Below are 57,671 nucleotides of genomic sequence, written 5' to 3'. Positions count from 1 at the left end.
CCTGATATCTGTTTTTGTATTCCTCGGCTTTATTATTTAATTCTTCTCTTATCCCAGGAATTTTATCCCTGATATCTGCTGCACTTTCCCGGCCTACTTGTCGAGCTACCTGACGTTGTTCTGGCGCGGGGTCTTCATTTCCTAAATATCTGCCTGCTACCATCTCTCCCTCGGCTTCAGCCTGACTTGCTGCGGCTTCTAATTCAGAGCTGGCTCTTTGTATTTCTGAGTCTACAATGGTTTGAGGCTGTTGGCTTTCGGAATCAGTATATGATGTTATTTCTTGTTTTCTTTGTTCAAGCGTAGCTTCTAAATCTTGAATATTTACAAGTGTATCGGCATCAACTTTCAATTTTTCTTGTTCTACCAGACTTGCTACAGTTGCTTTTAGTTGAGCTGCGTATGCACTTAACTGGGCAGTTTTTGATGAAAATATGCTTTCGATCTGACTTGTTTTTGCTAATATTTCCATATTTATAGCAGCAATAGTAGATTCAGTATTTGTCATAATCTCACCAATAAGTGATTCTGCATTAGACAATACAGCTTGTTTTTCCTGTTCGCCATAATTACGAAGTTCAGATAACATGCCCTGAGCCACAGATACCTTTTCTGCAGGAGATCCGCTTTCCAGTTCTGCCATAAATTCGGCTTCAGTTAGTTCTCGATCAGGTATCTGATTGATAATAGTTTCATTAGCTTCTGTTTCTGTACTGGTTGTGGCAGAATCTTCCTCACCAAAAGAAGAATTCTCATTGACGGCTATAGGATTAGTTTGGGCTTGTTGTTTGTTTCCATTTTTTGGAACCTCAGTTTGTGTTTCAGTGCCTAAAATTTGACTTGCTTGTTCTTCTACATTTTCCTCAACATTAGGCTCCTCTACCAGCGGTTCGGCTTCTTGCTCAAACCCTGGTTCCGTTTCTGATTCCGTTTCTTCAGGTTGAGGTTCTACTGCATCTTGCGCCGGAAACTCTTTTGGTTTCAATACAGTTGGTTCTCCTTCTGTTCTTTCTACTGCTACATTTGGTTCAGTTGATACTTCGGATAATTCCTCATCCATTGTATTTTTTGCTTCATCTCTTTTCTTTGCTCCTTCTTCATTTGCAGATGGATTTTGATTTTCAGAAATTGCAGTTTGGTCTTTGTCAACTTGTTTTGGATGCTCTTCTTCGGTTTTCTGAATCGAAGGTTTATTTGCACCTTGCTGGATTGTATGTGTTAATTCATGAGCTAATAAATGTTTTCCATCTTTAGAATCCGGATTGTATTTTCCTTCATTAAAATAAATATCATTTTCGTGAGCAAATGCCTGAGCACCCAGCTGTTTATTCATTTGCACAGAGTTCGAATCGTTGTGTATACGAACAGCCCCGAAATCAGTTCCAAAACCAGATTCCATCTCTGTTTTGGTATCTTCAGAAAGAGTTGAACCATTCCCTTTAGAGCTCTTAAGTTTTTGCTCTATATTAGAACTGGTTTTTGATGTATTTGATTGCACTTTTTGTTGAACGATTCCTTCATTGTCAGGTCGCAGCTGAACTATCGGAGTAATAGATTCTGATAATGGTTTTTCCTGAATTTCATTTTCAGATTCTTCCTTTTTTTGAATTGAATTGTTTTGCTTTTTTTGTATTGCAGCCGGAGAAAAAAAAGTGTCATTATTTTTGTTTTCCTTTTTGGATAACACCCTATCAGCGGTAGAATCTGCTTCAATTTCGTATTTATCGTTTGATTTTCCTATGTTAAGTTTTGCCTGAACTCCAAAAAAAGATTCTTCACCCTTATCTCTTGACTGAGCAGAGTGTTTTGAAGTAGGATTGTTTTTATTAGAAAAAGCATTCATTGATAAATAGATTTACAATTTATTTCCTCTTTTGAGTGATTGCGCCCTGTTGAATGGTATGAGTGAGTTCATGAGCGAGCAGTTTTTTTCCTTGTACTGAATTTGGATTGTATTTTCCCTTATTGAAATAGATATCAACTCCATTTGTAAAGGCTTGTGCACCCATCTCCTGACACATTTTTGCGGCATTATCGTCAGTATGAATTCGTATTGGACTAAAATCTACTCCAAAGGAATTTTCCATTTCTAATTGTATATCACGGTCTAAAGAATTTCCGCCGCCTTTTTTTAAATTTTTTTCAACTGTTGAGGTTGGTTCTTTCTCTTCTTTTTTCTGAATAAATCTTCCGGTACTTTCGGCTTTCTTTTGAACCGGTTCTTCCTTCTCCTCAGTCTTTTTTTGAACTGGTTCTTCTTTTTCGTCTGTCTTTTTTTGAACCGGTTCTTCCTTCTCCTCAGTCTTTTTTTGAACCGGTTCTTCTTTTTCTTCTGCTTTTGTTTGAACTGATTTTTCTTCTTCCTTTTTATCAGCTTTTTTTTGCACAGGTTCTTCTTCCTTTATTTCTTTACTTTGAATAGAGGTGATGTTTTCTGAAATAGATTTCTGCTGCACTTCTTCTTTCGACTGCAAAAGCCCGCCTCCAGACATATTGTTATTAACCACTTTATCCGCCGCTTTATCCGCTTCTACTTCAAATTGATCACCTGCTGTTCCTGTTTTTAGTTTTTTCTGAATTTTAGGTTCAAAAAAACTAGAATGGGATGGGGCGTTTTTTTTTCGTTGTTCAAATGCTCTCATAACAATATAATTTTACCATTGGGTATAGATTAATTTTTGAATCCACGGAATTTTAACGATGCTGATATTCCATGGGATTTTTTCTAATAAAAGATCTTGCGTTTTTCGTTCAATAGTCAGTTTTGGATTCGATTCGCTCCAATCCAGTTTACCTTCTCTTTGAAGAAATTCGGTTCTTAAAACAGCTGTAGAAGTATTTTTTAAGGCAGACCAATGATAAACTGCTGAGTCTAACATTTCTTCTACTTGCTGCTTGTGTTTGTCCTCAATTTTGACTTCCTTTTGTATGGATTGCTGCAGTGGTATTCCACATAAAAACTTTTCAAAAAGCATCAAATGTTCGTAGTCATTTTCTCTTTTTGTAGCCGCATAATGCAAAATATGCGCTGTTAATTCTTTGTTTAAAAGAGTGTTGTTATCATCCATTAAACCGCAGCTTTTTAGCATTTCTTTTAAAAAGGGATGCAGAATAATTAAACCTGCATTTTGTACATAACATGATTTAGAATTGGCACTGTCTTCTTGATACTCATCTTCAATTATAGATTCCTCTTTTAAATGAATTTCCGATTCTGATTTGTTTTCTTCTTTTATTGTATCAGAATTGGTTTTTATAATTGGTTTTTCTTTTTCAGAAACTAAATGATCCTTTTTCATTTGTATCAGCTCTTCAGTAGTAAAATCAAGTGGTACGAACGTTTTTATGTTTTCAATAAAATCTTCAAAAATGATTTTATCAGCTGAAAATTGAGATTGTTCTTTATAATAAAATTTGATGAGGCTGAGTGGTTTTTTTTCCACCCAAAAATCAAAAATCAACTGCCAGAACGCCGCTTTAAAAGCATGTGTTTTTTGATGCAGTAATTTTATTAAAATGTTTTTTGAGACTGCTTTTTGCTGTTTTTCTAAACCAAAAACTGCCGAACTCAATAATGCAATTTCCTGATTTGAAAACTGGTTTATGATTCGGTTTTGAACTTTTTTCTGCTCCATTAATCTCTTGAACGCAATCTTGAAAACATCATTTTTTAATTGTTCAGAAGTGATTTTTTTGAAAAATTCTACTTCATTTACATTAGAAACCCACCACGGCATACTGCCATTTTCTATAAAATAAAGGAAGGTTTTCAGGTCCTTGTCTTCGGGTGAAATTGTAAGAATTTCAGGGCTTCTTTTACCTTCGTTTTCTGATGTTTTTTGCAGCTCATTTAGTGCTTTTTGAACCTCTTTTTCGATTTGGTTTTTTATATGATTATTAGAAAATGAAACATCGTTTTTGCCTATAATAGATTGCAGATTAATTTCTAGTTTTTCTATTTGAATGATCTGATTATCAATATTTTTAATTGAATTAAATTGCTTTTCTAAAATAGGGATTACCTCATTTTGAAGGAACACAGCAAGGTTGTTTTTGATAGAATTAGCCATCGCCATTGAGGGGGTGTCTATCTCTAAAAAAACTTTTTGAATGCTATGTGAAATTTTATTCATTTTTATTTGTTTGTATAAAATTTTTTCCTACATTTGTATCTGACCGTGAAGGTTATACTGGGAAAAGATAGTTGTCGTAATTGATAGCAGCTCCCCATTAAAGCTTGAGATTTGCCAGTTTTGGCATTCGTCTCAAGCTTTTTTATTTGGTGTCACCCGGTTTCTTTGGTGTTCTCTTAGTAACAGGTGTTTTTTTGATAACAGGTTTAGTTACCTTTTTGGTAATAGGAGATTTGGTTATTTTTTGTTTGTTAACCAAAACCCTTTTTTTGATACTTCCATCTTTAGAAAAACGATTTTGTTCTATCTTAATAAAATTACCATTGGTAGGTTTATAAAAATAGAATTCTGCTTTTTTAGCATATTTGGTAAATAGTTCTTCAAAATCAGAAAGTTTTACATTTCTGGTTGTATCAATGTGAATCATGTATTTGCTCACTTTTGATTCGTTATGAATTTTTGTTCTTAAATTCATAAACAATACCAGCTCATCGTTTGTGTCTGTGTAATTTTCCAGATAATACGACTGCATAGTAGTATTTACATAGTTACCACTGGTCCAGTCGCCGCCAATATAAATTTCATTATAATTATCGTCTATTCTAACAATTTCCTGAGCAATGTTTAATAGTTCTTCGGCAACAGTTGTGTCCTCATTTTGCTGATTATTATAAATTACCGGAATAGTGTAATAGTCGTCGAAAATTTTCGGAAATCTTATAAACGATTTGGTTTCTTCATGGAATCGTAGCTGGCTTCTTAAATATTCGAATTTATCCCAATCGTCATTAAAGCGTCCAAAATCATCATCGTCCTTGTTGATAGGATCGTAATAAGCATGGATTTTTTTATAAATTTCTGCTTTATGCGAATTCATGATGGCGCAGGTTATTTTATTTGAAGAATAAACTTTACCGTTTTTGGTCACTCCGTTTTGTGTAAATGTATACGTTGGAGCATTTCTTGAAAGTGTAATATCTTGAACTTCAAATTCAAAAGTGTCTTTTTCAAGACGCATGATTCTAAGTTTTTTCTCTTCTTCAATAAAATCAAATAAAAGACCGGTAGGGAATCGATTATTGAGTGTTTCCATTACCACGTGCAAACGACGGGCAAGAAGCTGATCTAACGGAATATCTATTAAAACTCTGTCTGTAATTAAATTAACGCCATTTATGGTATATTTTTTTACACTTAGTTTGTAATGAGTTGGCAAATCAACTTTGTCGCTTCTGCTTCCTCTTAAACTTCTTGATAAATTATTGATATATCGTAAGGAGCTAATCCACGGGTATAAACAGCCCATAATGGTGCAGCATCCTAATCCGCTGTCTGGATTTATTTTTCCATCAATAGCAAAATCGGTTATCAAAGTAGTGCCTGATTTTAGCAGTAATAAAGTACCTCCTTTTTTAACTCCGGCTTTATGTTCGAAAGAATAATTAGTGTTGAATAAGATTTTTAAATCGGCGGCATTTTCAACAACATCCATAATATAAAAATCAAAATCCAGCCCAAATTCTATTCTTTTTGCGATTAAAAATGCTTTTACATCATCAACGCTGTCGTTTAGATAGCCTTCAATTCGGTAAAAATCATGATCGTCTATGCAAAAACTCAACGGAGTTTTGATGTAATCGCTGTTGAGTAAATTTGTGGTATGATAACTAAAATTGGCTTGATGATTATAAAGAGTGCTTTTTTCAAAATCCCAGGCATGCAGTAAGTTATCATCAACATTATAGTAATACGGAACTGATTTTGCACCCAGTTTACCTATTGTTTTGGATGGTGTAATTTTAACGCTGTTTGCATTTACCAGATAATTATCTAAAATGCCTTTAAGTCTTCTAACTAAAGAGTCAAAATTGCTAAATGTTTTATTCTGGTCTAAAGCAGACGCTTTATAAAACTGGTGTCTGTAATTTTTATATCGATTATTTTCTTCTACAAGTCCTAATAATAAATGTTTTGGAAATGAACCTATCGGCGGATTACACTCTGATTTTAGCTGTAAAAAAAGATCTTTCAGTTCTTTGTAAGTTGCCACAATATCTTTTAATAAATCGTATCGATAATGAATATCTGCCGGAATATTGTTTGGGTCAATGGTAAAAAGCGTATTCAAGCGGGTGTTAATCGCAGCAAGCTGTGTTACATAACCAAAGGGAATAAGTACAGTAGCTAAATTGGCAAGTAATTCTGATTTAAACGAAACATCATTGACAACAGTATTAAAAAGCTGTTTGATTTTAGCAGCAGTTGAGGTATTATTGAATGTTGGGATTACTTTTTTTACGCCCAATTCTTCAAGCATACTGTATTTATCAAAAACATCGTATTTGCTGTAAAGAGGATCTCTCTGCGGCGTACTGGTTTTGCTAATAATAATATTAGCAGTTGCCTGGCTTACTACAAGTACACGTAAGTTAAAAACTTCTTCGCCGCCTTTGTTAGAACAATCAGTTTCATCGCATAAAGTAGCCTCTTTAGTATAATTTTCAAGGTATAGAAGAACAACATGATTTTTTAAATCAGGAAAACTAGTCAGCAGAGATTCACCGGTTTCTAAAGCGCCTGTTTTTTCAGGCAGTAATTCCCACATAGGTAACATTGCAGTACCGCTTTTAAAATGCGGATAATTACCTTTATCAATATCAAAAACTTTATAGCTTTTATAATCAATTTTTGGAATATCAATCGAAATCAATTTTTGTTTAAGGGCTGTTGCCAATGCTATATCAGCGGGAGTAGAAGGTTTTACGGATAATTTTATCAAATCACCATCAGTAGTAATTCCGTTTCCCTGAGTTATAGTTACGGTCGAGTAGCCGGGATTTGTCGAAACCTGAAAGCCGCAAACAATTCCTGTACCGGTAAGAAAGACTCTGCTTAATCGATTTTGGTCATCAAAATAATCAATAGTTTCGTTAAGCTGATAGTGTGTCAACACCTGATCTGCTACATAACTATGATATTGTCCTGTAATGGTGGTAAGTTTTGCTGCCATGACCTTGTATTTTTATATTGTTCCTAAATTTGTTCTTCCTAATACTATTTTCCCTGAAATATCTTCTTCTTCATCTATACAATTGTATAAGGTGCCGGTAGGATAAACAGAGTTTAATTTTGATAATGACTTGATGAATTTTGGTAAAGCATCTTGTTTGTTTTGCGTTTTATCCGTCAGGAATTTTTTGAAATCTGCCTCAAAATCGAGTAAGTCATTGTCTTTTGGGGTAATTTGATCCTTTCGATAACCAATCCAGCAGATTTTACCCAAAATGTGCGATGGGATTTCCTGTCGAATTACATCTTCGGCAAAATTTCTAAAATCAACATCGGCAAAACGATAGGTATATCCCGGTAAAACCACACTGATTTTAAACGAATACGGGTTGGGAATACAGCAACCATCTGAGCAGTCGTCTGCACATATAGGCATATAATAAGTTGCATCAATTACTTCGTTAGGGTTGGGAACCAGCAGAATATGTTCTACCAGAAAAACACCTTCGTCGCTAAATTCTTCCTTAAAGAAAATAAGTAAATCAAGCATTGCTATTTTTACTTCTTCTAATGTGAGATAGAGTTCATATTGACGTGCAATGATCCTGTCCGGATTGCTTATGTCATCTACAAATTCCGGGTTAACGATGTGAAACGAATATTTATGCGTATCTGATTCAATTACTTCAAAAGTGTTGATAACGGTATCTTTAAAAGCAATTCCGTTAGCTCTGTCTTCAAAAAGCTCTTCAAATGCCTGTTCAATTTGTTTTTCGCTGGTTTCGTAAATTTTCAGGATTGCGAAATACATTTCTTTAATCGCACTCAATTGATTTTCATAATCTTCGGTTGCGGTTAAAATGATTTCATTGGCACTGTTTCTAATTCTCCATCTAAAAAGATTAGGAGTTACGCCCGGACTCGGATCGTAAAGCTGTACAAACAAGCCAGAAATATCTTTTCTTTTAATTCCTCGTTTGCCCGTAACCGGATTTTTATCGCCTTTAATTCCTAACAAACCGGCAATTCGGTTTTCTAATCCGGTCACATTAAAAGTGTTCCATAAATTAGACACAGGCTGGTTGAAATAATTAAATGCACTGCCGCGTTTGCTGCTTATGGTATCGTAATTAATTAAAAAGTCAGATTTATTTTGGAGTACAATTTCATCAGAAGAAGCACCGTACAATGATTTCATCAGGAAAGCATATTCTGCAAATCGTTCTGCAAATCGAGCAATAAGATGATCTTTTATTTGGTTTTGTCTTTTAATAGAATCGTCGAGATCACTAAAAAGCAATTCGTCCAGTTTTTCTTCATTTGCAGCAAGATAGGTCTCGTTTACAATTTCATCAAAACCTGTCATATCAGCAATAGACTGAGTAAAATAAGTGTTTTCCAGATCACCGTTGATAGAAAGTAATTCTTTAACGGTGCTTAAATGTTTGAAATAACTCGCCAAAATTTGATCAAAAAACAGCAGATATCCTTTTAATTGTTTGGCTTTGGCTTTTCGTTCTTCACTGGCAGATTCTGAAAGTCCAATTTCGCCAATACCATAATTTTCGGGAAAATTGTTGGTGATACTGGTATAGAAATCAGATTCTGTAATTTTACCATGCGGTATTTGCAGTTCTTTGTTTTTAGCTGCATTTAGCTGTGAATAAGCAAGGTCTTCTTTTAACTCTTCCAGATATTTTTTTGCTTTTACTTTGTTGACTGTAACAGGTAAAACACCTTTGCTAAAGTTAAGCGTGCTTTTTTGACAAAGGCTAGGTTTTTTATTGGCCGGAATGCAAATATTCCAAACGCTTCCTTCTGTTTCTATGGCTTCGCAATTGTTTAAAGAGATGTCTTTGATTACGCTTACACCTTCTATATTCATAATAATCTGCATAATATCAGAAAGGCGGACTTCAGTTCTTAATGACGAATTTTCTAATTCTGCGGTATCAATAAAACCTCTTTCTAAAAGTGGGCCTTCAAAAATCTGGTCGCTTGAATAACCTTTATCAAACATTTCTGCTAATGAATAATAGGTAACGCCCGGTGACAGGTATTTTTCGAGTTCAAAAGTGATTAAGGCATGAATATATTCTTCATTTGCTTCTGGTTCAAGTTCGATCAAGGCACAAACAGCAATAGGCTGGATTTGTACTTCGCTCACTTCTAAAACATCTTCGCAAAGGTTTCTGTTTGCGTGAAATTTTTCGATTATTTTAGTTTTTAGCAGGTTTTTCTGTGCTATAGTAATTTCTTCAAAATCGACTAGTATGTTATAGTATCCTTTAATTTTAGTTTCTTTAATAAAAATATCCGGAGTGCCTGTAAAATCTTCTTTTTTAAGTGAAATTTTAGCCTCTTTGCAATTGATAAATAAATTTTTAGTCGTTTTTTGAAGCCAGCAGTTTTTGATGTTTGGATCAATGTCAATTAAAATTTTTCGGTAATCAAGAGCCGTAACAGCCTGCATGGGTAAAATTTCAGAGGCTGTAAAAAATTGTTCGTTAATTGGCGCAGTATTATTGCTTAACAAATCTTCGATAGGCAGATTGATTCTCATACCTAAATCGGTAATGGCATAACAAAGCACTTCCAGAATTGTAATTCCGGGATCGTGTGTATTATAGTCGGTCCAAAACTGGCTTCCTAACGATTCAATGTACTCGATTCCTTTTTTTCGAAGGAAGTCAAAACTCATGTCATCATTAGAACTGACGTTTTTTGGGATGCTGATATGTTGGTTTACAGTTGACATTCTTCTTGTGGTTCTATGGTTGTAACAGTACATTTTTTGACATCAGTGCTGATTATATGACTTTTTGCCGAAACTAAAATCGATTTTGGATTGGACGGAACGACAACTTTATCAGATAAAGCGCCATCTTTTAACAGCTTTACATCTTGCAGATAATCTACATAACCTAATTTTTCGATGTAATTAATGAGCACGCTAGAGTGAATAGAGACCCCAAATGTGATGGGAACATTTTTGTCGAGCGCCCAAGGCGATAAAAACTTAATAATATCGGCATTGAGTTCCTGCATGTAGAAATTTTCATCGAAACCCGGCTTGAATTTTACTTTTAAATCGACCTTAACTTCTTCATATTTTGGATTGATCACATAAGTAGTTACATGCATTGAGTTTAATTGATCAATATGATTTTTGACTTTGTTAAGCGTTGCTGTACTTACCCGCGGCTGGTAAATATCGAATACGTTTTTGTTTACCGTGTCCGGAATAACCACCAGCGTTACATTTCCCGGCGATTGATACGAACAGTCGCAAGTATGATTTAAGCATTTTACTTTGTACAATTCAGGAAACTTTTGCAGTACAATGTGTTCGTAATCCCACATGGTGACCGCTCTGTTTTTGTGTCGAAGCCGTTCGCTGATTCTTTTGTAATAATCTTTGTTAGCCTCTTCTGGTTTATAATCAAAACTGTTGTAAGGCTGCGTAACCGATTTTACATTGCTTAGTCTTTGAAGTAGTTTTGAAATGGTTCCGGCTTGTAATCCTGTGTTTAAATGTGCTAAATCATTGGCATTATCCTGGAAAGCAGCCAAAACTGCCTGCGAATGAATGCCAATTATTTTACAGACTACATCGTATTGTTTGTGCATTTTGGCTTTAAGCCAGATATAATTTTTAGGCAGTCTTGTATTATTTTGAGTAGCTTCTTTTGGTAAGCTGAATTTCAGGATTCCCGATTGTAATAAGTTGTCCGTTTCATTTAGTAAAATATCAGAATAGTTAAGAATACGCCATTCGTTATTGCCTAAAACAGACCATTCTATTTTTTGTTTTCCGGTAAAAGAGAGCGCTGTTGGATTTTCACTTCCTTCTAATACCTGAAAAAGTAATGTAATTTGCTGTAGTTCCTGTACATTTTGAAGACCAATAAACAATTCTCCGCCTTTGCAGTAAGTAGGAAGCAAATATGAATCTTCGCTTTCTACATAATCTAAAAGGGATTTTAGATAACTGTGTTCTTCTGCATATCCAAAAGGGTGAATTTGGAATAATTTTGCTTTGTTTTGAGTATAAATTCCTTCTAATGTTTCTGCTCCTGTTGCTGAAAATTTAGTTGTTTCAGAAGCAGTATAATTTAGCAGGAGACTTTCAACCAGCGGTGTATAAGGCTCATTTGGAATTACAACATTTTTACTTTTAACAGAAAGTGCCAAAGCGTAAATTTTAGGATATAAATCATGCAGGAATGACGTTGTTAATGTTAACCTTAATTGCCCGTTTTTATCCGTTATGTAATTGGTATTACTTATGTTAAAAGTTGTTTTAAACGGATTTGATGTTGTAAATAAGATGGCTGCTGCACCGTAATCCTGCCAGATATTATTGGATAAAATGGATGATCTATATTGAAAATAATTGTTAGAAGTTACGATTCCGCCAGCAGGTACAAAAGTAGTTCCATCAAAAACACTGGTTTTAAAATCATTTACGCTTATAGTATTTACAGATGAGGTTTTATAAGCTTTGTAATGTTCTACGAAATTGGCCGGAGTGTTTTTCCAAAGTATATCGACGTTTACATTTTCCCATTTTTTAGAAAAAGCCTCGTTGTATTTGATAAGGAAATTAGAACCCGCGACAGGCTGAGGTGAAAAAGCAAAAAATGGTTTTGCAGCGTTGATACTCCCGTTGTCGTTTTCTAAAACTGCACTTTTAATATTTTGAACATCAATGTTGATGATGATGTTTTCTAGTTTATTTTGAGCCAATGATTTGTATAAATCATATCCGTTGGTTTTTGTGATATCCAGATTGAATTTTGCAACAGGTAAATTTGTTGCAAATTCTTCGCCGTAAACTTTAGAATCATAACCTGTAATAGCGTCTGTATTTTCATCTAAAAGAAAAGCAATTTTCATCGTTTTTCCGCTGACAGAAGTAGTATAAGTACTGCCTGATTTTATGGTTAATGAGGATGAAATTTCGGCAACTTCCAGCCATTTTTTAGCTGTGGTTAACTGAATACTTAAACATTCTTTGATAATCGCAGTAGTTATAGCAGTAATGTTATTTTGAAAAGTAAAACTAATTTGAATGCTGCGTTTTCCTTCTGCTAAAGCCAGAATAGGGGAGGCAATGGCAAAACCAAAAGCGGCATTAGGTAATTCTGGCAAAACATTTGTTTTGTCGATATAACCAAAAGGCCACCATTGGGTGTTGTTTTTATCCGGAAATGCTTTGCCTAAACCATCGTAAGAATTAGCGATTGGGCTTGCTTTTATTTTTTTTGTATCAACATCGTTATAAATGTTTTTTAATGAAGAAACTACCGTTTTATTGGCAATTAATTCATTGTTTGAATAGTAGCTTCTAGGTTTGCCCAAAACATCTTTACCGCCGTCAAAACCGGTTTTGGTTTCAATTTTTTCCTGAATGGCATTTTTGGCCAATTCGAAAATAAGATATACTTTATCTGGAGTGGCGGGCAGTTTGTCAATATGTAAAATCTGGTTGTAATAAAAGTCCAGATGACGTTTCGTAAGGTTGTTGTATCTTTTTTTGCTGTTTTCTAAAAGCATTAAAAAAGTAAGGAACAAAGTTAAATGCGGCGTAATGGCATATTCTTTTTTATTTTCTGCAATTAAATCAGCCAGTTCTTTTTTAACACGGTCTAGTTTTAATTGATTTTCTATAGATGGTTTGTCGCCATTCCATTTAAAAAAATCAAAAAAAGGTTTCCAGTCGCCCGATGGTTTTTGGGGATTAGAGGTTTCAAAATAATTTACGTATTCAGAAAAATTATGGGCAAATAAAACCCAATCAGTCAGTTCAAAATCATTAAGACGAATGTTTTCAGGTTGTAACGCGTTGAGATAGCGTTGCTTTTGGTCGCTGCCATTAGAAGTCAAAACACTCAATATTGTATTACAATTACTCATCTTTTAACAATTTATAAATTGGTTCCTTCTTGTTGGTAAAATGGATAAACCATATTTATTCTCGAATTGGTAGCGCGTACTTTAAAATCAATTAGTACTAATAATTCGCCGCTCAAATCGTCGCCTTTTGTAATGTCAATTTTTTCAACGTCAATTCTGGGTTCGTGATACAGAATAGCCGTTTTAATCAATTCAGAAACAAACGTTTTTAAAGTTCGGTTCAATGGATTAAACAAGAGTTCATCCATATTACAGCCGTATTTGGGCTGCATAATGCGTTCGCCAATTTTAGTTGAAAGCAAAATCTCCAGGCTGCTTTTAATGTCGCTTTCATCCTTAAGCATTGTGACCTCTTTTGTACTTCCTTTAAATTCAGGAGGAAAACTCCATCCTGTGCCTAAAAAATCTTGTTCTGTTTCCATAACTAACCAATTAATACAGTTGGTAATCCGGCTACTATTGTACCGCCATGTGAGGTTGAGTCGCCCATGCGTGCGGCAGGTTTTCCTCCAATTAATACTGTTGATGAACCTGCAATAATGCTATCTGGCGGACCTGTACAAGTTGCCATGTCGCCAACACATGCGGCGGGCATTCCGCCAATTAAAACGGTTGGTGCGCCGGCAGGTAAAATTGGGCCGCCCACATGCGGAACAGTTCCGGTAACCATTGGGCAAACGTGCATATCTGCAATTCTGGCGGCTGGTGCTCCCATAATTTTAATTTATTTGTACAATACTTCCTTTTAAGATGGCAGTGGCTCCAGAGGACATTTCTACGCCAGCGCTTCCTTCTGCCTTAAATTGTGCGCTGGCATTTATGGAAACATTTGTGCCTTCGATTTTTACATCTCCGGTGGCTTTAAATTCAATATTTCCTGCACTTTCCATTTTTATGCCGTTGCTGTCGATCGTGATTACGTTTGAGTTTTCATCTTCAATTTTGATGATGCCCTGATCTTCATCGAGCGTTACTTTTTTTCCGGCCGGAGTTTCAATTGCAATTGATTTTTTCTCATCATCAAACAAAACTTTCATTTCGCTTCGGGTTACAATTCCTTTTTGATGATTGTCATCAGAAGCTGTAATTGGAGCCGGTTTTCCGCTGCTGTGAAGCATTCCTAAAACGATGGCATTATTTGGATCTTCGTTGACAAAACCAATGATTACCTCATCTTCAATTTCAGGCCTGAAAAAAACACCTCTTTTATCTCCCGCATCTGGCGAAGCTACGCGGCACCAAATGCCTTGTTCGTCATTATTGATGATGGGGATTTTGACCAGAATTCGGTCTTCACCGTTTGGATCTTCTTCGAGCTGTGTAACAATGCCAACATGTAGTCCTTTTATGACCGGAATAATTCCTGAGCCTGTTGGCGTATGAATGTCGAATGTTTCAGAAAACCATTCGGGATTTAATCCGAATTGTGCATCAATCGTCCAGTTTCCTTCAGCTAATTCGTGAAAAACACCAGTGATATAAGCATTTCCGTTGAATCGGTCGCCTACGCCTTCGAGCGTAATTATGGTATTCGGTTTTACTGCCGGAATGCCTTGAAACTTAACTCTTCCGCGAATTTTTGATAATTGCTGAAATAGTAATTTAGAATCGGCCCAATCCTGAAGTTCTACTTCGGTAATGGTTCCGCCGTGTCGCAATTCAAGATTTTCGTGATCGATAATTTTAGATAAATCAGAAACAGAAAGATTACCGTTCAGGCTCACGGCCGGATCGGCGGCTTCAATTTCTACTACTTCCTGATCGGTATAATTCCAGCTGTACGAAGACACTTTTGCAAATTGATTACGGGCATCAATTTCGGCATCAAAATCAAGTAAAGAAGAACCAAAAGTAACCGTTTCAACAGGCGATGAGCTAACGTTAGGTTTGCTGATCGTGATTTTTCCATTCTCGACAAAACAAAGTTTACCATTTGCCTGCGCTCTTGAAACGATAAAATCCCAATCTGACGTATTGTATTGGACCAATTCTTTGTGACTAAAATTGGTCGTTTCGACATCTTTATCTAATCCGTATGCATCAATAATTTCTTCGAAAGCTTCGCTGTCTTTTACATCATAAAAATACTTGCTCTTTCTGCCAATGGTCAATTTTACTGCTTCGTCTTTGCATTCAATAATTAATAAAGAAGCACTGCTTTTTATTTTGATCGAATGCTTGATGATGATTCCTTTATAAATAGTTTCTTCATCGTTGTGATAGCCGGCACTTATTTCAATTTTTTTTCCCGGAATTAGTAAATCTTCATTACTCAGTTTAAAATCTCTTTCAGAAGCTTCACCATCTACCAGAACAATTTGAGCCATAGGAATCCTGTTGACTTCATTTTGTACTACAACACTTTTTACTTGATAGGTGTTCGATAATTCTGTTCCTTCAATTAAAATTTTAAGTGTTACTAAATCAGGACTTTTACTGGTTTGTATGACTCCGCTATTGTTCATCAGGATTGTTTTTGTAATGGTGGAAAAAATAGTTTTTGTCCGGTTTTTAATTTTCTGAAATTGACAATGTTATTGACTCTGGCAACTTCCAGATAATACTTAGAGTCACCATAAATGTGATAAGACATTAAGGGCAGTGTATCGCCTTCCTTAACGGTTCTGTAATGTGTTAAATCGGGCGATTTATTATTCTCTTTTGCTGCTCTCAAATTGTCTTCAACAAAACCCTGAAATTTTGCTTTTGCCACTGCTCTTATTGGAGTTCCGTCTGGTTTAAAGAGTTTGAATTCTACATCCATTTCGGTCAAAGCACCTTTAAAGAGCAATGTACCCCAGGAAATAATGAGGTAATTGGGCTTGTGTTCGTCTCCATTGTAATCCAAAATAACTTTTTTGAATTTCTCAATGTCATCGATAATACCATCGTCTGAACTTGCAAAGCCGTTAATTACTCCCGATCGATCAAAAACAAAATCAAGCTCCAGGTTTTCAGGTAATTTTTTATTAAACCTTGGAGAAACGGTACTCGTTCCCGAGGCCTGTGTTTCATCTGTTTCAATTTTATAGTGATAGGTGTATTTCTCCGGATTCATAAGCGTAGAAAATTTACCATCAGCAATCTTGTTGTTGAATTCCGGGTCACTATAGGCGACGACTGTTAGTTTTTCTAATTCTCCTGGCATGACTTAGCGTTCTTTTTTACGTTCGATAATTTTCATTACTTGCTCTACACATTCTGCTACCGGATCTTCATCCTTGCTTTTTGCAGTACTTGGAGGAGCCGCAGATTTTGATCCTTCATTCACGTTTATTTTAATGTGAAGCTCTTTTATTTCTATTGGCATGACTAACTTTTAATTAAGGTGAAATAATTGTAGGTAAGCTCAACGTTTTCGATAACGAGTTTGCTTTCTTCGGCATTAAAATCTTCAACTGCCCATTTTACAGGGTAGGCGTGAACTACGTTCCAGGAAACCAAAGGCTGATGATCCTGATTAAGCAGTTTAACAGTCAGGTTTACAGGTTTAAAAGAAAAGTTTTCAATTGCATCCCGGCACCAGTCTATCACAGCAGAATCAATCAGAATTCCTCTTTTTAAAGTCAGGTTTGGATATTTTGTCTTTACCGGAAGTTTGTGTTTGAATCTATTTTCTCCACCTTCGGCAATTTCTTCGGTTTCGATGTCAACAGACAAACCGGAAACAGATTGAAATTGATGGTCTTTTTCTTTCGAACCAAGACCTTGAAATTCAACTAAAAAGTGAAAACCGACAGGTGGGTAATAGTTAGCCATGACTAGTCATTTTGAATAGATAAACCTTCGTGAACTAACTCCATAGATTCGATAGCAACTTCATTTCCATCGGCTTTTAAATCAGTTGATTGAATTTTAGTTGGCCATGCATTTTTTACTTTCCAGGTAATCACAGGTTCGTGATCTTCGTTAAGTAATTTGATGGTAATGTCCCTTCTTTCTATGGTGTTTAGTTTTACCGTATTCCACCAGGTATAATACTCGTTATCGCTTGCAAACGTTCCTCTTTTTAATGTGATGTTAGAGAATTTCTGCATGCCGGGCATTTTGATCTTGCTGTATTCGGGACTTGCTCCCTGACGGTATTCAATGACTTCAGTTTCTACATCTAATCCAGAAACTTCTGTAAACCCTATTTTTGTTCCTTTCCAGTCAACTGAGAAATGGAACTTTGGTAGTGGATAACTCATGATCTATATTTTTTTAATGTTGATATATTAATTAAGATTCCTGCATTTTGTGAGAGAAACGTAAAATGATAAATTCTGCTGGACGAACTACTGCCATTCCAATTTCGATGATCATTTTACCGTCTAAAATATCTACAGCCGACATGGTTTGCCCAAGCCCAATTCTAACATAAAATGCTTGTTCTGGTTTTGCCCCAGCTAATGCTCCGGCTCTCCATTGCAGAATTAAGAAATTCTCAATCATAGCTCTTACTCTTATCCAGGTATTGGCATCGTTAGGTTCAAAAACAAACTGTTCGGTTGCTTTTTTAATAGATTCCTCGGCCATATTAAAGAAGCGGCGAACTGGTATATAACGCCATTCGCTATCGTTACCAGCTAAGGTTCTTGATCCCCAAACCAAGGTTCCTTTGCCGGTAAAACTTCTGATAGCATTAATAGATTTACCTGCAGTAGTGTCAAAATTTAAGTTGTCCTGATCTCCATTTGTTATTTTCAGTGATGGTTTAATCACATAGTTTAGACCAACGTTAGCAGGTGCTTTCCATACGCCGCGATCACTATCTACTCTTGCATAGACTCCTGCTATTGCTGAACTAGGTGGTAATGTGATAGGAAGACCTGCGATTTCAGACTTAATGATGTTGTATGATGCATTTTCTAAAGGTTCAATGTCAGCTAGAAATCTGCCGTTCATTGCACCATTATTAACGTCTACTCCAGATACATTTACATTTGAAACTGCTGTGATTATGGCACCAACTTGTGTTGACATATTTAAAAATACATCGGGATTGATTACCAAGGCATTATTAGGTAATCCTAAAACCGGAGTGTAGTCTAATAGTCTTTTGACTTCGGTAATAATATTTGTAGCATTTGTTTTTACTAAGCTTAATACTTTTGCATTAGTATCGGCGTTTTTGAGTTTTGCAGTAAGATCAATTATCTTTTTTAAGACACTTTCAATTTTATTGTTACCTTCAAATCCGCCAACAAAAGCGGCTAGCGCTGTAACGATGTTATCATCTGCTGTAGATAGTTCTTCTACAGATGCAATCGCTGAATTGGCTGCATTTTTAACATTTTTCTTGATTTCAACCAAATTAGTCAATTGCGCAATCAAGGCATCTAATAAATCTGTAAAAGCAGGAATTGTTTTTGCTACAGTAAAATCAGCATTGGTATTGTTATAACCTGCAGGATCTTGGGTGTATTTTAAAATAGATGGAATAGCACCCACGATGTCGTCATTTGTCGCATCGGCATCAGCAGAATCACTTATAGTTCTTAAAGCAGCTATAACTGGAGTTAAAGCAGTACTGGCATCATTAAGCTCTCCAAGAGCAATAGGCACAGCATCTTTTTTATATGAAATATGATTAATTAATATGGATTTTTCATCATATTTATAATCCAGGATAGTTTTTAAATAGGGAAAATATACCGCTCCATATTTTAAATAATCTTTTTCCTGATTTAATTTAAATCTTATTTCATCTATTGGTGAAACAAGGTCGGTGTCGTCATTTTCATATTCTACATCTCGATAGGTGTCTATAATGGCAAATCGGTCCTGCATATCATGACATTGTGTTAATGCTTTTTTGTATAATTCATAAAAGTCATTGTCACTGGCTAATCCTGGAGCATCTGGAAATAGAATAAGAGTTGGTTCATCCTCACTTCTTAATAAATCAAGGCCGTCCTCTAAATCTGAAAAAGAGATTGTGTTTACATTGCTGTCTCCATCTTCGTAAGTGTTTACGGAAACAATATAACAAGGCCCGCCGCCATTTGCAAAATACATTTGTAATGCATAATACATTAAAAAAGTGCTGGGAGAACTAGGCTGGTTTACTACAATATCTCGTTGTAATTTACCGCCAATTTCTACATCGGTTATATTTACAGATATGGTTTTTTCGGGATAAGCTGAACCAAAATAGTTCTCATAATCAAGTAAAGAAGTGATTCTGGTAGGATCATTAATTAAATCACCTGCAGTTTTCTTTGTTGCTTTTTCGGTATAGCCAATAAAAGCAGGAATCGCTGTTTCTACCTGGGCAACAGAAGGAGGAAACTTTACGATTTCCTCAATATATACTCCAGGCGTTTTGTAAGTTGTTGCCATAATTGATTGTTTTTTAATTATTTAAATAAATATTTCAGAATAGTAGTCACTACTGATTTTTGTTATTGATTTTACAGATGGGTTTGGGTATTGAGTATCTGCCAGTTGTGAAGGCGTAAAATCGTTAAGAGGATCAATTTCAACAAAACCAGAGCGTGTTAGTGGTTTTGGGGTATTGGTTTCAATTTCGGTTCCTGCTTTTCGATTGATATATTTCCAAAGTGTCTTTCGATTGTCAAAATGGATTTTAAAATTTGGGCTTATTATTTCGCCCGCGATATCCACAATATTTCCTGAACTATTATCACCCTGAAGATTTAGAGAAATAATCCCAAAGACATCTTGTTTTTCCGGCGGCTGTAATGCCGAAATTAAAATGGCAGTGGTTTCCTCAGATACTAAATAATCATTTGAAATTAATTTGTTGTCATTTATTTTAGGAAGATATTCAAATGAAACTGGTTCAGTTAAGGGCTTGGCGTTGCTAAATAAGAAGACTTGATTAAGGGCAAAGTCCAGATTAGTGTAATTTTCAAATTGATAATCATTGATTTTGATTAAAAATTTTAAGTTCAAATCGGCAGGGACTTTTATAAATGGGTCCAATTCGTTAGCTTCCTTAACTTTAATATATACTCTAAAACCTGTTTTGGTTTTTTTGAATACCATTTTGTAGTTTTTGAGTTCGTTATAGGTTTCTAAAGTTGGAGTTATAGTTGTAAATGCATCGGTATTAAAATGCTGCAGCATTTTTTCTTTATCTTCCCCTGTCATACTTGCAAACGTTTCTTCGCCATTATTCAGGAAATAATTGTGAAGAAGCGTTACTTCAAATAACAATCCATATGTAATAGCAAAACTCATGACTGTTCTTTTGTTTTGGTTACACCTTTAACCTTGCTGATAAGCTGTCCTTCTGCTTGTGCAATATTGCGTTCAATTTGTATCATGCTCACTTTGTATAAAGCTGAAGGAAGCTGCTTGCCGCCCAATGTCCCCCAGATATAATTTAACTCTTCAAAAGTGGGAGTGTAGAGTTCAACCGTAAATCTAAAGTTGTCTACATTGCTCATGGCAATATTATTTCGGTTATAAATTGTATTGGCTTGGGTAAAAAGTCTTTTCCCTTGAAAAAACTCTATAATTTTTGAAATGTCTTTAAGTGAATTGATGTATTTGTCCCTATTGGCGCTAAAAAGTATGTACAGGTTTAAATTGACGATACTATTTTTATAAATTGTTTTAGCATTTTCAATAGTATGATTTGGGAAGTTTTTTAAAGTAGCTTCTTCGTCTAAATTGATTAGTGTAAGTGCTACAGCATTTTTTAACGCATCGGCTATATCATCATTTTGTGACTCTAAAAAAGCAATATTTTCAGGGACAACAGATTTGTCCAGCCCAATTTCCTCGAGATAGTTGTTTACTTGTTCTGCAATTATTTGTATTACTTCAAAAATCATCTTTTGATAAAATTTATTATAAATACTAAATGAAATTGTGCTGAAAAGAATAATATTCAGGGCGCAGATTGTAAATAGAATGGGGCTTGTTGCTGTGCTTTAAACTTGTAATGAAAACAAGGCTGATAAGATTTGTCTAAATTAGAAAAATGTAAGGGTACAAAAAAAGGGGAATTTTCCCCTTTTTTTATTTATTTAAGATATTGGTTATTAGTTAGTTGTGTTAGTGTTTGAGGCTTTGTTTTATTTCTTAGTAATGACAAGGGTTTGAAGGAAAAAACTTTAAAAATTTACAAAATAAAAGGATTAAAAAGGATCAATTTTTTAGGTTTGAAGAATAGAGTAAAAGGTTCATAATAATTAAAGAAAAGAAAAAATGACATCTTTTTTCAACTCAATTTCCAACAGTTCTAACAGAAATCTCTGAGAAATGACCTTCTGACCTGTATATCTCACAGAGTATGTTTTTAATTTATTAAAAACGGTAAATGAGTATAGAAGAATGCTTTCAATTTATACCCAATTACTTAATATAGAGCAAACATTAAATAAGAATTAATGTACTAATATTGGCTTGAATTTTTATAACCGACTAAAAAATACCGAGCAAAAAATATGAAAATACAATTACTATCTAAAATTTTGTTACTACTCAGCGTTAGCATTGGTTTCTCACAAAACTCAGAGAAAGTGATGCCTCCTTCACCTAATGCTGCTGCTTTAGCACAATATACAAATGTGCCAACAAATAATTATACAGGCGTTCCTAATATATCTATACCCTTATATACTGTAAAATCAGGAGAGATAGAATTACCTATTTCAATGAGCTATCATGCCTCGGGAATAAGAGTTGCTCAGGAGGCAAGTAATGTTGGTCTGGGTTGGGCATTAAATGCGGGAGGTGTTATTAGTAGGTCCGTAAATGGTGTAGATGATTTAAAACCTATATATGGATATACTATAGTTAACGATTTACCTTCTGAACGTAGTGATATGGTTATTTATGGAGATACCTGGCAGTATTATTATGAATATGGGGAAATTCAGTCCGGGTTAAGAGATGGAAAGCCAGATATGATGTATTATAATTTTTTGGGAGAATCCGGAAAAATGATTTTCGATAAAAAACAATCCGGTACTAATAAGATTAAAGGAATTCCTTTAAAACAAACTAATACTACTTTTGTTTATGATCCAGACAAAATGGAATGGGAAGTAACCGATGGCAATGGCTGGAAATATTACTTCAATGTAAAAGAAGTATCTCGTGGTTACAGCGCATCTGATAATAGTAGTGCCTCATCTTATTTGGTAAATGATGAAGGACGTGAAGATAGATTTTCGAGATTAGATCCTAATGCTAATTTTGACGAATACGTGTCGGCATGGTATATTAATAAAATAATCACTCCAAAAGGAGATGCAATAACTTTTGAATATGATGATGCGATTGGGCGTCGAAGCATAAGTCAGTTAAGCTTTTCTGAACAAGAAAGTTTTTACGGAGATCCTCTTTCTAAATCTTCAGAATATTACAATAACTGGTATGGGGTTTTTAACGAAAAAAAGTACAATATAGGTGTTAGTATGTCATCGGCAAGTGATATCAATTTAAAAAAAATAAAATTTAAAAATGGTTATATTGATTTTACTACAAGCGACAGGGACGATCAGCGCCAAAATAATCACTTTGGGAATATTGCTCCAAAATCTCAGAAGTTAAATTCTTTTGAAGTATTTAATTTAAACGGAGAATCGATTAAGAAAGTGGGGTTTGATTATTCTTATTTTAATGGAAATGTAACTGGGAAAAATAAAGAAAATTATTTGAGACTGAAATTAAATAGTCTTCAGGAATCATTTTATGATAAAGTGTCGAGCACTTATAAAAAGATGCCTCCTTATACATTTGTCTACAATACAATTACATTGCCTGCTAAAACATCTGCTTCTACAGATCACTGGGGATATTATAATGGAAGTGATAATGATCATATTCAATACTATAAAGATGAAACGCAGTCGCTATACAGATACAACTCGTCAGATTATAATTATATACAAAATCCTGTTGTAATACAAAATCCAAACACGGCTGAATACAACAAAACCTATGCAAGTTTTTTGCCTTTCCAGATAGATTGCGGCCCAACATCAAGTTCTACATGGTATCCTTTTGTAAATGGGGCTTATAGAGAACCACATGAGACTAACATGCAGGCAGGAATTTTAACCAAAATTAATTATCCTACAGGAGGGGCTGCAGAGTTTACTTACGAACCCAATAAATATGATCCAAACACTGATCAGGACATTTTCAAATATGAGCAGCTAGGAGCTGCAGTATGGCATAATGGCGATTCAGTAGATGATGAATCGAGAAGTTTTTATTTAAACGATTACACCCTTGTGAAAATAAACTGTTACATTACTAATTCTGGTCCTTCAAGTGCACTGGGTAATATTAAAGCTTTAATTGAGAATGCTTCAGGACAAGTTGTAATGCGTTTTAGTCCAAGTATAAATAATTTTAAGTCAAACGTTCAGTTGATCTTACCTCCTGGGAATTATTATCTTAAAGCTAATACGAGAGCCACAACAGAATCTATATACATTTTGATGGGTGTTAGTTTTGTTCAGGGATTTAGAACTGACGGAATAATTGGCGGCGGCTTAAGAATCTCAAAACAGCAAAGTCTGGATACTGATGGAAAGATTAAATTGAGCAGAACGTATAATTATACCTATGATCCGAACACTTGGACTTCCGGAATTTCGATGAGTGATATTCAGCATTTTTATTTAGATGGAGGGACGCGAAATTATTATGATCCGGAAGATGTTATTTATGGTAATGACTGGACCAAAGTTATAGTACGTTCTTCAGAAAATAGTATGCCTTTAAGTTCATCAGCTCAGGGAAATTTTGTAGGATATACACAGGTATCTGTCTCAGATGAAGACAAATCAGGAAATAAATTAGGAAAATCTATTTATCATTATTCAAACAATCCTGATGAAGACGGGTTCTATAATGTGCCTGGTATGCCTGTAATAACACATATGAATAACGGAGATTTAATACAAGAGGAACAGTATAATGCAAAAGGTGATATTGTAAAATTCATTGAAAATAAATTTATAAAAGATGAGATTTCATCAAAAATGTTCAAAGGAATCTCTATCAGAACTCTTTTAAAAGATCCTCGTATGTCTCAACAATCACCTGGTAGATTTATAAATTATTATAGAATTTTTTCTGAATGGTGGCATCCAGAGAGTACCATAGAAACAGTTTACGATTTGAACGGAAAAAATCCTGTTACTATTAAAACTACGTACAACTATGAAAATCCTCTGCATAAAAATTTAACTAAAACCACTACCATTAATAGTAAAGGAGAAACAATAATAGCTCAAAACAAATATCCGCAAGATTTAATATCTGGTATAGATGAAACCCCTGCAGCTACTATTTCAAGTATGACCGCGGCTAATGTTGTTAATCCGGTGATACAATCTGAAACTACTATTGGAGGAAACCTAACACAAGGGACTATCAATAATTTTAATATTATTTCTTATCTGGATGAAAATAATGTTTCTAAAAACATGTATTTACCTAAAAATATTAAAAGTATTAAAGGTGGTTCAACAAAAGGGTATGACAAAAAAGTAGATTTTATAAGTTATGGAAAATACGGTAACCTTACCGAATATAAACAAACAGACGGTACTACAACCGTTTATTTATGGGGATACAAAGAAGAATATCCTGTTGCTAAAATAGAAAATACATCTATAGCTTCTGTTGAAGCCGTTTTTACAGGAACTGAGTTATCCAATATTAATAATGGAACCTACAGTGAAGCTGCAATGATCACAGCATTAAATAAAATTAGATCAACATTAAGTGGTGTCATGGTTACCACATATACCTATAAACCGCTGGTAGGAGTAAGTACTATCACTGATCCTAAAGGATTAATTACTTATTACGAATATGATAGCAACAATAGATTAGCAGTAATTAAAGATCAAAATTTAAATATTCTGAAAACATTTTGCTACAATTATCAGGGACAGTCTTTAGATTGTGTTACTGTGAATCAAATACCTTCAGGATTGACAGGATTGTCTTTTTCAAGTGCAACTTCAACAACTTTAAATTTTACTTGGAATTCTGTTTCTGGAGCAGCGGGTTATAAAATATATAAAAATGGAGTATATGTCAGTTCTACAACTGGAACCTCAGGTTCTTTAGCTGGTCTGGCTCCCGGCACCTCTTATAATATTCAGGTTCTTGCCTATAATGCAACTGGAGAAGGAACTTTATGTCCTGTTGTGGCAATGACCACTTCTGCTGGATTAATAAGCGCTTGTATTATACAATTCTCAAGTTATAATAGTTCATCAGAATCCTGCACTCTTTATAAAAATAATGCTGCATATTTAACGACAAAATCAGGAAGCATAAGTGGTACTCTTTCAGAAGGAGACACTTTTTATGCTGCTGTTACTGCGAACCAAGATACATTTGATAAATACTTAAAAGTGACCAGTTCTGTAAGAGGAGTTCTATTTAATGGTTACGCTAACAGTGGAAATACATTAAGTTCAGGAATATTTACAAAAACTGGTTCTGAAATAATTACGGTAGATTCCAATACTGTATTTAGAGATTAGTAATAATTAAATAAATGATTATAATGAAAAAATATCTATATATATTATTACTATTTCCAATGATTATCATTGGACAATCAGGTAATTTCATAAAAAGTACTACTTATAAACAAGCAAGTTCGTCTACAATCGCAAGCCCAACGTCTAGCCAAGCTAGTCAAGAAATTACTTACTTTGACGGACTTGGGAGACCTATTCAAAAAATTGCCAATGCTCATTCACCATTAGGAAAAGATGTCATTGTACCTATTGAGTACGATGACTTTGGACGCCAAGTTAACGAATATCTGCCATATACTTCCTCTCAGAGCAATATGGCTATAAATAATAATACTGCCATTATAACGGCATTAACAAATCAATATCAAACATTTTATAATGATGGAACTCCTTATTCTGGAAGAGATTTAGAAGTTTCACCGTTGAGTCGTGTTCTAAAACAAGCTGCTCCAGGAACAGCTTGGGCATTAGGGGCAGGACATGAAATAAAAATGGATTATCAAACCAATGTAGCCAACGAGGTTAAATTATTTACAGCTAACACTAGTTGGGATGTTAATCTGGGATTATATACTATTTCATTGACTGATAATGGATATTATGGAATCAACGAATTGTATAAAACTATTACCTATGATGAGAATACTGCAGCTACACCTCTTGAAGCTAATGGATCAACGGTTGAATTTAAAAACAAACAAGGACAGGTTGTTTTAAAAAGAACCTATGGAAAAGTAGGGACTGGAACAATTAATGAAAAACATGATACTTACTATGTTTATGATATTTATGGAAACCTTACTTATGTGATTCCCCCAAAGGCAGTAGATTTAGTTGTTAGTACATCAAACTCACAGACTGATATTACATCAACCGCTATAGTAACTTCCGGGAATACTTTAAATCTCAAAGCAAGTAATTCTATTAAATTATTACCAGGATTCCATGCGCAATCGGGCAGTACTTTTTCTGCCGTTATTGATAATAGCGGTCAAAGTATTTTAGATGATTTATGCTATCAGTACAAATATGATCATCTTAACAGGCTTGTTGAGAAGAAGCTTCCAGGTAAGCAATGGGAATACATTGTATACGATAAACTAGATAGACCTGTTTTAACTCAGGATGCTAATTTGAGAGCTCAAAACAAATGGCTTTTTACTAAATACGATGCTTTTAATCGTCCCATTTATGCAGGGGATTATACTAAAACAAGTCAAAATAGCCGTATAGAGGTACAGGGAATAGTAGATGCAAGTATTGTGTTGTTTGAAAACAAACAAGGAAGCAACAGTATTAATAATACAACTATATATTACAGCAACAATGCGTTTCCTAACACAGGTATAAACATATTTACTATCAATTATTATGATGATTATAATTTTGACATAAATGGAGGTGTTTCTGAAAATGTTGGAACTATTACTCCAAGTACAGCCACTAGGTCTTTACCAACTGGAAGCAAAATACGCATTCTGGGAACGAACAATTGGACAACTAATGTAATTTATTACGATCAGAAAGGCCGTTCAATATATAATTATTCAAAAAATGATTTCCTAGGTTTAACTCAAAAAGTGAAAACGGAACTCGATTTTGAGGGTAAGGCAACAAAAACAACAACTAAACATATCAAGGGAGCTACAGTAGATATTATAGATACTTTTACTTATGATAATCAAAGTCGTTTATTGACTCAAACTCAAAAAATAAATAGTCAGGCAGAAGAGGTCATTGTTTCAAATAAGTATGATGAATTAGGCCAACTCTTTCAAAAAGGAGTAGGAGGAAAACTATCAGCTGCAAACCGTTTACAAACCGTAGATTATGTTTATAATATTCGCGGTTGGCTAAAAGGAATAAATGATACCGATATAACTAATGGCAATATTACCATGGCATCAGGAGATTTATTTGGATTTAAAATTAATTACAATAATCCTATTACAGGTACTCCATTATATAACGGAAATATCAGCCAGACTTTTTGGAAAACTACAAATCCAGTAAATACCAGCCTAAGAAATTATACTTATAGTTATGATGCCCTAAATAGGTTAACAGAAGCTGTAGATAATTCAGCCATAAATCCTGGAAGATATAATGAACAGGAAATAAAGTATGATAAAAATGGGAATATAACACGTCTTTTAAGATTAGGAAATACCAATTCTGCAGTTACTGCATTTGGTACTATGGATAATCTTTTTTATACTTATGATGCCGGAAACAAACTTATTAAAGTTGAAGACCCCTTAGGTACTACAGAAGGATTTCAAGATGGTAGCCATATTGCTCAGGAGTATACTTACGATGATAATGGCAATATGAAGACAGATGCTAATAAAGGTATTACCTCTATAATATATAACCATTTAAATCTGCCGACAGATATCACACTTGCGGCAGGAGCTATTCATTACGATTATGATGCAGCAGGAGTAAAACAACGTAAAATAGCTGGTACGATAACTACTGATTATGCAGCCGGCTTTCAGTATGAAAAAGTAGGCACAGGAACGCAAGATTTGAAATTTTTTCCAACCACAGAAGGTTATGCCGAGAATAACAGCGGAACTTTTGCGTATATTTATCAATATAAAGATCATTTAGGCAATGTGCGTTTGGCTTATAAAGATGTAGGAACTAGTACTCCATCATTGCAAATAGTAGAAGAAAGCAATTACTACCCATTTGGAATGAAACAAAAAGTAGCTGGAGAAGTAATTAATCAAACTGGTTATAAGTATAAGTACAACGGCAAGGAGTTTCAAGATGAGCTGGGGCTTAATTTTTATGATTATGGGGCTAGAAAATATGACCCAGCCTTAGGACATTGGATGAATATGGATCCTTTAAGTGAGAAGTACGAAACACTAAGTCCATATAATTATGTTTCTAATAATCCTGTAAATGCAATTGACCCTGATGGCAGGTTAATTGTTTATGTAAATGGTTTGTTATTTTCTCAGGCATTGAAAATGAAACTTACATCAAATGATTATAAACCAGAAAGGTGGGGGACTCAGATACAAACTGATAAATTGAGTTTTAATGGCGAAGACATTAATTACTGGGATGTTCAAAATAGTGAAGGCATAACAACAAGAGGCGAAATTAACAGATTTTTTAACGATGATCATAATGTATATGTAAATGGAAGTCATCATTTTAGGTCACAAGCTTCTGAGCGCTTTGAAATGGGAAAAAAAGCAGGCAATGAGTTGATTGCTCAATTACAGAACGGAACAATTGAATTGACTAATGAAGAAACAATTAAAATTGTAGGACATAGTCAGGGTGCAGCTCATGCTGCAGGTATGCTTACACAATTGTTAGATAGTCCATTTGCTAATAGATTAGAAGCCGGGATTTACTTATCACCACACCAGCCAGGTGGTTTTACACACCCAAAAGAAATATTTGGTGTACAGTTTTCAACTAAAACAGATATAGTATCTTCTAGAGCTGGTGTATTGGGGCATTTAATGGAGTTATTTAATGGATCATCGGAGTTGAAAAAAATTACAGGATCTGATTTTATGCTTGTCAGACCAGAACATAAGGGCAACAAAGGCGGGCATGATGTAGAATCTTGGGATAATATTTTAAAACAAATAAACGATTTTCTTCAAAAGTAATATCATGAAAAACTATTTAATTTTGCTTATAATCTTATCAATCATGTTGACTCAAAATTCTTGTGGATTTTTTGTAAAAAAAATAAATTTCACAAAAGAAGAGATGGAGTTTTTTAATGTTTATAATGAAAATGACCTTTTAATTTATCAAAGCTTACTAGACAAAAAGAAAGATACTAGTATAATAATTTCAAAAAGGATATATCATGAAAATGATTTGTTTAGACATGAAAATAAGGTTCATTGTGTGAATATCAATTATATAAACAATAAACAGAAATATTCAATGTTTGGTTATTGTAAAGGAGAGTCAGATGAATCTAAGTATCACATTGATTTTTCTTATTTAAATTCTAATTTCAAACTTAATAATGATACAGAAACGAAAGATTTAGAAATCTTGACCTTATCACAGAAGAGTTTTAATAATGTTTATAAATTAGTATACAAAAGGGCAAAATTCCACGAAGGAACAGATAATGACCCGGAAATAGTGTATTGGGATAAAAAATATGGAATTATCAAATATATAACCTTTAATGGTGAAATATGGGAAAGAGTTAATTGGAACTAATAGAAAAGAGAATATTCTGGTGGCGAATATGAGTTCAAAAATTGCCATAAACAAAAAAAGCTCCAGATTTCTCTGAAGCTTTTATTTTGATAAGTAGTCCGTGGGGGAATCGAACCCCCCTTACCAGGATGAAAACCTGGCGTCCTAACCGATAGACGAACGGACCTGTTTTTCTAATGCGGGTGCAAAAATGTAATTAATTTTTGAAATGAACAAAGGATTTCAAAAAAACTTTTTTAGTTATTTTGAAGAAGTTAAAGGCCAGTAATTTAGAGATTAGAAAAGTTTAAAAAATCTCTGACTTTTTTGCTTTGATAAACTATTTTGGTTGTTTGCTTGGTTCTTTCTTTTTCATTGTTTCCAAAATCAGAAATACTTTTTTTAAATCTGCAACAGAATTTGCACCAGCAAAAGTGTGAATATATTGGTTCCAGCCTTCGTTGCTTCCGCTTTCAACAATCGACTGAATAGAATATTTGCCTTTGCAGTTATATACGGTCCAATCTGTATTTTTGTTTAGAATTTTACGTTGCATTTTTTCTGTTTTACAGCTGTCACTTGGTTCAAAAAAACTTGGATGATTGCCAAAATAGAAACCGCCTGAAAAAGCTGCTATAGCTGTCGTGTCTGCAGGGTAGAAATAATAAACAGAAAAGTCAGGCCCTCTGTTTTCTTTAATTGTATATTTTTTTGGGATAGAAATATAGTAATTGGTTTCTCCAATTTGCTTTTCGGTTAATTGCTTTAAATAAGGATTTTCTGGAATATGTTTTGTTTTTTTATCAGAACAGCCTAAAATGGTTAAAATTAAAAAGACAGAAAGAAATGGAATTTTCAGACTTGTATTCATACTTATTAAAATAAAGATTAATAAATTTTATTTACCCATAGCATAAATGATTCCTCCAAGCAAATGCTGTGCAAAAAGAGGATCGCTGTAACTTTCAGGGCTGTGTCCTAAAGCAGTGTAAAATGCTCTGCCGCCATCATATTCGTGGTACCAGGCCAAAGGATGATTATCACCATGTTTACCGCCTTTATACGAAGTTTCATCAATTTTGATAAGCACATTTACGTTTGGATTTAAATATTTAAAATTGTACCATTCATCTTTTCGTTCCCAAATTGCCGGAAGATGTTTTGTAGCTGGATGTTCATGATTGATAACTATTAGTTTAGCATTCTGCGGTTCAGGATGCCCTTCAAAAATTCCGCCAATCATTTGTGTGTACCAAGACCAGTCTGGTTCGCAGTTTGTAGCCGAATGAATGCCTACAAAACCATTTCCTTTTTCTATAAATTTTTGCAAAGCTAATTTTTGATTTTCGCCCAAAACTTTGCCTGAGGCACTTAAAAATATGACGGCTTGGTATTGCTTTAAGTTCTTTGAATTAATTGCCAGAGAGTCTTCAGTAGCATCTACCAGAAAATGATTTTCCTGTCCCAGTTTTTTTATTGCGGCGATTCCGGCAGGAATGCTTTCATGTCTGAAGCCGTTAGTTTTAGAAAAAATCAGCATTTTTTTGATTTTATCAGGAGCGGTTTGTTCTGTGTTTTTTAGGTGGAAAGAAACTAAAAAATAGCTTGTCAGTACAATGAAGCTGAATAAAAATGATTTTTTTATTGAAAACAGGTGGTTCATTTTGCAAAATTTTATTTTGGGAAGATAGAAAAAAAATATTTCTGCTGGTTGTTTGACCGCTTTTTCTGGTTCGCACTGCAAAAACAAGTCGTGGGACGATATTACCTCTTGCCACTATTCTTGAATATTCAGTTCTTATACCGGGTTTTATGGCAAGCCATTTTTTTAATTTGCATTCCCTATCCAAATAAACTGCCGATAATAATTCATCAAATTTGTTTGAAACTGAATCGTATGTTTGGGTATAAACAATGTGTTGCACTTCCAATCCGCTTAATAGATTAAACCGGTTGCATAATTTACTCCATATTTCATTACGAGCCTGGATACGACTATCAGTTTGATGAACATTTGCAGTATCTATCATTATGTTGTCTATATTGTTGCTGAAAGCAAAAGCTGCGAAATATTTTAATTGAGAGTTTGCCGAATATTTGAACGAAGAATTAAAAAAAGTATTCTCGTTATTGAGCTTGAAGTTGACTGTTAAACCTGCGCTGGATGGGTTGGGTATAGTGGTTCCTGAAGTGTTTACCGAATGAGAAAGATTCATCTTGAAAAGCCCTTGACCTTCATCGATCTTTGAGACAAATCGAGTTGACAAGCTTCCTCCTTTGGGTGTGTTGAAATAATCTAGATTAGTTTTGTTTACTGCTAAGTAAGGCTGCAGATTGGTATAAGTTCCTATAAATTCAATAGCATTATTGTCGAATAATTTTGAAGCAGCTATAGATGCGCCTGCCATCATTACGCCTGCATTGATATTGCTTTTTTTTGGGTGAATCATTTGTTTGCAAATCAAGTATTGCTGATAATGCCTGACCGTACCGAGAAGAATAACCGCAACTGCTAAATGAAGTGCCTTTAAACTGAAATGGATCAAATCTGCTTCGTTGCGATACTCCGGGAATGTCGCTGAAAAAAGCATTTTGAGCAACTGTACCGTCAATTATCACAACACTTTCGTTTACATCGCCCCCTAACCATTAAGCCGGTTTGATTGCTTCCATTTCTTTGCACACCTGGAAGTGGGATAACTATGACCTTTTTACAAACAATATGGTCAGACATTTTCATGAACCCTTTCGCTTGCAGATAATCAACTCCTGATTGTTTTTGTCTGAAATTTCTGTTGGGTGGAAGCCAGGAGGTGCAACTACAATCTTCAGAGAATCTCCGTCCAACTCATAAGCAACGCTGACAGGCGTCGAAATGTTAAGCGTCTCCTCTGGCTGAATAATAATTAACTTGAGGTTGCCGGTTGTGTCCAATTTGAACGAATACGTAATCTCCTTCCCAGTCTCGTCCGTGAAGGTAAGTTTATCTCCTCTGAATACATACACGAAAGACACATTCTTTTTGATACCATTTTGGCTTTCTGATTGCGCCAACCAGATTCCTTGCAGGTTTGCTCGGTCGGTAGATTTTGCCCCATCTCCAACCACGCCACACGACAAAGCGCAAACAAGAACCAATATAATGAAGGAGATCTTCATAATGTCATATCGCCAAAATGCCTAATTATATAATAGACTGTAAAATGCCTATTTCAAATATATCAATTTTAACAAATAAATGCAAATAAAAAAGTAGATAATTCCGGAGGAAAATTAAAGAAATACGAAATAATTTAATAAAAAGATAAAATCCAAACTTGTCAAGTACGAGCAACTCATAGAATACAATCAGACGACACACTGCCTCAAGTACAGCACACAGCAGCGCATTTACTCGATCGCTAGTTTCTAGTAAGTTGGATTTCTTTTCTCACGAATAAAGTTTATCTTCGGCAGAGAGAACTCTCGCCGTTTTGATGCGACCGCGCAAATCCGCGAAACGTTATAAGCCATTTTGGAGAACCTGTCAAACAATTCAAGTATGAGTTTTATAGAAATAACTGAGCCTTCAGTTCTAATAAGAATAAGTAAAGCATATGGCGTAAAAATGAGTAAAGATGAGTTATATAATTCTTCACGTGGTCGATGGAAATTAAACAAAACAATTGCGAATAATGCTGAATTAGCCATTATAATTCACAAAGGAATTGTGAGAGAAGTTTATAAAATTTTCAAATGGCAACCAGCTACCAAAGATTCTGGATTAAATATTTCTGGTGATTTTGATGGGCGCTTTGAATTTATTGGAGAACCTGCACCAAAGAATATTAGAGAAAAGTATAACAAGAAGTCAGTAAAACACTATTTTGTCAAAGGAAATTCAAATCCAATTAACTACATAAATTTAAAATGAAAACGGCTTATAACCGCCGATTCAAGCGATTGCAGAGTTTCTCGTCGCCGGAAATCTCTATTTCACGAAGAAAGGCTATCTTCGGCAGAGAGAACTCAGCCCGTTTTGATCCCCTGCTCCTTGAAGAGTTCTCATTGGAATGCTGTGCGAATGTCCCTTGACTTCGCAACCGCAATCTAAATCTAGGTAATTGCAGTTTTGCAAAAAAATATAAAACAAAAAAGCTTCAGAGAAATCTGGAGCTTTTTACTTAGTATCGTTGACAAGACAGAATATCGAACTTTTTGAGGAGGATCTGGAGAGAATATTGAATATTTTCAATAGGTGATCACTTTAGATTTGACTAGGGTAACAAATCTAATTTTACTTATACTCAAATAGCTTCAAAATAAAGCTCAGGTAAAATTATTTTGATTTCCTGCGAAGTTCCTTCCTTAAGCCAGTACAATATGAAATTCACATTCACACTTTTCAATTTATAGTGTTTTGACTCCATTTCCTCAATTTTCTCAATGAATCGCCTTGAAAATTTCAACACAGATTGCCGATTTGAATTTAAGCATTCATCACCCTTAACATACAATATTTCTCCACAGACCAGTTGGGAAACAAAAACCTGTTTGTTGATGAAATAGTCTAACCAGATATCTTTTAAAGTCGCATGTATAGCGATTTTGTCTGGTGCAGTGTAAATGTCAAAATCGTTTATTTGTTCAAGATTTTCCGCAGTCAAATGATTAAGATAGTTTGCATTTAGGTGAACATTTAGATTACGTTTAGCCCTTGTCATTGCTACATAAAATTGTCGCTTAGCTTCATCTGTAGCTATGCTAAAGTTCTCAAGCAAGAGGAAGACATTATCAAACTCTTTTCCTTTAGCTTTATGGATAGTTGACACAAAAATTGTTTCGCCATTTTGATTATAAAAATCCTCCAGTTTAGATTCCCGGATTAAAACTTCTAAATCAGATTTGTATTTCTTATAAGGATTTGTGGTTTCAAAATCTTTGATGATATTCAGGCAGATCTCTAATTTATTGCTGTTACGAAAGGTATTAATCAATTCTTGTTTAGTATTGTCCCAAACTTCATCACTAATAGTGTAAATATCAGCTCCTACATCTATTTTATTCAATAAAAACCGAACCTCAACAAGGTTGTATAAACTAAAACCATCATTAGATTGTATTAGTTTTGTCGTGATGCCATTCTTTAAAAGCAGCCCTGTAACTTTTATGGCCTCTTCATTAGTCTTTGTGAGTACGCATGTAGTTCCAGTAAGATCCATGTTAACTATATCAGTTACAAGAGGCGTAATCAGATTACTGCTTTGATATCTAATAACTTTGATTTTTCCATTATCGGTTTGAGTAGCAATGATTGGTGTTTGTTTTAGGCGGCGTTGAATTTGTTTTACAAATTGATTTGAAAATGCGACCAGATTGCTTTTACTACGATAATTTTCAACTAATTCATGTTTTACGGCTTTATTATCATAAATGAATTGTTCCAGATATTTAGAACTCGCTCCTCTAAACTCATAAATGTTTTGGTCATCATCTCCCACAGCAATAACTCTCATTTCTTCATTCTGTTCCATCAATGCGTTTATTAGAGCAAACTCATCTGCATTCATATCCTGGGCTTCATCAATTACTAAAACAGTCTTAGTAATTTTATTAGCCTCAACATCACCGTTTTTAATTCTTTTAACTGTAGTGTTTAAAATATCCGTCGATTTTTCTAAAGTGCCGACCTTACCCAAAAGATCAAAACAGTAAGAATGAAATGTCTTAATTTCAATAAAGTTTGCGGCATTACCAATCAGTTTTAATAAACGCTTTTTGAATTCAGTAGCAGCAGCTCGTGAAAATGTCAGCATTAACAGCTGCTCATGCTTAACATCTTCCATTAATAGGAGAGAAGCCAGTTTATGAACTAATACCTTTGTTTTTCCGCTGCCGGGACCCGCAGCAACAACTATATGTTGTGTTTCATTATCATTAATAATCTTCAATTGTGTAGGGGACAGTTCTCCGAAGAGCTGCTTAAATTTTGCCGGCGTAATATTCCGCTTAATCTCATTTTGCCTGCTGCCTTTAAAATATTTGTTCAAAAACGAACCATAATTCAGTTGGAAATAATCTTCTACGAACTGAAGTGCATTTCTGTAATCTGTAATCATTCTTTGAGCATATTCGCCCACTATATGGATTTGCTGGATTTTGTTTTCGTAAAACTGGTTGAGCTTTTGATAATTGTCTTTAGTATATCGTTTTTTATTATCTTGTTCAGTTCGCTCAATGGTTAAACGATTATAAACTACAAGAAAACCGCCTTCTATCTTTATAGCCTCAATCCGCGATAAATAGAACAACGTGTCTTCAACATCATCAATACTTATTTCTTTTTTAAAAAGGTCGGAACTATTATCATAAGCAGCTTTTAGTTCATGTACCGAAAACTCCACCAAAATCTCATCTTTATCAGCCTGACCTTTTATCGTTTCGGTGATCGTTTTATCATAAAAGAATCCAAGGATAAATGCTGCAAGTTCATGACGTTTTTCAAGCTTATCTTTTAATTGCACTTTACTTTGAAGACAGAGTATGGCAATATGATTTTTAGAATGGTCTAAGTTCTTTCTTTTAATCCAGTTCTTGATAGACCAAAAGTTAATTATCGTTTTTAGTTTATTGGTGTTTACATCATTGCAATTCTCTTTTTCAGCATCTTCGTTTAATTCTTTCAAATGAAAATTACTTTCTTCTTCTTTGAAAACCGATAGCAAAAAGTTTTCAATTTTGGAGTATGACTCTACAATGGCAAGAGAGCGGTTTTTATTATCTGTATTTTTTATAAATGCAGTCAAATCCTTGGCGTCGGCCAGAATATTTTCCTCACGCAGCAAATTGATCACATTAATGACTTCTTCTTTTACAATACCCAAATGATCACTAATATAGTCTACTCTTGATTCTGGAGTTTCGTTGTCTGTCTGCTTTCTGCTTTTACTTGAAAAGAGTTTCTTTATAATACGTACGCCTTGCTCTTTTTGCTTTTCCTCAAATTTTGCCGAATTGTTTATTTTCTCAATAGCTTCTTGTGCATTTTTTGATAAAATACTGTTAGCAAACACCTTCGGCATATTCTGCCCGCGTTTTAAATATCCCGCGTCTTCAAGGGCAGCAATTGCGGTAGTTACACGGGTTTCTATTTCTACAACATTATCATCCCAACCTGCTTTTCGGGCAATCTCCAATGCTGAATTGGATACTTTAGAACGAAATCTTGTAATGTCCTTTATCGCTTTCCACACCTGCTGGATTTCTTTAATGGAAAGTTTGGTCTGGTTCAGCAGAATAAAGTGCTTACTGAGATCTTCTTCGTTAAATAATACAAAACAATCACCTGAAATATTTTCATCCCTGCCTGCACGTCCTGCTTCCTGCACATAGTTTTCAAGTGAATCAGAAATTTCATAATGAATAACCAAGCCCACATCTTTCTTGTCTACTCCCATACCAAATGCAGAAGTGGCTACTATAATTTGTGTTTCACCACCTAAAAAGGAATTCTGATTCTCGGTTTTCTCCTGCTTATCCATTTTTCCATGGTATGGTTTTGCATTAAAACCGTCTTTTGCCAGCTGTTCGGCAAGTTTATAAGCTTTGAGTGTTCTGGATATATAGATAATTGTCGGACAGTTTTTCTCTTCAATTAAATCTCTGACGGCCTGATATTTTTCATCTTCATTTTGCTTTTCAAAAACCTTATATTGAAGGTTAGTCCTTGAGGCTTTTGAAGTGAACACTTCAAGATCCAGTGATAGCTTTTCGCTAAAATAATCCCGGATATCTTCAATTACCTTTTGTTTTGCCGTTGCCGTAAAGCATGACACGGGTATACCATCTACAAGGTTTTTCTTTTCCTGAATTAACTTTATAAAATCACCAATATATAAATAGTCGACCCTGAAATCTTGTCCCCATGATGAAAAACAATGTGCTTCATCAATCACAAAACGGGTAATTTTTCTACCCAAAATTAGCTTTTCGATGGTCTTAGAGCGAAGTGATTCAGGTGAAATATACAGAATAGAGGCAGAACCATCTTCAATTCTTTCAAATGATTTGGCTCTTTCAATAGGGTCCAATAGTCCGTTAATAGTTACAGCTTCTGTTATTCCATTTTTTTCAAGGTTGTCGACCTGATCTTTCATTAACGACTGAAGTGGAGAAATTACGATGGTTAACCCTTTAGAGTTTTCAGCACTCATAAGTGCCGGAACCTGAAATGTAATTGATTTTCCGCCGCCAGTTGGGAAAACAGCCAATACCGACTTGTTGTTAACAGCAGCCTTAACGGCTTTTTCCTGAAGCGGTTCACCACCATAAGTTCGATAAGAATCAAAACCAAAGAATTTTTTTAGCCCTTTATAGATGTCCAGTGCGTTGTTACAGTAAATACAGCCAGTTATACAAGGTTTGCTTCGTAATAATAGCATTATACGTTCTACCTCGGGGTAGTTTTTAAGAACCCATGGGGGCGTAATGGAATGAACCTTTTTATGGGTTATAAATGAATTAATCAGTGACAGGCAATACGCTAATTCGACAGGATGTTCAGATATTATTTTGGTTAAATCTGACTGTTCACAAATTTCACCGTGGAATTTTAATCTAATCTCAGCTTCTGCATCAAAGCTTACATTTTTATAATATACAAACCGAAAAAAAGCTCCAAACTCTTTTGTACGATTTAAAAGGAGATAAAAAATTTCTTTAAGCGTTTCATCAGTTTGCCAAAAAGCGGCAATTTCACTATTCAATAAATCCCGTGCTTTAATAGAATCGTTTAACGGGTTGTTTGTGTCTTCCGTTTGTAGTTTATCATCTTTTAATAAGGCATGGTAAGGCTTCGTTGGAAATAATAAAGGAGATAAATGCAAAGTATCAATTATGTTTGAAGGATTAATACCAGCATCATAAATTGCCTTGCCTATATATTTTATATCGTGATTTAAAATGTTATGCCCGCATATATAATCATCACCTTTAAGGAACTGGATCAAATCCCCTAAAGATGCTTTATGGAATCGACTACCGTTTTCTTTAATTGCACCTATGTCAAGGATTTTACCTTTTGTAGGTTCAATTTCGGTATCAATGAATGTAATTAAACGGGTATTATTTTGTTCATCTATTAGCATTTAAACTCAACAAGATTATGTTTTTTTAAATCAAACTATAAATACACAATTGTTTAATGGCGAGGAAGATATGTAGCTAATTTAGTATTTAATTTCTAAATTCAAAGCACTTTTGTTAAATAAGATTTTTTATGTTAAATAAGGCTAAGCAACAGATATAAGCCTTTTGAAAATAAGTTTAAAAAAACAAAAAAAAGCTTCAGAGAAATCTGGAACTTTTTTTAGTAGCGGGAGGCATTCTGACAAAAACTTTAGAATTAAAAACTGAATTCGTATATTGTTCTCTAAAATCCGATATACTAAATATATACATTTTAAAATATCTGCTTTCAAACGTTTTTCAGTTCATTTTAATAGAAATCACTTAGATTATGAAAAATTCATTAATGCTCTTTATTGCATTCTTAGCTTTTACATCGTGTTCAAAACATGAAGGAAAAAAAAATATTGCTATCACAGGAATAGATTCCACATTGCGACCGGGTGATGATTTTTTTAAATATGTAAATGGCAAATGGTATGATTCGGTATCAATACCTGCATCTCAAGCCGGAGTTGGTGCCTACATGTTTATGAATTTCCCACAGCGAATGCGCCTGCAAGGAATACTGGATAGTGTTTCGCAAAGCAAGAATCCAGCAGGAAGTATAGCACAAAAAGTAGGAGACTTTTATGCATCAGGTATGGATACTTTAACCATTAACAAACGCGGATATGCACCTATCAAACCCCTGCTTGCCAAAATTGAAGCAATTAACGATTTGCCGTCATTAATGAACTTTGTAGTTAATGAAGAAAAAGCAGGCAATTCTTCTATTATTGCTTTTGGAGTGTCATCCGATCAGAAAAACAGCAGTATGAACATTGCTGAAATCTATCAAACCGGTATCGGCTTGCCTGACAGGGACTATTATTTCAAATCAGATTCATCAACTGTTGCCATACAAGAATCATACAAAAAATACCTTGCTGCATTATTTCAGCAAACAGGCAGTAATGCCCAAGAGGCTAAAAAGAATGCTGATTTGGTTTACAATATTGACAAACAACTTGCTGTTTCGCATAAAACAAAAGTTGAACTTAGAGATGTGCAGGCAAATTATAATAAAATAGCTGTGACAGATCTTGTAAAAAGGCATCCCAACATAAACTGGACTACTTTTTTAAATAATTTAGGTGCTAAAACCGATTTCATTAATGTATGCCAGCCTGCTTATTATGATGCCCTTAATAAGCTTTTAAAAACTATCCCCATTGATAATTGGAAAATTTACTTGAAAGCAAATTCTATAGAAAGATATGCAGATGATTTAAGTAAACCTTTTGTAGATGCCTCATTTGAGTATACTAAAGCACTTTCTGGTCAAGCTGTTCAAAAATCACGTGGCGAAAAAATGGCTAATGTCGTTGACAATTACTTAGGCGAAGCGCTGGGGGAATTGTATGTAAAGAAATATTTTTCGGAAGATGCTAAAAAACGCATGCTGGTTCTCGTGAATAATTTGCAAAAAGCGTATGCCAAAAGAATTGATAAATTAGAATGGATGAGTCCCATTACGAAGCAAAAAGCTAGAGAAAAATTGTTTGCCATTACTAAAAAAATAGGATATCCAGATAAATGGAGAGATTATAGCAATGTGCATATAGTTAGAAATACCTATTTTGAGAATATGGTTTCGGCCTCTGCAGCAGCATATCAATTTCAATTGGCAAAATTGGGCAAACCAGTCGATAAATCAGAATGGTATACTACAACTCCAACGGTTACGGCATATAATAATCCTACTGCAAATGAAATTGTTTTTCCTGCAGGTATTTTACAGTCTCCATATTTTGATAATAATGCAGATGATGCACTTAATTACGGAGGTATTGGAATGGTTATAGGTCACGAAATAACCCATACTTTTGATGATCAGGGCGCACAATATGACAAGGATGGAAACCTAAAAAACTGGTGGACAAAAGAGGATTATGCACAGTTTAAGTCAAGAATACAACAAGTTATCAATTTGTACAACACCTATACTGTTTTAGGAGATCTACACATTAATGGCGCAATGACAGTTGGCGAAAATACAGCAGATATTGCCGGAATAGCAGTTGCTTATGATGCTTTTAAAATGACCCAACAAGGGAAAGAGAACACAAAAATAGATGGTTTTACTCCAGACCAACGTTTCTTTATTTCTATAGCCAAAATATGGAGAGTAAAAATGAAAGACGAGTTCCTGCGTTTATGGATTAACAATAATCCGCATTCGCCGCCAAACTGGCGTGTTAATGGTCCTCTAATGAATACGACACCTTTTTACGACGCATTTAATGTAAAACCTGGAGATAAAATGTTTTTACCGAAGAAGGACAGAATAACAATTTGGTAATAATCTCGTTTCTGGAAATATTTAAAGTTTGTACTTTTGTCATTATGAATGATAACTTTATAAATGAATACTTTGGCATAGGAATTCAAAATGGTAAAACACCTGAAAATTTGGGGGTTTTGTGGCGATCGGCTCAAAATATGGGTGCTACTTTTATATTTACCATTGGTAATCGATATGCGAAACAAGCATGTGATACTCATGATGCAGTAAAAGCAATTCCTTATTTTCATTATGAAACTTTTGAGGCTTTCTTTGAAAATTTACCTAAAGGTGCCAGATTGGTTGGTGTAGAATTGGCAGAAAAAGCTTCTGATTTAGAAACTTTTGAACATCCAAGAAGATGTGTTTATTTATTAGGGGCAGAAGATCATGGATTGTCCAAAAAAGCAATGGCTAAATGTCATCATTTGGTAAAATTTAAATCAGAAAAAAGTATAAACGTGGCCGTGGCAGGAACTATTATTATGTATGACAGAAATTTGTCAAAACCACGTTCTTAAAAGTAAAGCTTCAGAGAAATCTGAAGCTTTACTTTTTTATTTGTTAAATCTATGTTTGAAAATCAACTCAAATTTTACTTGAATTAATATTTTTTTATAAAGGTTATTTATCCTTTAATAATTTCTCTAAAACTTTAATATGTTCATCTTTGGTTTTCAAAAGTTCCAAATTTAAACGTTTAATTTCCTCTAAAGCTTCTATCCATTTTTCTATTGGATTTACATTGAAAGTTGGATTTTGCCCTGCATTTAAGTAAGCTCCATTATCAAATGTATTCGAAATAATATTAATTGCCTGTTCCTCATCAAAATTCTGAAAAGCTTCAACTGGAATTTTCAATGAATTAGAAATTTGTTTAAGCAGATTATCTTCAATTACATCTTTTTGCTCAAGCAAAGAAATTTTCTTTTGATTCCAGTCTTCCCCTAAATCAAAAGCCAGTGCTTCTTGTTTGATGCCAAGCATTTCTCTGAAACGTTTTACGTTTCTTCCCTGATGTATTTTCTGTTCCATAAATGAATTTAATTTTCCGAAAGCTCAAAGATAAAGCCATTCACATTAAAAAGACTGAATTTCAAAGATAAAAAAATATCCCGTAAATATTCTTCTTGTCAGAGATTATATCCAAATCTGGAATAGTTTCTCCATTTGAAAGAAGGTATTCTTAGGAGGTGTTTAATTTAAATAATTAAAAGAAGTTATAAAATGGGTAAACCGTAAAAATTTAATATTTAAGCAAAGTATATTCGTACAACGTAGACTGTTTCCTGAAAAATAGCGATAAGTGAATTAAAATATTTTCTAAGTGATTTTTTAAAAGAAGAAGTATTTAAGAAGAGATTTAGTTCAATCAATAAAATATAGAAAAAATTCTTGCGCGAGGATAGACAAAAATCCCAAGTGTCTTTAAATGATTGGGGTATTAACTAAATTTTTAAAACCTTAGATTATGTTAAAAAAAATTTTAAAATTAGACGGAGCTCAAGAATTAACTAAAAATGAGCTAAAAGCGGTAAATGGTGGAATAACAGAAATTTGCGTTAAAGGGATTGCAAGTGGACTGGCCATTTTAAAAACTGGACCATGTCCTCCAGATTATCCTCTAGAGGGTGGAGGATGTTGCTTCGCAGATTAATAATTAATTTGCAAAAAAATATTGATTGTAAGACATGGAAAATTTAAGAGGTTAAGCTACCCCATACAAAGGCAGATAAATTTTCAAACAAAAAACTTAAACTAATGCTCTTACATTGTTGATTGTATAATGATATACTATCTCCAACAATAGATTTATATTTTTTTAAGAAGAGAGGAACTTGTTTCCTCTTTTTTTATTTCTTTAACAGTTTACGTAAGATATTAGTTAATATTCTATACATTTGGCATATTAATTTAACAAAAAAATTCGCCTATGAAACTAAAGCTACTCTTTATACTATTTTTGGCCAGCATATCTTCCTTTGCCCAATACACCCTGATCCCCGATGTGTATTTTGAAACAGAACTAATCCGTCAGGGAATTGATTCCGGCACACCGGATGGTAAAGTTTTGACTTCAAAAATAAACACCCGGACTACTTTGAATGTTAGGGGAGTAAGTCTCATTACCGATTTAACCGGGATTCAGGATTTTACAGCTTTAAAATCTTTGCTTTGTGATACCAATCAATTAACTTCTTTAGATGTTTCCAAGAATACTGCTTTAACATACTTGAGTTTTGGAGACAATTACTTAACGACTATAGACGTTTCTAAGAATACTGCTTTAACAGAGTTACGTTGTTATCATAATCTATTAACAACTTTAGATGTTTCTAAAAATCCGGCTTTAACAATTTTGCATTGTTATGAGAATCAATTAAAGACTTTAGATGTTTCTAAGAATCCGGCTTTAACATACTTAGATTGTTCTGACAATGAATTAACGGGACTAAATTTGAAGAATGGAAATAATTCTAAATTATCGACAAATAGTGCCTTTAATAGTAATAACTTAAGCTGTATTCAGGTAGATAATGTGGCTTATGCTAATGCCAATTGGACAGCCAAAGATGCTGAGGCAAGTTATAGTTTAGATTGCTCAATTGTTGTTCAATACACTCTTATTCCTGATGTGAATTTCGAAAAAAAGTTAATTCAACTTGGTTATGATTTTGGAACTCCTGACGGGAAAGTGCCAACATCTAAGATTTCTGGAGTAACTACTTTAAATATTTCCGGTAGTTCTATTACTAATTTAACCGGAATTCAAGATTTTACGGCTTTACAAAAATTAGATTGCAGCGATAATAAATTAACGGCTTTAGATGTTTCTAAGAATTCTGCTCTAGAAGAATTACTGTGTTATTCTAATAAATTAACAACTTTAGATGTTTCTAAAAATGTTGCTCTAACCTATTTATATTGTTATTCTAATCAATTAACGGCTTTAGATGTTTCTAAGAATATTGCTTTAATAGAGTTACGTTGTTATTCTAATCAATTGACAGATTTAGATGTTTCTAAGAGCACTGCTTTAACACATTTAAATTGTTATTCTAATCAATTAACAAGCTTAAATGTTTCTCAAAATGCTGCTTTGAAAGAATTACATTGTTATTCTAATAAGTTAACAAGTTTCGATATTTCGAAGAGTATTGCTTTAACAAAATTATATTGCTATTCAAATCAATTAACAGCTTTAGATGTTTCTAAGAATACTGCTCTAATATATTTATATTGTTATGAAAATCAATTAACGGCTTTAGATGCTTCTAAGAATACTGTTTTAAGATATATAGACTGTAGTTCAAATCAATTAACGAGTTTAAATGCGATGAACGGAAGGGATTTTAGCTCTTACAATTTTAAAAACAACCCTAATTTAGATTGCATTCAGGTAAATAATATTTATTATTATGATAATTATTACAAAGACGCTGTGGCAACTTACAGCAGAGATTGTTCACGCGTTCTTATTCCTGATGTGAATTTTGAAAAAAAGTTAATCTCTTTAGGAATTGATTCAGGAACAGTTGATGGACAAGTGCCAGGTTATAAAATAAACACATTGGTTTCCTTGGATGTATCTAATAGTTCTATTGCTGATTTAACCGGTATTCAATCCTTTGTGGGTTTAAATGCATTAAATTGCAGCGGTAATGAATTAACGGCTTTAGATGTTTCTAAAAATACTCTTTTGGGCTCTTTAAACTGTAGTTCAAATCAATTAACGAATTTAAATTTGAAGAATGGAAACTATCTTAGTTTTAGCACCAAAAACTTTAAAAATAACCCTAATTTAAGTTGTATTCAAGTAGATAATGTTGTTTATGCGAATACAAATTGGCTCGCAGCTAAAGATGATGCGGCAACTTACAAGGCAGACTGTGCTGATGTTGTTCAATACACCCTCATTCCTGATGTGAATTTTGAAAAAAAGTTAATTTTCCTTGGTCATGATTCTGGAGCTCCTGACGGAAAAGTGCCAACAATAAATATTTCTTCGTTAACTTCTTTGAATCTTTTCAATAGCTATATTACTGATTTAACCGGAATTGAGGATTTTGTGGCTTTAAAATCATTAACTTGTGCAGCTAATGAAATAACGGCTTTAGACTTTTCTAAAAATATTGCTTTAAGCGAATTAGATTGTGGCCGTAATCAATTAACGACTTTAAATGTTTCTAAAAATACTGCTTTAACAGTTTTTGCATGCGATTCTAATCAATTAACGGCTTTAGATATTTCTAAAAATCTTTCGTTAAGATATGTACGTTGTTATTCTAATAAATTAATCAGTTTAGATGTTTCCAAGAATACTGCTTTAGAGTCATTATATTGTTATTCTAATTTAATAACAGCTTTAGATGTTTCCAAGAATACAGCTTTAATAGAATTTGAATGTTATTCTAATAAATTAACAAGTCTAAATGTACAGAATGGAAACAATAATAATTTTGTAACGAACAGAACAGATTATACAAAAAATCCAAATTTAAAATGTATTCAGGTAGATAATGTTACTTATTCTAAGGATAATATGTCTTGGGCAAAAGATGCGGCAGCAAGTTATAGTACAAGTTGTCCTGCTTCTGTTGTTGCAGTTAGTAGTGCGTTTGAAGACCAATTAATCGCTTTAGGAGTCGATACAGATGGAAAAAACGGTTCGGTTTTATTGTCCAGCATAATAAATGTAACCAGTTTAAATGTGTCCAATTCCGGTCTCACCAGTTTATCAGGAATCGAATATTTTTCAAATCTAGAAATCTTAAACTGTCAGGGAAATTTATTGACTACAATAAATGTGTCTTTCAACCCGGCACTGAAATATTTAGATTGTTCAAAGAATCCACTATCGACTTTAGATGTTTCTAAAAACACTCAGCTTACAGAACTGTATTGTGATGGTATTGTAACAACCAATAAAAAAATCAATGCCAAAACCAGCGCTGCCAATCAACTAACGGTTTTAGATGTTTCTAAAAATGTATTGTTGACTAAATTGAGTTGTTCTAATAATCTAATAGTAAGTTTAGACCTTTCTAAGAATACTCTTCTTACAGATGTAAATTGTTCCAATAATAAATTGACTTCTTTGAATTTAAGCAATGGGAACAATAGCAAACTGGCAAATGTCAATTTCAAAACAAATGCTTCGCTATCCTGTATTCAGGTAGATGATGTTGCTTATGCTAATACCAATTGGTCAGCAGCCAAAGATGCAGCAGCAATTTATTCGAAAACAGCTTGTACTTTAGGAATCGAAGATTTGGTTTTTGAAAAAATCGCCGTTTACCCTAATCCTACCAAAGGAGAATTACACATTGATAACATTGTGTTAGAAAAAGCAAGCGTGTACGATGTATTAGGAAAGTTGGTGACAGTTACGAAATTTACTAATGGTTCAAACACTAATAGCATCAATTTATCAGGATTCCCAAAAGGGATTTATTATGTGTATTTAGAAAGTGAAGGATCGACTATTGTTAGAAAAATAATAGTTAAGTAAATTAATAAGCATATAAGTTAAAACCACATTTTCATTCGTTTGAAAATGTGGTTTTTTATTTTTTATCAAACTTACAAACCTTGTATTGATGAATGTAGTTCAATTAACAAAAGAAGGTTTAGGAAGCACAGTAAGAATATTAAAATATCATCCCTCTGCAATCACGAGCGAGACACTCACGCCAGTGGAATTAAACGTACTAAACAACTCTACAACTAATTTGAGAAACTGATTTGAGAGCAAGTTGTTTTTTTGTATTTAAGATGATTTGGCAAATCCGAATAATGCGCTTAATTTAGTCACAAATCCGCTGTTGTAATGGGACGTTAGCGGCTAGCTTAGAAAACCTAATAATATATGAAACACTTTTTTTTATCCATTATTCTTTGCTTTGTAGGAAACATCGTTCTTGGGCAAAATAGCCCAAAAGAAATATCTCCGGAAATTTAAAAAAAAATAAAAGCAGAAGTAGAAGACCAAATCCCTAAACTAAAACTAAAGCTTGCAAAACAAGAATTAAATCCTGATGAAATAGAATTCAAAATAGATACTTTCCGAATAGAAACAATAGCTTCCAAACGAATGGATATTGATTATTCAACAGCAGGAATGAATATAACAGTTGATGAATTGACTACTGATTATGATAAGTTAATGAATAAGTATTATAATAAACTTATGAAATCGCTAAAGCCAGAAGACAAGAAGGTTCTTGCAACAGCTCAAAAAGCCTGGTTAGTTTTTCGTGATGCTGAAATTAAGCTAATTGGAACAATGACTGAAGATCAATATTCAGGAGGCGGGACAATGCAGTCAAATATACGAATGGGTCAATATTCCTCTTTAGTAGTTGAAAGAACTATTGATATTTTTCATTATTATAATGGAATTCTTAAAGATTAATAAAGCCAGCAGAGGAAAAATGATAAAATAAATTTAGTATATGCAAACAGAATATTCATTTAGAGAGGTTGTAAATAAAAGGGCTTATAGTGTAAGAATAGTATTTGATATAGACCGTTTTAATTATGAAGAAAGAAAATTAGATAATTATGATTTTGTTTATTCTGCTGATGATAGATGGAGATTAACTTGTGAGTTTGCAGTTAAGCTTTTTTTTCAATCTTTCGGAACTAAACTTATCGAAGAAAGAGTAATTATTAAAATACCTTTTATTGATTGGGATCCTTTTCATACAGTAGATACTATTGTTTTGTACTCAGTAATTAAAGGGTTATCTGAAGCGTTTAATTTGAATTCTGATGAATTTGAGTTTAACATTGAAGATAGGAAAATTTGTTTACCGTTAATATAACTGATATTCAGATACTAATTATAATATAAGTTGATGAAAAAAAATAACTTAAATTTTTTAAAGAATAAAACAGTTATAAACATTTATAAGGTTTCTATTAGAGAAGACAATTCTTTATATGATCTGTCGGATACCTTAATATTGAGATTAAAGGATAATTCTATAATCCAAATTATAATTGACTATGAAATATCTATTTATGAATTATCTTCAATAGATAATCTCATCATTATTGGAGACTATGATCTAAAAAATATTGAAGTGACACTAATAGAACTAAATCAAATACAGAACGATCAAATAGTTTATATTCATAATTATTCGCAATCTGCTTATCATTTTGGATCAAAATTTTTAAACATAAATAATGAGTTTATATTTGGGTTTTGCTTTGGATGGGATGAGATTGTACTATTAAATGAAAAAGATTTTGTGTTAATGTTAAATTCTTATGAAGACAAAGTAGAGACAATTGTTTAGAATATTATATTCAATTCCCTACTGGCGTGAGCGTTCCGTTCGTGAACTCAAAGTTGGTTTATAAAAAATAAAAATTATGGCACGAGCGTGACGCTCACGCCAGCAGGGGAACAATTTTCGAAACACTTTGTTGATGATTTAAAGACTTTAAATGTGGGATTATTAGTCTTAAACACTTTTCAATAACATAAAACCATCATATTCAATTTGATTTTGGTGATTTTTAGTTTTCAAAAATTAGCTGTTGTCAATAATATTCATAATTATATTCATCAGTCTTTGTTCCGTTCTTTTCATCAAAAATATTCATTTTAGTAACATTTCCATTTTTATCAAATTCATATTCATGTTTCGCAATATAACCATTCGATTTTTTTTCTCTTTTAATTAAATTTTTATTGGAATTACCAAGGTAGTTTTTTCCGAAATTTGCATTTCCTAGTGTGTTTAATTTATCTTCATAGTATTCATATTCTATGTAATAAGAGTTTCCTGAAATTGTGCCATCTGAACTTTTATTTTGACTTGTTCTGGTCTCTTTAATTATATTTCCATTAGAATATTCATAATCATATATCATGGAATAAGAGTATGTTACATAGTCGTCAAATACTTCCATTTTAATTACGAAGCCATTTGAATTATAGGTGCGTTTTTCACGGGTAGTTAGTTGATTTGTTTTTGAAAATTCATTTGGCGTAATATTTTTAATAAATAGATTTTTTTTATTCAAAATCATTCTAACCCAAGTGTTGTTAACGGTCATTACAATACTATCTTTAAAATAGGTGTACATTGCTGGTGTCCCGCCTGCCATAACTTCCTGTATTATAAATCCTTCTTTATTTAATTCATAAGTATTTCCAGATTCTTTCACCAATCTTCCTTCACTATCATAATCATAGCTAGTCTTTAGAATATATTTTCCATATAGCATACTATATCCTTTTACTAAAGAACTTTTTTTTGTTACATCTAATGCTTTAAAACTAGAATTACAAACAAGCAGAATAGTAATTAATACAATTAGGTATCTATTTTTCATTTTCTTTTAATTATTGCTAAATGGGTTTAATGAGATATAAGTTCACTTTTCTTCATGCTAATATAGATCATCTTCCAGATTTTTGAGGTCTGATTTTAATGTTTTATGATCATAATTTTACTGACTCACATCCGATTTTCTAAAATTTCCTGCTGGTGCGAGCGTCCCGTTTGTGAACGCAAAGATGTTGACAAAGATAGTTAAAACAAAAAAGCTCCAGATTTCTCTGAAGCTTTGTCTTAGTAGCGGGAACAGGACTCGAACCTGTGACCTTCGGGTTATGAGCCCGACGAGCTGCCTACTGCTCTATCCCGCGATGTTTCGGGTGCAAAGATACGCCGATTTTTGAGAATTCCAACGAAAATTTTAAAAAATGTTTTATTTTCTGTATTAACTTGATATGACTACCTTTGCAAAATAAATATTACGCAAATGTCACATAAAGCAGGTTTTGTAAACATAATCGGGAATCCAAATGTTGGAAAATCGACACTAATGAATGCCTTTGTTGGAGAAAGATTATCCATCATTACATCAAAAGCACAAACAACACGTCATAGAATTCTAGGAATTGTAAATGGCGAAGATTTTCAACTTGTATTGTCAGATACTCCCGGAATTATAAAACCGGCTTATGAAATGCAGGAGTCGATGATGAACTTCGTAAAATCGGCTTTTGAAGACGCTGATATTTTAATTTACATGGTCGAAATAGGAGAGCAGGACTTAAAAGATGAGGCTTTCTTTAATAAAATCATTTATGCTAAAATTCCGGTTTTGTTATTGTTGAACAAAATCGACAATTCAAACCAGGAACAATTAGAAGAGCAAGTTGGTTTCTGGAAAGAAAAAGTGCCAAACGCTGAAATTTTCCCAATCTCGGCTTTACAGAATTTTAATGTTCCCGAAGTTTTTGGAAGAATTATCGAATTGCTTCCAGAATCTCCGGCTTATTATCCAAAAGACCAATTAACAGACAAACCGGAACGTTTTTTCGTAAACGAAACCATTCGTGAAAAAATCTTATTGAATTACAGTAAAGAGATTCCGTATGCAGTAGAAATTGTGACAGAAGAATTTCATGAAGACGAGAAAATTATCAGAATCCGTTCTGTAATTATGGTGGAACGCGATACTCAAAAAGGAATTATCATCGGACATAAAGGTGCAGCGCTAAAGAAAGTTGGAACTGATGCCCGTGCCGATTTAGAGAAATTCTTCGGAAAACAAATTCACATCGAACTTTACGTAAAAGTGAATAAAAACTGGAGAAGTAATGCTAATATGCTGAAACGATTTGGTTATAATCAATAGAGTTTTAATTGTTTCAAGTTTCAGGTTTCAAGTTAAGCTCTGAGGTTCAACTTGAAACCTGAAACAAAAACAATAAAAATCGAGGTACTTAGAAACTTAGCATCTCAGCAACTTTTTTTAACTACCTTTGCAAAAAATTTAAAGACAGCATTTTGGATTTACAATTTATTGTGATTTAGTCAAAAACGAAATCTAAAATCTAAAATCTGAAATCTAAAATAGAAAAAATGAATAACATTGTTGCGATAGTAGGAAGACCTAATGTAGGGAAATCAACCCTTTTTAATAGGCTGATACAAAGAAGAGAAGCTATTGTAGATTCAGTATCTGGGGTTACCCGTGATAGAAACTATGGTAAAAGCGAGTGGAACGGAAAAGAATTTTCTGTAATAGATACCGGTGGATACGTTCGCGGATCTGACGACGTATTTGAAGGTGAAATCCGTAAACAAGTAGAGCTTGCTATTGACGAAGCAGATGTTATCATTTTTGTAGTTGATGTAGAAGAAGGTATTACACCAATGGATGAAACGGTTGCAAAGTTACTTCGTAAAGTGACAAAACCAGTTTTATTGGCAGTAAACAAAGTAGATAACGCAATGCGTGAGAAAGATGCGATTGAGTTTTATAATCTTGGTTTAGGAGATTATTTTACTTTCGCAAGTATTTCAGGAAGCGGAACAGGAGATTTATTAGATGCTTTAATTGATGCTTTTCCAGAGAAAGAACCAGTTGAGGTTACAGAAGAATTACCGCGTTTTGCTGTTGTAGGACGTCCTAATGCAGGAAAATCTAGTTTTATCAATGCCTTAATTGGTCAGGATCGTTATATCGTAACTGATATTGCAGGAACAACACGTGATGCAATCGATACAAAATTTGACCGTTTTGGATTCGAATTTAATTTGGTTGATACTGCGGGAATCCGTCGTAAAGCAAAAGTAAAGGAAGATTTAGAATTTTACTCGGTAATGCGTTCTGTAAGAGCAATTGAGCATGCTGACGTTTGTATATTGGTAATCGACGCAACTCGTGGTTTTGAAGGCCAGGATCAAAGTATTTTTTGGTTGGCTGAGAAAAACCGTAAAGGTGTTGTAATCTTGGTAAACAAATGGGATTTGGTTGAAAAAGACACCATGTCGAGCCGTGATTATGAAGAGAAAATCCGTAAAGAATTAATGCCTTTTACAGATGTGCCAATTTTATTCGTTTCGGCTTTAACGAAACAGCGTTTATTAAAAGCTTTAGAAGCTACAGTTCAGGTTTTTGAAAGCAGAAAACAAAGAATTGCAACTTCAAAATTCAACGAATATATGTTGAAAGTAATAGAAGCTTATCCACCGCCAGCTACAAAAGGAAAATATGTGAAAATTAAATATTGTATGCAATTGCCAACTCAAACACCTCAATTCGTGTTTTTTGCTAATATGCCGCAATACGTTAAGGAACCATACAAAAGATATCTGGAAAATAAAATTCGTGATAACTGGGATTTCGCAGGAGTTCCAATCGATATTTACATCAGAGAGAAATAGATTTTCAAGAATCTTTATGAAAATAAAAAAGCAGTATTTCAATTTCGAAATACTGCTTTTTTATTTTTAAATTAAATTAAACTCATACCTGATTCTCATCATAAAAGAAAATTTGTTCTAGTGGTGTACTTCCATCAGAATCACCATCTTCTCCGTTATGTTTTCTGGTTGAAGAATGCAATTTTAAAGCGTAAGTACAGCGTGTCAAATTATCAAGCGGCGGAGCGTTGAGTGCAGAATTGTCGTTTATTCTTTTAACCAGTGTTGTATTTATTATACCATCGGCAACATCTCGGTCTATGCTAAGGCTGTTACTATTTAAGTGTAAACGACCAGATGCTAAATATGGATGGTACAAAGTGTATTTTGCGTGTACAGTACCGTTAATTGGAGTACAAAGAGTAGTTTCTTCAAGCTCTTTAATTGCGAGTCTTCTGTAAATCGGGTTATTATTCATAATGACCGAATTCAATATTTTTCCCCCATCTATAAAGCCAAACTGATTTGAAGCTTTATTGATTACTTCTCTAATCTCAAAACGGATTGCAAATTTTTCGACAGGAATTTCATTTGCTGGCGGAATAGGCTGTCCTGCACTAAAAATGTTCGGAACATCTGGAGCAGTCGTTAAGGCAGTTGTATTCATTGAGATTAATGTATCTTCTTCAATAATATTATATAATATCAAATCAGCAGGAGTAAAACCAGCATTCACTAAAGCTCTTTCAATTGCATGGTTGACATCGAACCAGCCTTCAGCATCAAAATCAGATTGGGCACTAACTACAGAAATCTGATTATGAATAGGAGAATAAACTTTTCGAATTAATTTAGAAACAACCCCTGGAAAAAATAAATTAGGATGTAGACCTACTATTTTAGTAAAACCTGCTAGAGGAGGATTATTAATATCATCGTTTGGAAGAGTGGCATCACTTACTGAAAAACGGTATTCAATTGGATTTCCGGCGACTGATCTCAAAGCAGCTTGTCCGGTCAGTTTTATTATTGAATACAATACATTTTTATCTGAACTAGCGTAACCTTCTGCGTCAAAATCTGGCGCACTTGTTCCATAAGAAGAGCTGAATTTAGATCCAATTCCGGTCCACGCACTTGGAAAATTAACTCCTGGATCGGTTACTGCTATTTCAGAACATAAATTCACGCATAAACAAAAACCAACATTTTTACGTGCGTCTGCTTTGGTTTCGTCAACTAATTTTGTACCACCTAATTCCGCTTTAAAATAAACATCTGGTCCGCTTTGGAAAGAAAGAAAACTTGGATCAGTTTCTATGTTTATCCAGGGAGATAAAAATGTCTTTTTAAAATCGGCCGAAGTATAATCAATTCTAAAATGTCCGTTTGAATCTGTTGTTGCCGTTCCTAAATTATCATCGGTTAAAAAATCAGCATCCATTGCCGTAACCTCCGCATTAGCAATTGGTTTATTAGTCTGGCAGTTCATTAAATGCCCGCAGATAACCCACGCATCAAAAAAGTGTCCGCGAATATAACACCACCATTTATAAGCAATAGCATATTCCCATCTGAATTTTTCATTTTTCGCTTGTTTTTCAAGTTCTAAACGCATCGAAAAAGTCGTAATATGCAGCTGCACTATTTCATCTCTTTTTGGTTTAGGGTGTTTTGGCGGAACAGTACCACACACAAAATCAATATCGAAGCTTGCATCAAGATGGTTTTCACTGACTTCAATTTGAAAATTACCTTCAGCATCTGTTTTTGCTTTATACACAAGTAATTCTGCCCTTTGTTTCGCTTCTTCTTTTGAAACAAAACGAAATGTATCTTTTGCATTTGATGCTGTATTTGCAGTAGTATCAGCATTTCTGTATGGATGATAAATTAAAATTTCTACTTCAGACACGGCTTCAAGACAATCTTCACATACATATCCTCTTAAGGAACCTTTAAAAATATTTCTCATGGTAATTGGTTTTAAGTTGCCTACTCTTATCAGTTTTCGACTTTTCTGTCATACTCTGTTTTAGGATTTTCTGAATTCTCCTTTTGGTTGTTGCTGCAAAGTTTTTGTATTTTGGTGAAATAGGAGTTAGGTTAAATACTGTTTTTAAAAGGGCAGTTTTACCCTTTTTTAATGGGTTTAAATTTTTGATAATCAATAGTTTGTGTGCGTAAATGAAATTTTTGATGTATTTTTAGTTATCTCAATAAGCCCTAAAATGGCATGTTATTTGAATAAATGTAAAAAATACAATTAAACCTTTTTGGTTTTTTGCAGTCTAAACATCCAACTAACCAAATTTTTTATGACTAAGATTTATTCATTTCTTTCGTTTTTCTTCCTTTTTGTCTTTACAGTCCATTCGCAGAATGATATTACCATTAGAGGGGCAATTTTAGATGTTAATACCCAATTACCTTTAGAAATGGCAACGGTTTATTTCACCACAATTAAAGATTCTACTGTTATTGAATACGCCACTACAGATAAAAATGGTGCTTTTAGAATGGATATCAAAAAATATGACAAACCTGTATTTTTGAAGGTGAGTTATATGGGATATCAAACCTATTTTGAAGAATACAAAGGGCTTACAGAAAGCAAAGATTTCGGTAAAATATATATGCTTGAAAATGTAAATGCCTTAAATGATGTTGTTATTAAAACAGAAGCAGCGCCCATAACCATCAAAAAAGATACTTTAGAATTTAATGCAGCGTCATATAAAGTCCGTCCAGATTCTAATGTCGAAACTTTATTGAAACAATTGCCAGGGTTTGATGTCGATAATGATGGGAAAATTACGGTAAATGGACGAGAGGTCAATCAGGTTTTAGTAAACGGAAAAACTTTTTTTGATAAAGACGGAGCGATTGCCATTAAAAATTTACCGGCAGATATTATAAAAAAGATTCAGGTTTCTGATTTTAAAACCAAGAAAGAAGAATTGGCAAAACAAGAATCAACCTCAGATTTTTCGAGTATTAATATTACTATTGATGAAAAGAAAAACAAAGGTTATTTTGGAAAAATTATGGGCGGCTATGGCACAGATGATCGTTATGAAGCCAATGTCAACCTCAATTATTTTAATAATAAACAGAAAATAAGTCTGCTGGCTTCTTCCAATAATATCAACGCAACCGGATTTTCTATGGATGATGTTTTTGATAATATGGCGGGCGGAAGAAACAGCAGCGGAAGAGGTGGAAGTACAAGTTCTGGTGGAAGCGGGAAGGGAATTACACAGTCAAATTTAGTTGGACTTAATTATTCTGATGATTGGACAAAAAACCTGCTTGCGATGGGAAGTTATAATTTTTCGAATACGATTAATAATAACGACAGCAAATCGAACCAGCTTAGTTTTTTACCAACCGGAAATATTATTACAGAGGCCGAATCTAAAACAAGAAACGAAAGCACTGGGAATAATGTCAATTTTGAACTAGAGTATAAAATTAATCCAAGTATGCGAATTGTGGTGGCGCCAAAGCTGAATCAATCGCGGACAAACAGTAATTCGACTTCATCAAGTTCTTCTGAAGATGAAAACGGAAATGCATTAAACGAAAGCAATTCTAAATCGTATTCTGAAAGTGATAACTTTAATTTTGGTAACACAATCAACTTTAATAAAACCTTTCAAAAGAAATCTCGAAATCTAAGCTTTGTATTTACAAATAATAATACAAGCACGGATGCTAATGGTTTGAATCTTTCTGAAACAATTTTCCATCAGGATAATCAGCCGAATGATGAAAGAAATCAAACTACAAAACAAAAAAACAGCAGCGACGCTTATTCTGCAGATATCGAATATACAGAACCAATAACTGATTCTTTAAGAGTAAGGTTTGGATCTGATTTTGATTGGAATAGTTCTGTAAACGATCAAAAGACTTTTAATTTCAATCCTGATACACAAGAATATAGTGACCTAAATTTGTCTTTGAGTAATTATACAAGTTCCGTACAAAATTCGGTTACACCAAAAGTTGGAATTACACTGCAAAAAAACAAGTTTACATTAAATCTTGACAGCCGAACTTCAATTGTAAATTTTGATAACCATTCGTTGTATTTAAATAATGCAACCGATTTAAGTAAAAAATATGCATTACCATTTGCGACAGCCATATTTAGATACAAGTTTACGCGTTCTAAAAATTTATCCCTTAAATATGATTATTCAAATGCACTGCCATCTGCAACGCAGTTAATGCCTGTGGTGAACCTTAATAATCCGCTGAATACAATTATTGGAAATCCTAATTTGCATCCGATAGAAAAAAGCAGTGTAAATTTCAATTTCAAAAATTACGATTTCCGTTCGCGTTCCGGTTACAGTTTATATTTAAAAGGAGATTATTATGATAATGATATCGTGTCGACTTCTATTTATGATGAAAGCGGAAAAAGAAATACAACTTATGTAAATATTTCTGGCGTTTACAATGCATCTTTTGGTGCAAACTGGAATCAGTCGGTAAAAAGCGGAGCGCATACTTTAAGATATGGTTTAGGATTAAACGCAGGTTATTCTTTTGACAAAGGATTTACAAATGCTGTTTTATACAATGCAAAATCAACTTCGATTACTCCAAAAATTTATATGTCATACGATTATGGAGAAATATTGACTATTGCGCCATCTTATAATTTATCATACAATCAGTCGAAATATGAAAACTATTCACGAGATGCAACTTCAAATGTAGTACACAGAATCAATTTGCAGACTACAACTTACTGGCCAGAAAATTTAATCTTCGGAAATGATTTTGGATACACTTATAATTCGAATATTTCAGGCGATTTCAAAAAAGATTTTTACTTATGGAACACCAGTTTGTCATACGGATTCTTTGATAAAAAACTCTATGCAAAAGTAAAAGTGTATGATGTTTTAAACCAAAATTTAAGTGCTACACGAACCATTTCTGCAACTGCAATCCGTGATGAAGAAAATACTGTTTTAAGACGTTACGTAATGTTTTCTCTAGCCTATAAAATAGGAAACTTTACAGGATCTGAAAAAGGAGGAAAGAGAAGGCAGAGAGAGTAGGTTTTTGAGGTTCAGAGGTACAAAGGGGCAAAGTAACAAAGGAATACAAAAAACTCGGATCAAATTTTAATTTGATCCGAGTTTTTTGTAAAATCTAAAATCTAAAATCTAAAATCTAAAATCTAAAATCTAAAATCTAAAATCTAAAATCTAAAATCTAAAATCTAAAATCTAAAATCTAAAAT

The 57,671-nt window shown here is 33.7% G+C and carries 38 protein-coding genes and 2 tRNA genes (1 of these 40 running past the window's edge); 14 read left to right on the top strand and 26 right to left on the bottom strand.

The genetic code is table 11. The annotated features are described in order from the left end of the window. The 16 genes from BUE10_RS24150 to BUE10_RS20990 all read right to left on the bottom strand — a co-directional run. Positions 1–1,843, bottom strand: partial view of a GH-E family nuclease gene (locus tag BUE10_RS24150; protein ID WP_073488742.1) — the beginning only. It extends 2,192 nt beyond the left edge of the window; the window shows 1,843 of its 4,035 coding nt (coding positions 1–1,843); the start codon lies at positions 1,841–1,843; its stop codon lies beyond the left edge, outside the window. Between the two features lie 19 nt (positions 1,844–1,862). Then, positions 1,863–2,642, bottom strand: coding sequence for an eCIS core domain-containing protein (locus BUE10_RS23795; RefSeq protein ID WP_083598239.1), 780 nt, complete (start codon positions 2,640–2,642; stop codon positions 1,863–1,865). 12 nt (positions 2,643–2,654) lie between these two features. Then, entirely contained in the window at positions 2,655–4,133 is a 1,479-nt protein-coding gene (locus tag BUE10_RS21050) for a contractile injection system tape measure protein (protein ID WP_143056018.1), read from the bottom strand. A gap of 142 nt (positions 4,134–4,275) precedes the next feature. Beyond that, the gene (locus BUE10_RS21045) at positions 4,276–7,143 is read right to left on the bottom strand and encodes a hypothetical protein (RefSeq protein WP_073488736.1); all 2,868 of its coding nucleotides are present in this window, start codon (positions 7,141–7,143) and stop codon (positions 4,276–4,278) included. 12 nt (positions 7,144–7,155) lie between these two features. After that, on the bottom strand, positions 7,156–9,933 hold the full coding sequence (locus tag BUE10_RS21040) for a hypothetical protein (RefSeq protein ID WP_234984785.1): 2,778 nt from the start codon (positions 9,931–9,933) through the stop codon (positions 7,156–7,158). Beyond that, positions 9,888–13,061 carry a baseplate J/gp47 family protein gene (locus tag BUE10_RS21035; RefSeq protein WP_073488732.1) on the bottom strand — a complete coding sequence of 1,058 codons (3,174 nt, stop codon included), beginning with the start codon at positions 13,059–13,061 and terminating at the stop codon, positions 9,888–9,890. Before BUE10_RS21035 ends, BUE10_RS21040 begins: the two co-directional genes overlap by 46 nt. An 11-nt stretch (positions 13,062–13,072) precedes the next feature. Beyond that, positions 13,073–13,483 carry a GPW/gp25 family protein gene (locus tag BUE10_RS21030; RefSeq protein ID WP_073488730.1) on the bottom strand — a complete coding sequence of 137 codons (411 nt, stop codon included), beginning with the start codon at positions 13,481–13,483 and terminating at the stop codon, positions 13,073–13,075. Positions 13,484–13,485: 2 nt separating this feature from the next. Continuing rightward, positions 13,486–13,776 carry a PAAR domain-containing protein gene (locus BUE10_RS21025; RefSeq protein WP_073488729.1) on the bottom strand — a complete coding sequence of 97 codons (291 nt, stop codon included), beginning with the start codon at positions 13,774–13,776 and terminating at the stop codon, positions 13,486–13,488. 4 nt (positions 13,777–13,780) lie between these two features. Further along, positions 13,781–15,526 carry a type VI secretion system tip protein VgrG gene (vgrG, locus tag BUE10_RS21020; RefSeq protein ID WP_073488727.1) on the bottom strand — a complete coding sequence of 582 codons (1,746 nt, stop codon included), beginning with the start codon at positions 15,524–15,526 and terminating at the stop codon, positions 13,781–13,783. After that, positions 15,526–16,209, bottom strand: coding sequence for a CIS tube protein (locus BUE10_RS21015; RefSeq protein ID WP_073488725.1), 684 nt, complete (start codon positions 16,207–16,209; stop codon positions 15,526–15,528). The genes vgrG and BUE10_RS21015 overlap by 1 nt, the downstream gene beginning before the upstream one ends. Before the next feature lie 3 nt (positions 16,210–16,212). After that, positions 16,213–16,371 carry a DUF5908 family protein gene (locus BUE10_RS24145; RefSeq protein WP_177178061.1) on the bottom strand — a complete coding sequence of 53 codons (159 nt, stop codon included), beginning with the start codon at positions 16,369–16,371 and terminating at the stop codon, positions 16,213–16,215. Positions 16,372–16,373: 2 nt separating this feature from the next. Continuing rightward, on the bottom strand, positions 16,374–16,820 hold the full coding sequence (locus BUE10_RS21010; RefSeq protein ID WP_073488723.1) for a phage tail protein: 447 nt from the start codon (positions 16,818–16,820) through the stop codon (positions 16,374–16,376). Positions 16,821–16,822: 2 nt separating this feature from the next. After that, entirely contained in the window at positions 16,823–17,251 is a 429-nt protein-coding gene (locus BUE10_RS21005; protein ID WP_073488721.1) for a phage tail protein, read from the bottom strand. A gap of 31 nt (positions 17,252–17,282) precedes the next feature. Continuing rightward, positions 17,283–19,385 (bottom strand): phage tail sheath C-terminal domain-containing protein, encoded by a 2,103-nt coding sequence (locus BUE10_RS21000; protein WP_073488719.1) that lies wholly within the window; start codon positions 19,383–19,385, stop codon positions 17,283–17,285. Positions 19,386–19,406: 21 nt separating this feature from the next. Beyond that, entirely contained in the window at positions 19,407–20,249 is an 843-nt protein-coding gene (locus tag BUE10_RS20995) for a hypothetical protein (protein ID WP_073488717.1), read from the bottom strand. Beyond that, entirely contained in the window at positions 20,246–20,848 is a 603-nt protein-coding gene (locus tag BUE10_RS20990; protein WP_073488715.1) for a Pvc16 family protein, read from the bottom strand. The genes BUE10_RS20995 and BUE10_RS20990 overlap by 4 nt, the downstream gene beginning before the upstream one ends. A 615-nt stretch (positions 20,849–21,463) precedes the next feature. Here BUE10_RS20990 and BUE10_RS20985 point away from each other — a divergent pair. The 3 genes from BUE10_RS20985 to BUE10_RS20975 are packed head-to-tail and all read left to right on the top strand — an operon-like array spanning position 21,464 to position 29,755. Beyond that, the gene (locus BUE10_RS20985) at positions 21,464–25,537 is read left to right on the top strand and encodes a fibronectin type III domain-containing protein (protein WP_143056017.1); all 4,074 of its coding nucleotides are present in this window, start codon (positions 21,464–21,466) and stop codon (positions 25,535–25,537) included. Between the two features lie 14 nt (positions 25,538–25,551). After that, positions 25,552–29,181 carry a DUF6443 domain-containing protein gene (locus tag BUE10_RS20980; protein WP_083598237.1) on the top strand — a complete coding sequence of 1,210 codons (3,630 nt, stop codon included), beginning with the start codon at positions 25,552–25,554 and terminating at the stop codon, positions 29,179–29,181. A gap of 4 nt (positions 29,182–29,185) precedes the next feature. Further along, a complete protein-coding gene (locus tag BUE10_RS20975) occupies positions 29,186–29,755 on the top strand; it encodes a hypothetical protein (protein ID WP_143056016.1) in 570 nt (189 codons plus the stop codon). Between the two features lie 94 nt (positions 29,756–29,849). Here BUE10_RS20975 and BUE10_RS20970 read toward each other — a convergent pair. The 5 genes from BUE10_RS20970 to BUE10_RS24385 form a co-directional block, all read right to left on the bottom strand. Next, positions 29,850–29,921: transfer RNA gene (locus tag BUE10_RS20970), tRNA-Glu, on the bottom strand. Between the two features lie 153 nt (positions 29,922–30,074). Beyond that, on the bottom strand, positions 30,075–30,605 hold the full coding sequence (locus BUE10_RS20965) for a hypothetical protein (protein ID WP_073488708.1): 531 nt from the start codon (positions 30,603–30,605) through the stop codon (positions 30,075–30,077). Between the two features lie 27 nt (positions 30,606–30,632). Continuing rightward, positions 30,633–31,274, bottom strand: a complete 642-nt coding sequence (locus tag BUE10_RS20960) for a ThuA domain-containing protein (RefSeq protein ID WP_234984784.1) — start codon at positions 31,272–31,274, stop codon at positions 30,633–30,635. 13 nt (positions 31,275–31,287) lie between these two features. After that, positions 31,288–32,325: a TonB-dependent receptor gene (locus tag BUE10_RS20955; RefSeq protein ID WP_143056015.1), complete on the bottom strand. Its 1,038-nt coding sequence runs from the start codon at positions 32,323–32,325 to the stop codon at positions 31,288–31,290. A gap of 145 nt (positions 32,326–32,470) precedes the next feature. Then, positions 32,471–32,893: a TIGR03067 domain-containing protein gene (locus BUE10_RS24385; RefSeq protein WP_143056014.1), complete on the bottom strand. Its 423-nt coding sequence runs from the start codon at positions 32,891–32,893 to the stop codon at positions 32,471–32,473. Between the two features lie 382 nt (positions 32,894–33,275). Between BUE10_RS24385 and BUE10_RS20945 the strand changes: the two genes are divergently transcribed. After that, positions 33,276–33,647: a hypothetical protein gene (locus BUE10_RS20945; RefSeq protein WP_073488700.1), complete on the top strand. Its 372-nt coding sequence runs from the start codon at positions 33,276–33,278 to the stop codon at positions 33,645–33,647. Positions 33,648–34,020: 373 nt separating this feature from the next. On the opposite strand, the gene BUE10_RS20940 is transcribed toward BUE10_RS20945, so the two are convergent. Continuing rightward, positions 34,021–38,859 (bottom strand): RecQ family ATP-dependent DNA helicase, encoded by a 4,839-nt coding sequence (locus BUE10_RS20940; RefSeq protein WP_073488698.1) that lies wholly within the window; start codon positions 38,857–38,859, stop codon positions 34,021–34,023. Between the two features lie 371 nt (positions 38,860–39,230). Between BUE10_RS20940 and BUE10_RS20935 the strand changes: the two genes are divergently transcribed. Continuing rightward, complete coding sequence (locus tag BUE10_RS20935; protein WP_073488696.1) at positions 39,231–41,243, top strand: M13 family metallopeptidase; 2,013 nt, start codon at positions 39,231–39,233, stop codon at positions 41,241–41,243. Between the two features lie 44 nt (positions 41,244–41,287). Continuing rightward, entirely contained in the window at positions 41,288–41,746 is a 459-nt protein-coding gene (locus tag BUE10_RS20930; RefSeq protein WP_073488694.1) for an RNA methyltransferase, read from the top strand. A gap of 103 nt (positions 41,747–41,849) precedes the next feature. Here the strand turns inward: BUE10_RS20930 and BUE10_RS20925 are convergent, their stop codons facing one another. Next, on the bottom strand, positions 41,850–42,260 hold the full coding sequence (locus BUE10_RS20925; RefSeq protein ID WP_073488692.1) for a helix-turn-helix domain-containing protein: 411 nt from the start codon (positions 42,258–42,260) through the stop codon (positions 41,850–41,852). Positions 42,261–42,696: 436 nt separating this feature from the next. Between BUE10_RS20925 and BUE10_RS20920 the strand changes: the two genes are divergently transcribed. The 5 genes from BUE10_RS20920 (at position 42,697) to BUE10_RS20900 (ending at position 48,532) form a co-directional block, all read left to right on the top strand. Continuing rightward, positions 42,697–42,882, top strand: a complete 186-nt coding sequence (locus BUE10_RS20920) for a class IIb bacteriocin, lactobin A/cerein 7B family (RefSeq protein ID WP_073488690.1) — start codon at positions 42,697–42,699, stop codon at positions 42,880–42,882. Positions 42,883–43,158: 276 nt separating this feature from the next. Then, positions 43,159–46,737 (top strand): T9SS type A sorting domain-containing protein, encoded by a 3,579-nt coding sequence (locus tag BUE10_RS24360; protein ID WP_083598236.1) that lies wholly within the window; start codon positions 43,159–43,161, stop codon positions 46,735–46,737. A 582-nt stretch (positions 46,738–47,319) separates the two neighbouring features. Beyond that, a complete protein-coding gene (locus BUE10_RS20910; protein WP_073488686.1) occupies positions 47,320–47,640 on the top strand; it encodes a lysozyme inhibitor LprI family protein in 321 nt (106 codons plus the stop codon). Positions 47,641–47,680: 40 nt separating this feature from the next. Next, positions 47,681–48,052: a hypothetical protein gene (locus tag BUE10_RS20905; protein WP_073488684.1), complete on the top strand. Its 372-nt coding sequence runs from the start codon at positions 47,681–47,683 to the stop codon at positions 48,050–48,052. Between the two features lie 33 nt (positions 48,053–48,085). Further along, positions 48,086–48,532 carry a hypothetical protein gene (locus BUE10_RS20900; protein ID WP_073488682.1) on the top strand — a complete coding sequence of 149 codons (447 nt, stop codon included), beginning with the start codon at positions 48,086–48,088 and terminating at the stop codon, positions 48,530–48,532. Positions 48,533–48,779: 247 nt separating this feature from the next. Here the strand turns inward: BUE10_RS20900 and BUE10_RS20895 are convergent, their stop codons facing one another. Both BUE10_RS20895 and BUE10_RS20890 read right to left on the bottom strand, forming a co-directional pair. Beyond that, positions 48,780–49,577 (bottom strand): hypothetical protein, encoded by a 798-nt coding sequence (locus BUE10_RS20895; RefSeq protein ID WP_073488680.1) that lies wholly within the window; start codon positions 49,575–49,577, stop codon positions 48,780–48,782. 243 nt (positions 49,578–49,820) lie between these two features. After that, a tRNA-Met gene (locus BUE10_RS20890) sits at positions 49,821–49,893 on the bottom strand. A gap of 116 nt (positions 49,894–50,009) precedes the next feature. Here BUE10_RS20890 and era point away from each other — a divergent pair. Together era and der are read left to right on the top strand one after the other, a co-directional pair. Then, positions 50,010–50,891 carry a GTPase Era gene (gene era, locus BUE10_RS20885; protein ID WP_056205193.1) on the top strand — a complete coding sequence of 294 codons (882 nt, stop codon included), beginning with the start codon at positions 50,010–50,012 and terminating at the stop codon, positions 50,889–50,891. A 227-nt stretch (positions 50,892–51,118) separates the two neighbouring features. After that, positions 51,119–52,426, top strand: a complete 1,308-nt coding sequence (gene der / locus BUE10_RS20880) for a ribosome biogenesis GTPase Der (RefSeq protein ID WP_073488678.1) — start codon at positions 51,119–51,121, stop codon at positions 52,424–52,426. 82 nt (positions 52,427–52,508) lie between these two features. Here der and BUE10_RS20875 read toward each other — a convergent pair whose 3' ends face one another. Next, positions 52,509–54,380, bottom strand: a complete 1,872-nt coding sequence (locus BUE10_RS20875) for a transthyretin-like family protein (RefSeq protein WP_073488676.1) — start codon at positions 54,378–54,380, stop codon at positions 52,509–52,511. 343 nt (positions 54,381–54,723) lie between these two features. On the opposite strand from BUE10_RS20875, the gene BUE10_RS20865 reads away from it, so the two are divergent. Beyond that, the gene (locus tag BUE10_RS20865; RefSeq protein ID WP_073488672.1) at positions 54,724–57,486 is read left to right on the top strand and encodes an outer membrane beta-barrel protein; all 2,763 of its coding nucleotides are present in this window, start codon (positions 54,724–54,726) and stop codon (positions 57,484–57,486) included. The last annotated feature ends 185 nt before the right edge of the window (positions 57,487–57,671 follow it).

It is taken from the genome of Flavobacterium sp. CF108 (assembly GCF_900129795.1).
Classification (GTDB): domain Bacteria; phylum Bacteroidota; class Bacteroidia; order Flavobacteriales; family Flavobacteriaceae; genus Flavobacterium.
Note: the sequence above shows the minus strand (reverse complement) of the source record. Positions and strands in the feature narration are given on the sequence as shown.

Coding starts and splice junctions, on each gene's coding strand:
- BUE10_RS23795 (WP_083598239.1), bottom strand. CDS start 2,642: ATGAGAGCATTTGAACAACGAAAAAAAAACGCCCCATCCCATTCTAGT.
- BUE10_RS21050 (WP_143056018.1), bottom strand. CDS start 4,133: ATGAATAAAATTTCACATAGCATTCAAAAAGTTTTTTTAGAGATAGAC.
- BUE10_RS21045 (WP_073488736.1), bottom strand. CDS start 7,143: ATGGCAGCAAAACTTACCACCATTACAGGACAATATCATAGTTATGTA.
- BUE10_RS21040 (WP_234984785.1), bottom strand. CDS start 9,933: ATGTACTGTTACAACCATAGAACCACAAGAAGAATGTCAACTGTAAAC.
- BUE10_RS21035 (WP_073488732.1), bottom strand. CDS start 13,061: ATGAGTAATTGTAATACAATATTGAGTGTTTTGACTTCTAATGGCAGC.
- BUE10_RS21030 (WP_073488730.1), bottom strand. CDS start 13,483: ATGGAAACAGAACAAGATTTTTTAGGCACAGGATGGAGTTTTCCTCCT.
- BUE10_RS21025 (WP_073488729.1), bottom strand. CDS start 13,776: ATGGGAGCACCAGCCGCCAGAATTGCAGATATGCACGTTTGCCCAATG.
- vgrG (WP_073488727.1), bottom strand. CDS start 15,526: ATGAACAATAGCGGAGTCATACAAACCAGTAAAAGTCCTGATTTAGTA.
- BUE10_RS21015 (WP_073488725.1), bottom strand. CDS start 16,209: ATGCCAGGAGAATTAGAAAAACTAACAGTCGTCGCCTATAGTGACCCG.
- BUE10_RS24145 (WP_177178061.1), bottom strand. CDS start 16,371: ATGCCAATAGAAATAAAAGAGCTTCACATTAAAATAAACGTGAATGAA.
- BUE10_RS21010 (WP_073488723.1), bottom strand. CDS start 16,820: ATGGCTAACTATTACCCACCTGTCGGTTTTCACTTTTTAGTTGAATTT.
- BUE10_RS21005 (WP_073488721.1), bottom strand. CDS start 17,251: ATGAGTTATCCACTACCAAAGTTCCATTTCTCAGTTGACTGGAAAGGA.
- BUE10_RS21000 (WP_073488719.1), bottom strand. CDS start 19,385: ATGGCAACAACTTACAAAACGCCTGGAGTATATATTGAGGAAATCGTA.
- BUE10_RS20995 (WP_073488717.1), bottom strand. CDS start 20,249: ATGAGTTTTGCTATTACATATGGATTGTTATTTGAAGTAACGCTTCTT.
- BUE10_RS20990 (WP_073488715.1), bottom strand. CDS start 20,848: ATGATTTTTGAAGTAATACAAATAATTGCAGAACAAGTAAACAACTAT.
- BUE10_RS20985 (WP_143056017.1), top strand. CDS start 21,464: ATGAAAATACAATTACTATCTAAAATTTTGTTACTACTCAGCGTTAGC.
- BUE10_RS20980 (WP_083598237.1), top strand. CDS start 25,552: ATGATTATAATGAAAAAATATCTATATATATTATTACTATTTCCAATG.
- BUE10_RS20975 (WP_143056016.1), top strand. CDS start 29,186: ATGAAAAACTATTTAATTTTGCTTATAATCTTATCAATCATGTTGACT.
- BUE10_RS20965 (WP_073488708.1), bottom strand. CDS start 30,605: ATGAATACAAGTCTGAAAATTCCATTTCTTTCTGTCTTTTTAATTTTA.
- BUE10_RS20960 (WP_234984784.1), bottom strand. CDS start 31,274: ATGCTGATTTTTTCTAAAACTAACGGCTTCAGACATGAAAGCATTCCT.
- BUE10_RS20955 (WP_143056015.1), bottom strand. CDS start 32,325: ATGCTTTTTTCAGCGACATTCCCGGAGTATCGCAACGAAGCAGATTTG.
- BUE10_RS24385 (WP_143056014.1), bottom strand. CDS start 32,893: ATGAAGATCTCCTTCATTATATTGGTTCTTGTTTGCGCTTTGTCGTGT.
- BUE10_RS20945 (WP_073488700.1), top strand. CDS start 33,276: ATGAGTTTTATAGAAATAACTGAGCCTTCAGTTCTAATAAGAATAAGT.
- BUE10_RS20940 (WP_073488698.1), bottom strand. CDS start 38,859: ATGCTAATAGATGAACAAAATAATACCCGTTTAATTACATTCATTGAT.
- BUE10_RS20935 (WP_073488696.1), top strand. CDS start 39,231: ATGAAAAATTCATTAATGCTCTTTATTGCATTCTTAGCTTTTACATCG.
- BUE10_RS20930 (WP_073488694.1), top strand. CDS start 41,288: ATGAATGATAACTTTATAAATGAATACTTTGGCATAGGAATTCAAAAT.
- BUE10_RS20925 (WP_073488692.1), bottom strand. CDS start 42,260: ATGGAACAGAAAATACATCAGGGAAGAAACGTAAAACGTTTCAGAGAA.
- BUE10_RS20920 (WP_073488690.1), top strand. CDS start 42,697: ATGTTAAAAAAAATTTTAAAATTAGACGGAGCTCAAGAATTAACTAAA.
- BUE10_RS24360 (WP_083598236.1), top strand. CDS start 43,159: ATGAAACTAAAGCTACTCTTTATACTATTTTTGGCCAGCATATCTTCC.
- BUE10_RS20910 (WP_073488686.1), top strand. CDS start 47,320: ATGGATATTGATTATTCAACAGCAGGAATGAATATAACAGTTGATGAA.
- BUE10_RS20905 (WP_073488684.1), top strand. CDS start 47,681: ATGCAAACAGAATATTCATTTAGAGAGGTTGTAAATAAAAGGGCTTAT.
- BUE10_RS20900 (WP_073488682.1), top strand. CDS start 48,086: ATGAAAAAAAATAACTTAAATTTTTTAAAGAATAAAACAGTTATAAAC.
- BUE10_RS20895 (WP_073488680.1), bottom strand. CDS start 49,577: ATGAAAAATAGATACCTAATTGTATTAATTACTATTCTGCTTGTTTGT.
- era (WP_056205193.1), top strand. CDS start 50,010: ATGTCACATAAAGCAGGTTTTGTAAACATAATCGGGAATCCAAATGTT.
- der (WP_073488678.1), top strand. CDS start 51,119: ATGAATAACATTGTTGCGATAGTAGGAAGACCTAATGTAGGGAAATCA.
- BUE10_RS20875 (WP_073488676.1), bottom strand. CDS start 54,380: ATGAGAAATATTTTTAAAGGTTCCTTAAGAGGATATGTATGTGAAGAT.
- BUE10_RS20865 (WP_073488672.1), top strand. CDS start 54,724: ATGACTAAGATTTATTCATTTCTTTCGTTTTTCTTCCTTTTTGTCTTT.